Here is a 55,960-nt window from a genome sequence, read left to right on the forward strand (position 1 = left end):
TCGGGCCAATACCGCGGGGTGCATCGACGGTCATCCCAAACTGGTGACGTTCTATCAACCCGATCTTGAACATGCGATGCGCAACCAGGTCTCCCGACTGAAGACAGTGACCAGCCTGGGCGGATTCGAGCTTGAGAATCTGGTCGAGGAGTCGGAAGGTGTCGTTGCCTCCGTACGGGATCAGGATGGCCACGTGCATTCCGTTCGCGCCCGATACCTGATAGGTGCCGATGGAGCAAGTTCCAGGGTCAGGGCCTTGATTGGCCAGGAATTCGAAGGACAAACCTATGCAGAGGATTGGCTGATTGTCGATACCAGGAACCGGCATCAATCAGCGATCGATCACGTTGAATTTATCTGTGATCCACGGCGCCCGACACCGCACATGCCCGCTCCCGGCGGAAGGGAACGTTGGGAGTTCATGCTGCACCCCGGCGAATCCCGGGAAGAGCTGGAAAGCCCGGAAAGCATCGCCCGGCTGATCGCGCCATGGATCAATCCGCAGGAGCTGGAAATCGAGCGCAAGGCGGTGTATCGATTCCACGCGCGCTGCTGCAACCGATTCAGCAAGGGGCGAGTCTTCCTTGCAGGGGACGCGGCCCACATCACCCCGCCCTTTGTCGGGCAAGGTCTCGTCGCAGGACTTCGAGATGGCGCCAACCTTGCCTGGAAACTGGCTTGGGTCCTTCACGGGCAAGCCGCGCCTTCAATACTCGATACCTATGACGTGGAGCGCCGGCCCCATGCCCAGGCGATGATCAATCTGGCGAAACTCATGGGCCGCCTGGTGATGCCGAGAAACAAGGTCGCCGCTTTCTTCATCCACGGCATGATGCGCACGCTGGCGTTGACGCCCGCGTCCAGAAAATACTTCGAACAGTTGGACATCAAGCCGAAGAATATCTTCAAAAACGGTCTGTTCATGCAGCATCGTCGTAGCGACAAACTGGTTCGCGGCAGTCTGTTTCCCCAGGCCTGGGTGCGCAACACACAACAGCGGATCCAGCTGAGCGACGATACGCTTGGACACAACCTGACCCTGGTCGGGTTCGGCGTTGACCCGTTATCACTGCTGAGCACTGCTCAAGTCTTTTCATGGATCAAGATGGGCGGTCACTTCTTGCAGATCGGCCCCTGTGGTCAGCGCTCCGACAGCGGTTGCGACTTCATCGAAGACCTGAACCATGAGATCCTGCCGCTGGCTGCCAAAGGCACGCTCGTTGCGATTCGCCCCGACCGTATCATCATGCACCACGCTCCCGGCACAGAGGCAGACAGTCTGGTTCGAGAGTGCCAGATCCTGATGGCCAGCGTCGATTCCACTGCCGATAGCGTTTCCATTACCATCAACGAGCCCCCTCGATTAAGAGCGTGAAGATGCCGTCCCCCACTTTTCCTTCAGAAGAAACTGCGCAAGAACCTCTCACTCGAGGTCACAAGAAGCGTGAACGCACCCGTCGCGGCCTGGTGGACGCGGCATTGCGTCTTGTCGCACGTAAGGAGGTGGGGGAGATTGCACTGCTCGAGGTCGCCGCGGAGGCTGCGGTATCCAACGGCACCATCTACAACTATTTTCGAACGCGCGACGAAGTGCTCGAGGCCGTTGGCATCGCCATGGCGTCCGAGTTCTCCGATGCCATTTCCGCCTTGAGCTCGGACGTGCATTGCGGCGCACAGCGGCTTTCGATCGGCGTGCGCATGTTCGTCCGTCGGGCTGCCTACGACCATCAATGGGCTAACGCGCTTCTGCGCATCATCCATTCCGATCAGGCCATGCGTTCGCGTTTGGCTGATCATGTGCTGGGTGACCTGCGTGAAGGTCTGCGCGCGGGCACTTTCGCTTATGAGGACGAAGGGGTCGCCCTGGACATGGTCGTATCGTGCACAACCGGAGCCATGCGCTCGGTTGTCGAGGGGCGTGCGGCGGCAGAGCACGATCTGCTGGTCGCCGAGATGATTCTCAAGGCTCTGGGCGTAACACCGGCCAGAGCCAAGAAAATCGCCGGTAAGCCGCTACCTTAGCCCCTGATATCATTCTCGATTCGCCAGGCCTTCTGCTGAACATTCATGTTCATTTTTGTTGGTGAATAGAACTCCAAATCTTTTCGTGGACCTTGAAAAAACATTCGATGAATCCGTTTTTATGCGGCATAGAACGGTTTTCCTGGATGGTTTCATTCTTGATTCAAAAAACTTTGTTGACTGCAGCTGAACACGCGTGTTCAATTGACTCATAAGGTAATTTTGGAGAGAGAACGTGGAATCCCTGAATCCGACACAGCGCCGCATTCATCAAGCCGCTTTCCGCCTGTTCGCTGAAAGAGGTACCTCCCAGGTGAACATCCTTGACCTCGCACAAGAGGCAGGAGTAGCGCGCGGAACGATCTACAGCAACATCGACAGCATGGAAAACCTGTTCGAGGCAGTTGCCAGCCATCTCGCCAGGGAGATGCATGAGCGCGTCAACAAGAGCTTCGACGCTCTCACCGATCCGGCTCAGCGTCTTGCCAATGGCATTCGACTCTTCATTCGTCGCGCTCATGAGGACTCCCATTGGGGGGCGTTCATCCATAAGTTCGCCATGAGCAATGCTTCGTTGCGTGAAATGTTCAGCAGCCAGGCGACTACCGATCTTCTAAGTGGACTTGCCAGTGGGCGGTACACGTTTGCGCAGGAGCAATTGCTCTCAGTTTTGACGCTGATATCGAGCAGTGTGCTGGGCTCGATTTTCCTGGTGCTGGAAGGGCATAGAACGTGGCGCGAATCGGGCTCTGACACGGCCGAGCTGGTGCTGCGGGCATTGGGTGTGGCACCAGAGGAGGCTCGTGCGCTGGCGACTACAGAGCTGCCAACACTTCCTTCTCTCGACTAGTTCGTAAGCCGATTCAACTAAACGCCTCTGGATTTTCAGGGGCGCGGGGACGGCTTTACCCTAAAAAACCGGAAAACAAGAACAATGAACAACAAAAACCAATTGCATCGGTTGGCAACGCAACAACCCGCCCGGCATCCGCAGCCGACGGTGAAGGCCCAGGGGCTGACTCACCTGATCTTTCAGCGGCCGGACTTGAACGAGGCGGCGCGGTTTTTGACCGATTTCGGCCTGACAGTCAGTCAGCAGGACGCCGATACGCTTTATCTGCGCGCCACCGACCCCACTGCGTACTGCTACCGAGTCCATCGTGCAGAACAGGCACGTTTTGTCGGGTTCGCACTGGCCGTCGAGTCGCTTAAGGATCTGCAAAAACTGACGCGCATCCCAGGCGCCTCACCGGTAGAAAAATCGGAACATCCTGGTGGCGGGTATTACGTCAGGCTGACCGATCCTTCCGGTTTCATCGTGGAAGCTGTTTGCGAGCAGATTCCAGGTAAAACGCTGGTGCACAGAGCGCCTCTTCCCTGGAATCTGGCGCACGAGCAACCGCGAATCAACGCCACGCAGCGTCCGCCGATCGCTCCCCCTGAAGTACTCAGACTCGGTCACATCGTCATCGAAGTGGCGGACTACCAGGCGACCTGTGCCTGGTACACCAAGCATTTCGGGTTCATTCCCAGCGATGTGCAGGTGCTCCCCGATGGCACACCTATCGTCACTTTCATGCGCCTTGACCTCGGTGAAGTTCCCGCGGCTCACCATACGCTCGCGATAGCGCAAGGGTTCATGGCCACCTATAGCCATAGCGCCTATGAGGTTGTCGATGCCGATGCGGTGGGAATGGGGCAGCGCGTCCTGCGCGAGCGCGGTTGGGAGCACTCATGGGGCATTGGCCGGCACATTCTGGGCAGTCAGATCTTCGATTACTGGCAAGACCCTTGGGGCGATAAGCACGAGCATTACTGCGACGGGGATGTGTTCACGGCCGCACAGCCTACGGGTATTCATCCCGTAAGCCCCGAGGCAATGGCGCAGTGGGGGCAGCGCATGCCCAAGAGCTTTACAAAACCCAGGATGAGTTTGAGCAAGCTGCGTGCGCTGATCCGGAACCTGCGACGCAGCCCCGACCTGACCCTTCGCAAGCTGGTAACACTCATGCGGATGTTCGGGTAGGGCTGCCAGCCTTTCCACAGAACAACACCACAGATCTCGCGCCGCCGCGGGCGGGACAAACGCTGCTCCAGGAGTACCTTCAATGTCTGCTGTACACGTAGTCCGCTTTGAATTTCAGAACGGTATCCACTGGGGCGTGCTACGCCAGGGCCGTATCACGGTTGTCCCCGGTGTTTTTGAAACCACCGGTGACTTCATTCGCCAGAACAGCCTCGACGACCTCGCTCAAATAAAAGGTACGGAGTTTGCGGAGGGCGAAGTGAAACTGCTGTCGCCGATCACCCGTAACCAGCAGTTCGTCTGCCAGGGCGCCAATTACCGTCAGCACATGATCGAGTCGGGCATGGACCCGGATGCGAAGAAATTCAACATGATCTTCACCAAGGCGACCAGTTGCCTGGTGGCGGCGGACAGCGACCTGATCAAGCCGCGCACCGTGCGCTTCCTTGATTACGAGATCGAACTGGGGCTGGTGATGAAACGCGCAATCACCGGCGCGGTGGCTGTTACCGACGCCAATCTGCATGAGTTCATCGCAGGCGTCGTCATCGTCAATGACTACTCGGCTCGTGACATTCAGATCCCTCAGATGCAGTTCTACAAGGGCAAGAGCTTCCGCACATTTGGCCCGGTCGGCCCGTACCTCTGCCTTCTGGATGCCAAGAGCATGCCTTACCTCAAGGCATTGCAGTTGCGCCTGACGGTCAACGACCAGGTGCGCCAGAACGACAGCACGGCCAACCTGGTTTACGGCCCCGCCGAAACCCTTACCGAACTCTCTGCCGTGCAAGACCTCGCCGTTGGAGACCTGATCGCCACCGGTACACCCGCCGGCTGTGCGCTGACCGTTCCTTCGCCGGCCAAACAGCGCATTGCGGCCCTGATGCCAGAAGCTACCAAGTGGAAGCTGTTCCTTAAGGCGCAGGAAAGCCGGACGCAGTATCTCAAGCCGGGTGATGTGGTCGAGGCGCGCATTCGCAGCGCTGATGGTGTGATCGACCTCGGCGTGCAACGTAACCGTGTCGTGGAGGAAGCCTGATGACGGTGCAGACCCTGAGTGACATCGAAAGTCTCGAACGAGTCCCCTTGTCGGAGCGTGGCCTGGCATCCAGCACTTATGAAGCGCTGCGGCAGGCCGCCAAGTGCACCCCCCGGGCGCCGGCGCTGAGCTTCTTCGCCAATGCCGCCGATTTCAAGCGCACCTGCGAGTGGAACTACTCCCAGCTCTTCGCGGATATCACCCGCGCGGCGAATGCCTTCCATGACCTGGGCATCAAACCGGGCGAGGTGCTTGCCTTCATCCTGCCCAACCTGCCGGAAACCCATTTCACCATATGGGGCGGGGAGGCGGCTGGCATCGTCATGGCGATCAATCCTCTGCTCGAAGCCAAGCAGATGGCTGGCTTGCTGAATGCCGCGAAGGCCTCCGTGGTGGTAACGCTCGCACCGACCCCGGGTAGCGATCTGTGGCCCAAACTGGCTTCGCAGCTGGATCAGTTACCTGCGCTCAGGTCTGTCGTTTGGGTCAGCATGGAGCCCTATGTCGCCGAACCGGTGTGCGGGATCCTGCAAGCCATGGCACTGAAGGAGCGAGACTTACACAACGGTATCGCGATCCACGATTGGCTATCGCTGATGAATACTCAGCCGCACACACACCTGATCAGCGGTCGACAAATCCGCCAGGATGAGTGCTCTTCCTACATCTGTACGGGCGGCACCACCGGGCTCCCCAAGATCGCCGCGCGAACCCATGGCTCGGAAGTATTCAATGCATGGGCCATGGCCGCTCACATGCAGCCACGCACGAGTGGCCAGGTTATCTTTTGTGGCCTGCCGCTGTTTCATGTCAATGGACAAATGGTGACTGGCCTGATGCCTTGGACCCAAGGCGACCATGTGATTCTCGGGACGCCTCAAGGGTATCGTGGCGAGGGGGTGATCCCGCGATTCTGGGAGATGGTCGAGCACTTCGGTATCAACTTCTTTTCCGGCGTGCCAACGGTCTATGCCGCACTTCTGCAAAATGAATGGCAGGGGCGCGACCTGTCCAGTCTTCGCTACGCAATGTGTGGCGCGGCGCCCATGCCGGCTGAGCTTCTGCGAGAGTTCGAGCGCCGGACCGGGTTAAAGATCCTTGAAGGTTACGGTCTTACCGAGGGCGCCTGCGTTTCCTCAATCAATCCGCCCCATGGCGAGCGCCGCATCGGCTCCATCGGGATACGGATCGCCTACCAGAATATGCGCTCGGTCGTGCTCAATGACGCGGGTGAATACCTGCGCGATGCCAACGTGGATGAAATCGGGCTCATCACGATCAGTGGTCCGAACCTCTTCGATGGCTATCTGGAGGAGCGTCATAACCAGGGTCTCTGGGTCGATATCGACGGTCAGCGCTGGCTGAATACGGGTGATCTGGGTCGCCAGGATGCGCAGGGTTACTTCTGGCTGACCGGGCGCAAGAAGGAGTTGATCATTCGCGGCGGCCACAACATCGATCCCAAGCAAATCGAAGAGGTTCTGCAGGCGCATCCCGCCGTCGCCCTGGCCGCGGCAATCGGCAGCCCCGACGTCTACTCGGGGGAGGTGCCGGTGGCCTACGTTCAGTTGCGCCCCGGGCAAGTTTGCAAGGCCGAAGAGCTGGAGGCGTTCGCCCATCTCCACATCAGTGAGCGGGCGGCCGTTCCCAAGCGCATCGAAATCCTCGAAGCATTGCCACTGACGGCCGTGGGCAAGATATTCAAACCCGCTTTGCAGCAGCGGGAGATTGCCAGAGTCGTCCAGCAGGAAGCGGGGCGCCTGGGGCTTTCGGATATTGCTGTCGAGGTCGTGCAGGACACTCGTCGTGGGCCTGTCGCCTGCATCCGGGCCGGAGCCGACCAGGAAATCCTGGCGCCGCTCTTGGGACACTACAGCTTCCAGATCGAGTGGCTTACTTGAGTCTCTGATTCGCATCTGTCAGTCCAGCAGCCATGCCCTGGCGCTGTTCCGCCAGGGTTTTTTACACAACTTCGATCAACTCCAACCGGTGCTGAAAAGTTCACAGGAAGGCGAAGCCTTGCCTGCGTGCAATCAACAAAAACAATAAACAGAGGTGGAAAATGAAACTGAATAGCCGTGTGATCCCGTGTCTTTCTGTTCAGCGAAAGTGTGCTGTCTGGATTAAGTTCGCCAGTGCCATGGCACTGCTCAGCGCCTCGACCATTGTCGGCGCCAATGGCATTGGTCTCAACGAACAAAGTGCAAGCAGTGCGGGAACTGCTTATGCGGGACGGTCGTCATCCGCGCTGGACGCCAGCACCATTTACGGAAACCCCGCAGGCCTGACCAAGTTGCGGCGTAGTGAGATTTCCGGCGGGGCCGCAATTGTCTCGGTAAGCGATGACATCAGTGATGCGCAGAGCAGTGCCACGGGAACGAACAAGGGGGATTCGGTCCCTTTGGGGGTTGTACCCTTCGCCTATCTGTCGACACCGCTTGATGATCGTTTTTCGATGGGGCTGGGCCTGTATGCGCCGAGTGGTCTGATCAATGACTACGAGAGCACTTTTCAGGGGCGTTACCATGGTTCCTATAGCACCACCAAAGAGATAACCCTGCAGCCCACACTGGCCTATCGGATCAATGATTATGTGTCCATTGGTGGCGGACCGACCCTGAACCATTTCGATGCAAAGCTTCAGAACTACATGGCAACCGGCGCTCTGAACAACGGCCAGGACACTCTGGTCACCATCAAGGGCGATGACACGGCCGTTGGCTACAACGTCGGCCTCCTGGTTGACTTTAGTGAGGCCACCCGTTGGGGGGTGACTTATCACTCGAAGGTGAGCTATCACCTCAAAGGGCATACCGAGGTTTCCGGCTCCCCGAGCGTTATCCCGCTGGATGGAAACTATGACACCCGGATAGATCTGACGATGCCCGAAAAAGTGGACACGTCCATCACCCATCATTTCAATAGTCGCTGGACCGGATACCTGGGGACCACCTGGACACGCTGGAGCCGGATCCAGAAGGTCGAGGCAATCAACAGCGGTGTTTCCGCCATGGGCCAGGCTGCCGGCCTGGGGAATGTGGCCGAACAAATGAACTGGCACGACACATGGTCCACCGCGGTTGGCGCCTCCTATCAATTGAACCCGCAATGGCTGATACGCGCAGGCTATGCCTATGACCCGGCGCCTGTTGGAAATGCCGATCGCAGCGTGCGCGTTCCGGTCGGCAATCGCCAGGCGGTGACTCTGGGCGGCGCTTATTTGCCGAACCCCGATCTGACGATCGACTTTGCCTATGGTTATCTCTGGGATTCAAAAGCTTCCGTAAAACACTCGAACGATTCCGGTCTTCAACCGGAATACAGTGCCCATTACGAAAACAGTGCGAATGGAATTTCAGTGCAGGCGACCTATCGGTATTAATTGCCGCTCCTATCAGTTTTTGCACTCCGCCATCACCACATGACAGGTCGTCGGCGTGCCACCGGATTGGCCGGCATAGCGTACGCAATTATCCATGGACTTTTGGCGAGCCATGTCCAGGGTGGAGCCCCAGGCCAGGCCGCCCTCGCCAGCAGTGGGTAGCGCTTTTGCATAGCAACTTGAGCCTGCGCTTGAGTCTGCACTTGAGGCCGAGTAGCGGGCCGTGGAAGTTTTGCCCGCACAGCCCGCGGTCAGGGCCAGGTTGATGACGAGCAGGGAAGGGAGGATCCATGACGAACATTGGCGTGCTGTTTTGCCGATCATCCCGGTTCCCCTGTATCAAGAGGCTGGAGGCGTGTTTGTGGTCGTGTTCTATTCAGATTAGACGGTGTTGCGCCTGCCTTGGTTAAAACGGCTCGTTAAATAAACGAGCCGTTGTTGTGAGGGTGTTCAGCGGGGCAAGTGCATGGATGTCAGATCACCTCAAAGGTGATCCGCATCAATCACAGCCTTGGCGAACGCCTGCGGATCTTCCTGCGGCAGGTTGTGGCCGATGCCGCCGCTGATCAGCCGGAACTCGTATTTGCCGGTGAAGCGCTTGGCGTAATCCTCGGGGGCGGGGTGCGGCGCGCCGTTGGCATCGCCTTCAAGGGTGATGGTCGGCACGCTGATGGAAGGCGCCGTGGCCAGTTTCTGCTCCAGCGCTTCGTATCGGCTCTCGCCCTGGACCAGGCCCAGGCGCCAGCGGTAGTTGAACACGGTGATGTCGACATGGTCGGGGTTTTCCAGCGCCTTGGCGCTGCGGTCGAAAGTGGCGTCGTCGAACGCCCATTTCGGCGAAGCCAGTTGCCATATCAACTTGGCGAAGTCGTGGGTGTTTTTCTCGTACCCGGCGCGACCGCGATCGGTGGCGAAGTAAAACTGATACCACCACTGCAATTCAGCCTTGGGTGGCAGCGGGTTCTTGCCGGCCGCCTGATTGCCGATCAGATACCCGCTGACCGAGACCAGCGCCTTGACCCGTTCTGGCCACAGCGCCGAGACGATGTCGGCCGAGCGTGCGCCCCAATCGTAACCACCGAGCACGGCTTGTTTGATCTTCAGCGCATCCATGAAGTCGATGACGTCACTGGCCAGCGCAGCCGGTTGGCCATTACGAACGGTTTTATCGGACAGAAAATGCGTATCGCCATAGCCACGCGCATACGGCATCAGCACTCGATAGCCCTTTGCGGAAAGCAAAGGGGCGACCTCGTCATAGCTGTGAATGTCGTACGGCCAGCCGTGCAGAAGAATCACCACCGGCCCGTCCGCCGGGCCTGTTTCGGCGTATGCCACGTTGAGCAGGCCGGCGTTGACATGCTTGAGCGGGCCGAATGGGGAGGGTGTTGCATGAGTGGCACCAGCATTGACCGAGGTTGGCTGCGCCGCGGCGGTCGTTTGTGCGTGGGCCGCACCGAGAACGCCGAACAGGGTAAACGCGAGGATCGACGAGCCGACCAGGCGGTGGCGGGTTTTTCCGGTTTTGTTCTGCAGTGCCATCTTCATGTGATGTCTCCGTTGCAAGCCGTTGGCCAGGGGTTCTGACTGAGCCCCTCGAAACCTTGTTTGCATTTGAACGCGGCGACGTATCTGGTCTGTGTCGAATCGCAGGCCAAGTGAAAAGCCATGTATCGAGAGGCTAATCAGACACACTGTGATACATAGGGAGAGATCTCGGTATCAAGTCGCATATCTGAAAAAGGTGGGGCCATTGAAATTAAAGTTCAGCCATGTGGATGTTCTCGTCAAAGACCTTGAGGAAGCGTGCAGGTATTACGCCCGTGTCTTCAGTGCCAAAATTTCAAAGACACTTGATTGGCAGCGCGACGGTTTGCATGTGCGCTATGCGATCGTCATGTTCGGCACGGAGCGCCTTATGCTGGTGCAACCGTTTACCGGAAATCTCAAGGCTCTGATGGACGCCAACGGCGAAGGCACCATCTACCGGCACTGCTATTCCACACCGGACATCGAGGCAGCCTACGACGAATTGATCGACGCAGGCGTCCAGCCGGAAGATGAGAACGGCAAACCGCTGTCTCGCGATAACCTCCAGTCGCCAAGTGGGACACGCATACTCTGGTTACCGAAACGCTTCGGGCATTTTTCTATTGAGTTGCTTGAAGAGAAAGAGCTGGAGGCATTTATCAAGGAGGCATTTGCTGAGGAGGATTTATCCCTGGTAGCGATACATCCCTACGTCCCTTCAGTCAATCTGCTCGAACCGCCGCCGCTTCAGGAACAACCCCACCCCGAGCGCCACGGCAAAGATCGACAGCAACCCCAGATCAAACCCCAATAAACGGATCTGGCTTGCAGCAACGCAGCCGACCGCACCAGCCGCCACCAGCACCACCCCTAGCCACTTGCGCAGCAGATACGGTTTGAGAAACCGATCGAGCAGAAAGAACAGCACCAGGGCAATGAGCAGTTGGGTAATTTCGGATGTGTGTGTCTCCAGTCAGGTCTTGATGATCAGTGTAGAGAGGGTGCGTTGCGGGCCGATACCGTCGTTGACCTGCGCCTCGATGCTGACCAGTACGTCGCCAGCAGGGTCGGTGGGCAGGATTTCATTGGCATACATGCGTACACCGGTCGCTACAGGAATACCTCGATAGCTGCTTGCTCCGCTATTGCAGCGGAACATACACGTCAGTCTGCCATTGATCCTGCGGCGTCTCGGGATAGACGCTCAGGTAATTGAAGAACAGCGGGTGGTCACGGAGTTCCTCGCCACTGGCAGGAAGCCAATCGCGGTAAATCGGATAGATCGTTTCGCCGATGTGATCCGGTGACCCCACGTGTCGCACCACGACGCAGCGACCACCAGGAATGACGATCTCGCGCACACCGAACTCATTCGGCGCCACAGCCTCGTGAATCTCGCCGCAGATGGCGAAGCGGAATGCTTGTGCAGGTGTCGTGTCGGGGTTGCCATAGGGAATGCCAAAGGTGCGACTCGATGCCACCGGCGACTGTCCGCTCTGCATGCGCCACTCGATGAACTTGCGCACGCTCTCATTGACGAGCCCGGGTGGTCCGCAGTGCTCAAGCGCTGCGACCCGGACTTCAGGGAACTCCACGATTCGTACTTGCATGATGATAGTCCTGGAAAAATGAGGGATTGCGAATACCGCATTCCAGACCTGCCAGTTCGGTTCCTTCCTGAACGCACTCGGCGTCATACCGAACGCCCGCCTGAACGCCCTGCAAAATGCCTCGGGGCTTTCAAAGCCGGCACCGAGTGCGGCGTCCAGTACCGAGTGATCAGCGAGGGCGGCCAGGCGATGTGCCGCGCGTCGTAGCCGCATCAGTTGCACATAACGTGAGACCGGCACACCTGCGAACGCGCTGAATTGTCGATGGAAGTGAAACACCGAAAAGTTCGCCACATGACTCAACGTCTTCACCGACAGGTCACCTTCAAGATTGGCATCGATGTAGGCGAGTACGGCGTTGAAGCGTTTTGTGTAGGCGAAGTTGCTCGGCATGTCAGACACTGGGAAAAGGCTCCTGGAGGTACGGTCGGCAATAGAATCGACTATAGCGGTGTAAACGTGCCTAGCCGCGTTTGCTCAAGGTACGTTTTGGGTTGGCCAATGTGATCTCTTCCACCATGAGACACCGTATATCCAGTCCGATCACTTCTGATCGACTGTTGCTGTCGTTGTGAGGGCAGCAATTCCCCCCCCCCCCAGGCAATCATCGAGAAGAGACCCGACAGGGATGCGCTAAAGTTATGCGGGTCATCGATCAATTGTGATCCGCTGTTCGCGCTGCTTCCGTCTCTGGAGGGCCCAATGCCGCCCATCATCACATGCCTGGTGGCGCTGTCTGTTCTTGGCCTGACTCTTGTAGTACAAGCCCAGACTAACGCCTGCCCACCTGGCGAGAAACAAGTGTGCCTGAACGGCTGCATCTGCCTGCCAGATCTGGGGCAGATGCCTGATGGCGTCTACCAGGTCGCGGCACCTGCCCTGGCGCTGTGGCTGACCCAAGCCCGCGCTGAAGCAGCCAGCGCCGAGATCCAACCCATTCCACCGCACATCCGGGAGCAACTGCTGCGCTGGTACGACCCCAGCGTCCTCGATGCCGCGCACTACAAAGTGAGCGATAACGGCCAATTCAGCGCCGCCACTACCATGCTGCAAAACCCCGATGTCGGTGCCGTGACGCTGATCGACATCATCCTCTTCCGGGATGCTCAAACCGCAGAACAGGACATCGCGCTCTGGGCTCACGAACTGAAGCACGTGCAGCAGTTTCGGGAATGGGGGGTAGAAGGATTTGCCCAGCGCTATACACAAGATTTCAATGCTGTGGAGGCGCCGGCTTATGCCATACAGGCTGAAGTTCGACGGTCGGTGCGGGGAGGGACTCAATGAAGGGTAGCGAAGCCGCCTGACATTACAGGCACAAAGCGGTCATTATTGGCTGAAAGCAGCCTGTCAGTTAGGGAAGAGTTGAATGGTGTTCAGGGTGATGGTGGTCGGTGGCTACGGAAACTTCGGTAGCATCGTTTGCAGGCATTTGGCGGTGATGCCAGATGTGGAACTGGTGATTTCGGGTCGCGATCCACACAAGTTGCAGAGCAAAGTCGATGAGTTGAAAAGCCAATCGGGCACTGTCGCCGAAAGTTGGTACGGCAATGCCATGGGCACTGAGTTCAAATCCGTTTTGCGCTCGATGGACATCCAGTTGGTCATCCATACTGGCGGCCCGTTTCAGGGGCAATCCTATGCGGTCGCCGAGAGTTGCATCGAGGCTGGCGTGAACTACTGCGACCTGTCTGACTGTCGAACTTTCGTCAACGGCATTGGCGTACTCGATGCCCAGGCGAAACAGGCCGCAGTGGCGATCCTCAGTGGCTGCAGTTCGGTACCGACGCTTGCGTCAGCCATCATCGATCAGCAGCGCTATCGCTTCAGTCGTATCGATTCGATCGAGCATGGCATTTCCTCTTCGGCGAAGATGCCGGGATTGTCGACCGTCGAAGGCGTACTCGCCTACGCAGGTAAACCGATCAGGCAACTCAAGAATGGCAAGGTGCATGAAGTGTCGGGTTGGCAGGATCTGACGCTGCGCAAGATGCCGCATCTGGGCACTCGCGTGCTGGCCAATGTCGATGTGCCGGACATGGATATTTTCGCCAGCCGCTATGGCGCGCTAACCCTGAGCTTCAAGGCCGGCGCGGGCTTGAAGCTGGGTGGTGTCGCCAACTATCTGCTGGCTCAGGCGTTGAAGATCGGGCTGGTTCGCGACCACGCCCTTTGGGCCGCCAGACTGCATCGGCTGGGGACCCGGTTCGAACGCTTCGGCGATGGCAAAAGCGCGATGTACATCGACGTTCAGGGCAGGGGAGTTGATGGGGAACCGCTGGCTATGACCGTGCAACTGACGGCCATGAATGACAAGGGACCGCAAATTCCAAGCTGCGCATCCGTAGCCTTGGCCGCAAAAATGGCCCAGGGCTATGTGCCGCAACCCGGTGCCAGGGCTTGCGTGGGTGAAATTACCGTCGATGAATACATGGCAGCGATCAACGACCCTGACAATTTGAGCCTGTCTGTGCAGTTCTCTGAGGAGCCGCGCTGACATGCTCTATCTGTGCCTGAAGTACCTCCACATCATTGCCGCGATTTTCCTGTTCGGATTCGGCATGGGCTCCTACCTCTACCTGATCGCTGCCAGCCGCACGGCCAACCCTCAAGTGATCGCGCATGTGGCCCGAATGGTCGTGCGCTTCGACACCTGGATTACCACGCCGGCAGGCTTTGTTCAGATCATCACGGGCTACCTGCTGATGAGGCTCTCCGGACTACCCATGACCACGGAGTGGGTACTGACTTCGTTGATTATCTTCTTCTGCGTGGGTTCGCTTTGGCTGCCGGTGCTGGTGTTGCAGAAGCGGCTGTACCTGATGGCGTCGTGCGCAGTTGAGGCTGGCAGCGGACTCGATGATGAATACCGATCCGTGTACAAAAAATGGTGGTGGATGGGGGTGGTCGGTTTTGTCGGGATGTTTGTGATTGTGCTGATGATGGTGACGAAGATGACGCCGGTGCAACTGGTTGGGCTATTGGGGTAACAGGATCGGTTGGCTCAAGACTTTGGTGTTCAAGGCCTCTGCCAAACGTGAACGCGAGGCGGTCCAGTTAATGCGGGTGAGGGCGTTCATAGGGGCGCTTTCAAAAAGCGCTGTTCATGATCAGGATCCGGCAGCAGGCACGTGTCGTATTTCCCGAAGAGCCGATAACGATTAAGCGCAATGCGGTCGTATGCCCAATCTCGAAGCATGCGAGGGAAGATGCGCAACAAGTTCACTGGGCGCCAGAGTGCGGGCAACTGGGCGATGACTTCGAAAAATGCATCCGAACGCTCCCAGTAGTGTCGGTCGCGGATCACCGCCATGGTGTCGAATTGATCCACGGGCAAACCTGCCCACGCGAGCAGAGCCTGCCCCTCGGGTGACTGAACCGCCGCCAACCGCACGCGCCGCTGGCGGTCATGGCGAATCAAAAACCTCGCCCAGCCATTGCACAGCTTGCAGACACCGTCGAACAAGACCACCGTTTCTCCTGGTTTGAGCAGCGGCGCGGGTGAGGGGCGGACTTGCGAGGTGGGCATAAGCGTGGGTCCAAGGGAATCTGATTATCCGGATCATAACCGCGTGCCAGCGTTAAAGTCTGCATTTGGCCGAAGGGGGGGCTGCTCCTTGCCGGCAGCCGCAATAGCCAATGCGTTATCATTGATCCTTTGAAATCAGCCAAGGAGGCATCCATGAGTGTGCGTGGTAAAGACCGGCAGATCGACAATATTGAATTTAATGTCGACGACATTGCTCGCAGCAAAGCTTTCTACGGCAGTGCGTTCGGCTGGACATTCGTCGACTACGGCCCAACCTATACGGAATTCAGTGATGGCCGCCTTACCGGTGGCTTCACTACGGGAGAGCCGGTTCGACCCGGTGGCCCTTTGATCATTTTGTACTCGGATGATCTCGATGAGGCGCAGCAACGGCTCAAAGCCTTGGGCGCTGTTATCACCCGCGAAATATTCTCGTTCCCTGGTGGAAGCAGATTCCACTTCATTGATCCGGATGGCTATGAACTGGCCGTTTGGACAGCTCAGCAGTAGGTCTCAGGTCGGCCCAAAGCGGTCCATTACCAGGGTTTGCTTTGGGCCGATACTCAAGCGGTAGGTGCGGGTCGAGCCATGACCCTGGTCACATAAATTTGAAATGCACAGCGTTGCTCGCCAGAATCGCGGGCCGATCCGGTCAAAGGTGCCGGACGTTCGTGGTGAAAAGGGGCAGCAGTTGAACCAACAGACATTGTCCATGCGCCTGGAACGCGTGACGGCACATGTGCCAGCAGGTGCGCGCCTGGCCGATATCGGCTCGGATCACGGCTACCTGCCTGTGGCATTGATGCGTCGTGGCGCCATCGTGGCGGCGGTGGCCGGCGAGGTGGCATTGACGCCGTTTCGTTCGGCCGAACGCACCGTGCGCGAGAACGACCTGGACCAGTGGATCACCGTGCGCCTGGCCGATGGCCTGACGGCAATCGAGCCGGGAGACGGGATCACGGTGATCAGCATCTGCGGCATGGGCGGCGAGACGATCCGCGACATTCTCGACAGCGGCAAGGCACGTCTGAGCGGGCAGGAGCGCCTGATCCTTCAACCCAACGGCGGCGAGCAGCCACTGCGCCAATGGCTGATGGAAAATGGTTACTGCATCCTCTGCGAGGAAGTGCTACGGGAAAACCGCTTCGACTACGAAATCATCGTCGCCGAGCGCACCGGGCCGGTGATGTACACCGCCGAGGAGCTGTATTTCGGTCCGCTGCAGATGCAGGCACGCAGCCCGGCATTCCTGATCAAGTGGCAGCGCCTGTTGCGCGAGAAGCAGCGGACCCTGAGCAACTTCGCCAAGGCGCGGCAGGCCGTGCCCGAGGAGAAGGTGCAGGACGTCGCCCGGCAGGCCCGGTGGATCACCGACCTGCTGGCTTGAGCCCTTGACTAAGTAATTGCAGGGGCAAATTTCAACCTGACGGTTGCTGCTCTTATAGGGCTTGCGGTTAGCGGCAGCACAGGCAACCGCTGATCAGCGGTTGGTCGGGGTCGTTTTCGAGAAATGTAACCATGACTTCCATGCCCGTTCGGGGGGGCGTCATTTCACAACTCCAATTGGAAGTCCCCCTCAGCCAACAACAACTCTTGTCGTCAAATCTACCTTCGCGGTCCCAGGGGAACTTGACCTTGACCCTTCCGAGGCGCCTATCACCCTGGATCTCCTCGTCTTCCAGAGCGATGACCACAGCGGTGTGGTTGCTTGTTGCCTGAGGTTTCTTGTGAGCCAAAGGCGGGCGATAGGACACGTCCCACGGGAGAACGATAAAGCGGTTGCGGTAACCCTGATGAAAGTCATCCTCGTTGTCAGTGTTGCTTCTGGCGACGTTCTCGCTCAATACCTGTGGTTGCTTGCCTTCGTGGATGACCTGAGTCAGTAACCATAGGTCGTTCCATTCCTGGCGCGGGTGGCCAGAGATCTCCAGAACATGGCCACTGACTAACCGGGTCTGGTCACCTTGCCCTTCAGCTTGACGATAAGCCGCGTGGCGGCGCTCCATAGCACGCAGACTTATCTGCTTGCCGTGCTCATGGCTTGTGAAAGGCTTCAGCTTGATATCGTTTTCCATGCCTGGCTGTTGCTCGTTTCTCCCCAGGCGTAGGTTGAAGCGCTTGATCAGTGGCTCGTTGGCCACTCTATCGCTCTCTTGTCCATAAGCAGTGGGTTGCCCAATCCTGGGAAAAGCTGCCTGATCATCGCCAAAGACCAGCACGTGGCCTTGAGCGCTGTGTTGGAAGTGGAAGTGGATACCTTCTTCTTCGCACAAGCGCTGAATAAAGTGCAAATCCGTTTCATCGTACTGGGTACAGTAGTCACGCTCGGGGTAGGTCGACCCCAGATGAAGCCGATAAGCGTCACCCACAATCCCGTGTTCTTCCAGTATCAAGGCGACGATTTTCGGCACCGAGAACTGTTGATAGATCCTCTGGTTGATGCGGTGGCGCAAGTAGGACAGGTGCGGTACGAGGGCCAGATTGTAGCGCGTCAAACGCTGAGCATTACCGCTTTGGGCGATGTGATAGATCCGTCCATGGATGCCGCTGCCTTTCGTGTCGAAGGTCAGAAAAGCCTCTACGTCGAAGAGGCTTTCGAGATCCAGGTCAGACCGCTCGCTAACAAGCTCCACGTTGAAGAGATAAGGCCTGCTGATCGCCTCATCTCCGGTAAATGCGAGTACTTGAAAATCGTGCGCAAAACCGTCGATGTCAAACTGAAAGGCGTCTGATTGGCTGGGCTGAACATCCACTGTTCTCTTCTTGCATAAGGAGTTGAATCGGCGCTGTCGCAGATGTCAATGTCAGGAAGCCGGGTAAGTCCAGCTCAGGGCAAGAGCCTATAACAGGCACTAACCCACTAATTTGGCGCCCCCGTATATCAGCGTTTGCGTCTTACTGTCCGGACATAAATAGCCTCAGCCTGCTGCTCACAGCATGTCCGCGTATAAAACAAAGACATGCATAGAGCAACAGGTGACAAATCAAGTCAGATCACACACCACTCTTCACTTTGGTCCAAATCCGTGTGCGGATTCGCTCCAGCTTCAATGGCAATGGCTCAAGTGGGATAAGTGTGGCAATAGTCTTTTTGTCTGGATAAATCCAGGGGTTGTCTCGCAACTTCTGCTCGACAAACTCAGCGGCATCTTTATTAGCGTTAGGGTAGAGAGTGTGGTTTGAGGTCTTGGCAATAACTTCTGGTCGCAACATATAATTAATAAACGCCATACCTTCCTTTGGGTGGGGCGCGTCTTTTAGAAGAACCAGATTTTCCGACCAGACCAGCGCTCCTTCGCGAGGAAGGCTGTAGGTAATCTTGCGTCCAGTGTTGGTCTTCTCGTTTATGGCCTGCGCGGCAAGGGCACCATTAGCCCATCCCACGACTGCACAAATATTGCCGTCAGCCAGGTCAGCGTCAATTCGGGATGAGTCGAAATAGAGGACGTAGGGACGGATTTTTAACAGTAGGGCTTGAGCTTTCTGGTAATCATCCGGGTTCCTGCTGTTGCTGGGGAGCCCAAGGTAATGCAAAGCAATCGAAATGATCTCACTTGGAGAGTCAAGCATTGCCACACCACACGACTGGAGCTTGCTGATATTTTCTTCTTTGAAGATCAAATCCCAGCTATTCACCGGAGCATTATCACCCAATGCCGCTTTGACTTTGTCAACGTCATAGCCAATGCCGGTAGTGCCCCATAGATAGGGCACGGCGTAGCGATTACCAGGATCATTGACCGCGACCTGGGACAAAATATCAGGATCGATATGGGACAAATTACTCAGTTGATTACGATCCAGCGGCTGAAGTACTCCCGCCTGGATCAGGCTTGGCAACACATTGGAGGTGGCCACAACCACGTCATACCCCGTGCGCCCAGCCATTACCTTGCTCTGCATGATTTCGGCGCTGTCGAAAGCATCCATATGCACTCTGGTGCCGGTTGCCTGCTCAAACTCCTTTGGGGTCTCCGGTGCGAGAAGCCCGAACCAGTTGTACAGATGCACCCCAGGCTCTACAGCTCCCACTGATGTGCTCATCCCAGCACAGAGAAGCGAGGCCGAAAAAATGGTTCGCAAACGTGATTTTCTCATGCAACATCCTTGTCAAGACGATGTGCCCTCATGGCCATCGTAAGTCCTGGTAGCGAATATACCGGGCGTTACCAAATAGTAAATACCTACGAATACTTACCTCTGACCTACGAATCCCTAACCCAAAAGGGGTAGAAAATGCCGTTCGACCTTCATAGCCTGGCTTGGCACCGATCGATTGGGAAACTGATCATGCAGTTGAACCGTCCAGAATTCTGGAGTTCGCTTGTTCGTATATTAAACGAATACGTGCAAATCGATAATTGGGTTGTATTGATCTTTAGCAATCAACAAGTGCAAGTTGTTAGTCTTCCTGAGGTCGCAGATGTCGAAGAGGTGGACGCGTTCACTCATCGCTATGTGAAGGGGCTTTACCTGCTGGATCCATTTTATATAGCTAATCGAGAAAACCCCCAGAGCGGTTTCTTTCATTTGCTGGATATTGCGCCGGAATACTTTCTTGAAACTGAGTATTATCATCAATATTTTGCGCAATATATCTCTGTGGATGAAGCCCAGTACAATGTTCAGCTCGATGCCGATAGAACGTTATGCATTTCCATTGGTAGCAAAGTCCGTTTTGATCAAGAGCAAATAACAATGCTTGATATTATCAAGCCGTGGGTGACTGCATTAATGCATCAGCGCATGTGTTTTGAAAATGATGTAGAGAAAAATCTCGCTGAGCCACCTCTATGGCCAGAAACGATTACCCAGCTTGGCACGCAAATAACAGCGCGCGAAAGCGATGTGCTCAGATTGTTGCTCAGTGGCTTCTCTAATAAAGAGATAGCCGGAAAACTTTCCCTCTCGGTGGAAACGATAAAGGTTCATCGTCGCAATATTTATGCCAAATTAAATATCAAGTCACAATCCGAGCTGTTTGCTCGATTCTTTATGCCCAAACAAGATGTTTTCTCTACAAGTTGAAGTCGGTGTTTTAGTCTGGATATTACCGTTAAATGGGCTCACGGCTTCAGGCGCGAACCTGGCCTGACCTCTAATTCTGGCTCGGGATGAGGGCATCACGCTAATTCGCGCGGGTAATCGGAGTCACGTTCCTGCAAGCATCAAATCCAGATTCTGCACTGCTGCTCCAGCTGCTCCCTTCCCAAGATTGTCAAACACCGCAGCCAACAAAACCTGCCCCGTCTCATCATTCTCAAACACTGACAGTCGCACATCATCAGTCCCGTTAAGTGCCTGAGGATCAAGGGACGTCAGCCCTTTAGCCTCCAGCATCGACATCACCTGTACATGGCTCGCATCGGCGTAGTGCCGCATCAGACACGCATGCAACTGCACCGCACTCACACCTGGCGCCAACAACCGGGTTTGCAAGGGGATGGTCAGTACGATCCCCTGCCGAAAAGCGCCATAGGCCGGCACAAACATCGGCCGCTCCGTCAGACCGCTTTGTTGTTGAATCTCCGGAATATGTTTGTGTGCCAGCCCCAGCCCATAGACCTGAAACGCCGACGCCTGTGCTGCGCCTTCTCCCTCATGCTCTTCCACCCCGACACGTCCTTTCCCGGAATAACCCGACACGGCATGAATGTTCATCGGGAAATCCTTGGGCAGTAATCCGGCCTCCAGTAAAGGGCGCAGCAATCCTATCGCCCCCGTTGGATAGCAACCGGGATTGCTGACCCGTCGTGCGGCGGCGATGCGTTGGCTCTGCTGCGGATTCATCTCCGCGAAACCATAGGTCCAATCTGGATGGGTACGGTGCGCCGAACTGGCATCGATCACCCGCACGGCGGGGTTTTCGATGGTTGCTACAGCGTCGCGCGCGGCTTGGTCGGGCAAGCAGAGAATCGCGATGTCGCAGTTATTGATGGCTTCGGCGCGACGTTGCGGATCCTTGCGATATTCGGGGCTGAGTGTGATAAGCCGCAGATCGCTCCGATCGCGTAGGCGTTGATGGATTTGCAACCCGGTGGTGCCTTGGTCGCCATCGATGAATACAAGGGGACTTGCCATGGAATGCTCTCGGACGTTGGAAATCAGGAGTTCCAATCTTCAGTGAGGCGCTAAGATAGGAAAAGTTGAATTTATAAACGATGAAATTCAGTTTTTCTGAACGAGGAGTCACTCATGCGCGAAATCAGCCTGGACCGTCTGCGCACGTTGGTGGCGATTGCCGACCTGGGTTCGTTTGCCGAGGCGGCCCGTGCGCTGCACCTTGCGCCACCCACGGTCAGTTTGCATATCGCCGACCTGGAGGCGCGTGTGGGCGGCAAGCTGTTGTCGCGCACGCGTGGGCGCGTTCAGCCTTCGGCGATTGGGAACACACTGGTGGAGCGTGCGCGGCGCCTGTTGGCGGATGCGGAGCAGGCGCTTGAGGACGTGGAACGTCAGGTACAGGGATTGGCCGGGCGTGTGCGGCTAGGCGCCTCCACAGGGGCCATCGCACAGTTGATGCCGCACGCTTTGGAGACGTTGAGCCAGCGCCATCCCGCTATCGATGTGCAGGTCGCGGTGCTCACGTCGCAGGAAACTTTGAAGAAGCTTGCCGAGGGCGCTTTGGAGATCGGTTTGGTCGCGCTGCCGCAGTCCCCGGTGAAGGGCTTGCGGATCGAGCCATGGCGACGGGACCCGGTCATGGCCTTCCTGCCGGCTCGCTGGGAATCCCCGGAGGTTGTGACCCCCGACTGGCTGTCCACTCAGCCATTGATTCTGAATGACAACACCACACGTCTTTCGCGTTTGACTGCGGAGTGGTTCGCCAGTGGTGGGCCGCAGCCTGCGCCGCGTATTCAACTGAACTACAACGATGCGATCAAAAGCCTGGTGGCGGCTGGCTATGGTGCGACGTTGTTGCCGCATGAAGCCTCCACGCCATTGCCCGATACCAGGATCGTCATGCGGCCATTAAAGCCTTTATTGTGGCGGCAACTGGGTATTGCCCACCGTAGTCGAGACATCGAACGGCCTACGCAACATGTGCTGGATGTGTTGTGGGAATTGAGTGCGGGGTAGGGGATTTTGTCAGGCGAATCAATCGTGGGATTGCTAAACCAACTGGCGGACTCCCAAAGATAAAATCAAACCGCCGCACAGTCGGTCGATAGCTTTTTTCCTCCCTTGATACGCGGACGCAATCTTGGGTTGCGAAAGAGTGATTGCGACCATTCCATACCAGGTCATTGAAACCACCACTACAACTGCCAGCATCGACAAAAACGTGCCTGGTGAAACGTGGGCGGGGGCTGCTGCTGAAAAAACAGCGGCATAGAAGGCCATGGACTTGGGGTTGCCGATGTTGGTAACCACCCCCTGAATGAAGGACTGCCGGCAACTACCGGCGACGGCATCATTTAGCGGGCCAAGCGCATTCTTCCCCGCGTTGATCAGCAGTCGGAATCCGAACCACATCAGGTAGGCGGCGCCCAGAACTTTTACAACAAGCGCAGCCCAAGGGAGCGCAGCAAATACAACCCCGAGACCTGCAATTGCACAGGTGGACCAGAACAGATTGACCAGTACGATGCCCGCTACCAAGGCCAGAGCTTCTGACCGTGTAGCAGCCACCGCTTTATGGACCACTGCAACGAAATTTGGCCCTGGGATAACGACACCGGCCAGGTAGACCAAAAAGACTGTCAAAACGGCGGAACCATCGATCATGTGCTTCCTCGCGAGTCCTGTGGACGGTGTTCGTCACGCAAATAAGATGTTCCAGGAGCAAGGTCGCTCGTGACCTCAACGTCCATCGAGACAAGAGTTTTACACAGGGCTCTCGAGATTAGGGGCTTTTTACACATTCTGGACTCAAAGCAACCCTTCGCAATCAACAGGGCACTTACTCTGGAGTGCCAATGGCAGCCAGCTTGTTCTAGATCGATGATGACTCAGACATCTCCACCAGCAGTTGTCCAAATGCATTGGCCGCGGGGGTCTTTCCCGTGACGCTCCATATCAGTCTGAAATCAGCATCCAGCAGCGGTGGCAGGCCATATTGGCCGTCAATGACCACCATGCCAGGCTCTAGATCGCCCAGCGGTAGGGCGGTGACGGCAAGCCCCGCCAATACCGCCGCTCGCAGTCCTTGTTGACTTGGAGAGGTAAAGGCGACCCGCCAATCCACGGTGGAGCTCTCCAACGCATCTACGGCCACCTGGCGGTGCAAGCAGGGCGCCGGGGCAAACGCCAGTGGCAAAGGGGCATCGCCAGTAAAATCGAAACTCTGCGCCGCGGCCCAGACGAACCGGGTTTCGCGCAGTACGGTACCGCCGGCCTGGCTGCCCGGCAATGCCATGACCACGGCCAGATCGAGCCCGTCGGCATCAACCAGCGCGCGCAGATCGAGGTAGGTGCCGACGGTTACATCCAGGCGTACGGCGGGAAATTGTCTGGCGAACCGAGACAGTAACGGCGGCAGGCCCTCGCCGATAAAGTTTTCTGGCACACCGAAGCGCACGGCCCCGGATACCGACGACGCTTCGAAACGTCGGGAGAGGGCATCTTGTGCTTTGAGGATTTGTTCGGCATGGCGCAGAAAATCTTCACCATCTTCCGTCAGCGTCAAACGTCGGGTGGTGCGTACCAATAGCGTGGTTCCGGCCTGTTCTTCCAAACGCCGGATCTGATGACTGATCGCTGACTGGCTCAAGTGCAGCCGCTCTGCGGCACGAGTGAAACTACCGGTGTCCTTGATCGCGACAAAAGCACGCAACAGAGCTGGGTCGAAGTCCATTTAGTCAACTCATGACGAATATTAATAAAACTTACGAAATTAAATCATTTCTGTCATTTTTTAATTACTTCCAGAATGCGGCCGCTCACTTGGACTTGTGCCCGGTGACGCTGGCGAGGCTATCGCGTCTCTACCCCTGACTGCGTGCAGAGCGGTCTTGCCAGTGCCCATCAACTTGATCTGGAAGATCACGATGCAGTTCTCTCCGTCGCAGAAGGATATTTTCACCATCGCCGCCGTGTGTTTGGCGTCGCTGATGTTCGGCCTGGAAATCTCGAGCGTGCCGGCAATCCTGCCCACTCTTGAATCGGTTCTGCACAGCGATTTTAAAGATATGCAGTGGATCATGAATGCCTACACCATCGCCTGCACCACGGTGCTGATGGCCACCGGCACACTGGCGGATCGGTATGGACGCAAGCGAGTGTTTGTCATCAGCCTGGTGCTTTTCGGCATGACCTCACTGGGCTGTGGATGGGCGCAAAGCGCCAATGTGTTGGTTGCAAACCGATTCCTGCAAGGTATGTCCGGTGGTGCCATGCTGATCTGTCAGGTGGCCGTGCTGTCTCACCGATTTCAGACGGGAGCTGCGCGCGGGAAAGCGTTCAGTGCCTGGGGAATCGTGTTCGGTATCGGTTTGGGGTTTGGCCCGATAATCGGCGCCGTTATCGTGGCGTTGTCGAGTTGGGAATGGGTGTTTCTGGTGCATGCGCCCATTGCCGTGCTCGCGCTGGTGCTGGTGATCGCCGGTGTCGATGAGTCACGTGATCCGCAGCGTCGCAGGCTGGATGTGTTGGGCATTATTTCGTTGTCGCTGGCAGTGTTAGGCCTTTCCTGGTTCATCACTCAGGGCGCGGGGGAGGGTTTTTCCAGTGGTTCGGCCATCACCAGCCTGGTTGTGGCAATGCTCAGCTTCATCGTCTTTGTCGTTGCGCAGCGACGCTATGTCGATCCCATGTTCGACTTCTCGGTATTGCGCATCCGTCGCTTCTCGGGTGCCTTGCTAGGGTCGGCAGGTATGAACTTCAGCTTCTGGCCGTTCATGATTTACCTGCCGCTGTACTTTCAAAATAGCCTGGGCTACGCCAGTGTCGGCACCGGTCTGGCACTGCTGGCCTATACGCTGCCGACGCTGGTTGTTCCCCCGTTAGGTGAACGGCTGGCGCTGCGCTATCGACCTGACGTGGTGATTCCCGCAGGTTTGTTCACCATAGGTTTGGGGTTCCTGCTGATGAAATGGGGCAGTAGTGTCGCGCACGCCAGCTGGCTGACGATGCTTCCAGGCTGCCTGATCGCCGGAGTCGGACTGGGGCTGACCAATACGCCTGTGACCAATACCACCACCGGATCGGTGCCCAGTGAACGTGCCGGCATGGCATCGGGCATCGATATCAGCGCTCGCATGATCAGCCTTGCAATTAATATCGCGCTGATGGGATTCATCTTGGTGGAAGGTATCCTGTCTTCCCTGCGCAACCAGTTGTCTGGCTCGCCCGATGATGGGCAACTGAGATGGCTGGCGGAGAATATTTCGGCCGGCAACTCTGCCGTGTTGGTGCCGACTGGCCAAGGGATCACGATTCCGGTCGATGTCGCCAACGCAGCTTTGGCGCATGGGTTTGGCTGGGTGATGCTGTATGGCGGTATTGCTGCATGGGTGCTGGTGGTGGCAAGTTACCTGGTCTTTCGTTCGAGCAAAGCCGTTCATTCTCAGCGCTGACTGTCATTCGAAGGACTGCTTCTGGCCGTATCTATCTGATGCAAAAGCCAGTTGTCCCTGACCACGCAGCCGAGCCGATGGGCTCGGCTATCGGTCCAGCAGAGGTGCCAACAGTGCACACATACCGCGCCAGTGCGAACCCTCCCAGTAAATCCGTTGGCAGGCGTCGCAGCGCAGGAAGTGCGAATAGAGGACGCCAACGCGTGGCGGCACCTGCGGCCGGGCCAGTTCCGGGCTGATCTCGTGCAGCGGCAGGTTGCAATGAAGGCACAGGCTGAAGGGGCGCGCGCTACGCGCCAGGTCGAGGCGCTCGTACAATTCGCGCAGCTGCAGCGACGGTTTCAGGGCGTGCACGTAACAGCCGTGGCTGATGATCCGCCGCTTGAGCAGTTCGCGGTCGCGGGTTAGCACGATGCGTCCTTGCTGCGCGGCGATTTCGGCGATCTCGGCATCGTCGAAGCCATTGTCGTAGAGGGTGTCGAAGCCGCTCATGCGCAGCAGGCTGGCCAGCCCGCCAAGGTGCGCATCAGCCACGAAGCGCAGCACCCGTAAAGGTTGCGTACGAACCTTGAGCAACGGGCTGATGTCCAGCGCTTCGAACTTGGGATACACCGCCAACCGGTCACCGTCGAAGATCACCCGCTCAAAGCCCACCGACTCGCCATTGAGCAGCACCATCTCGACCTCGGTGTGCGGTATCCCGAGCGCCTCGATCATGTGCTTGACCGTCGCCCCTCGCGCGCACTCGCAAGTGAAGGACTGCCGCCGCCGTTCGGCCGGCAGGAAATCGTTGAGCTCCTCGTAGAAGCGGAAAGTTGCACGGGTCATGCTGAACAGTATGGCAGGGCTGCAGGAAGAATGAGTTCAGCTGCTCAGTAGAGGGCAGGAGGGATGGACTATCCGGTTGAGCCAGCGCCTTCGAGCAACTCTGCGGTCGCTCGAAGGCGCTCCGGTTACTTCAGGTTGCCGCTGAGGAATTGCTGCAGGCGCTCGCTTTTGGGGTTGCCCAATACGTCCTCGGGCGCACCTTGCTCTTCGACCCGCCCCTGGTGCAGGAACAGCACCTGGTTCGACACTTTGCGCGCAAAGCTCATTTCGTGGGTCACCATGATCATGGTGCGGCCTTCTTCGGCCAGCCCCTGGATCACCTTGAGCACTTCGCCCACCAATTCCGGGTCCAGGGCCGACGTCGGCTCGTCGAACAGCATGATCTCCGGTTCCATGCTCAGGGCACGGGCAATGGCGACCCGTTGCTGCTGACCACCCGAGAGAAACGCCGGGTATTGATCAGCAACCCGTGCCGGCAAACCGACCTTGTCCAGGTAGCGCCGGGCGCGATCCTCTGCGTCCTTCTTGCTGACACCCAGCACCCGGCGTGGAGCCATGGTGATGTTTTCCAGCACGGTCATGTGGCTCCACAGGTTGAAATGCTGGAACACCATCGCCAGGCGAGTGCGGATGCGTTGCAGCTCATTGGCGTCGGCCACGCGCATGCCGTGGCGGTCATGGACCATTCGAATTGGCTGGTTGTCCAGGCTCATGGCGCCGTCGTTGGGCGTTTCCAGGAAGTTGATGCAACGTAGAAAGGTGCTCTTGCCCGAACCACTGGCGCCGATCAGGCTGATCACATCGCCGGTCTTGGCATTCAGCGAAACGCCCTTGAGGACTTCATGGTTGCCGTAACTTTTGTGCAGGTTTTCAACGGTCAATTTGTACATGAACAAGCATCCTGAATTAGTGAGCCGGGCCGAGGAAAGACAACCAACGGCGTTCAGCCAGGCGGAACAGGCCGACCAGGGAGAATGTGACTGCCAGGTAGATCAACGCGGCGAGGCCGAACGACTGGAAGGTCAGGAAGGTCGCCGAGTTGGCGTCCCGCGCGACTTTCAGAATGTCCGGGATGGTCGCGGTGAAGGCCACGGTGGTCGAGTGCAGCATCAGAATCACTTCGTTGCTGTAGTAAGGCAGCGAGCGACGCAGGGCGGACGGCATGATCACGTAGGCATAGAGCTTCCAGCCGGTCAGCCCGTAGGCTTTGGCCGCTTCGACTTCACCGTGGTTCATGCTGCGAATCGCCCCGGCGAAGATCTCCGTGGTGTAGGCGCAGGTGTTCAGGGCGAAGGCGAGGATGGTGCAGTTCATCGCATCGCGAAAGAACGCATCCAGTACTGGCTGAGCACGCACCGCGGCCAGGCTGTAAATGCCGGTGTAGCAAATCAGCAGCTGGATATACAGCGGCGTACCGCGAAACAGGTAGGTGTAGAACTGCACCGGCCAGCGCACCCAGACATTGCTCGAGACCCGGGCAATCGACAACGGGATCGACATCACGAAGCCGAAGAGGATCGAGGCACTGAGCAGCCAGAGGGTCATGGCCAGCCCGGTGATGTGATTGCCGTCCTGGAACAGGAAAGGTTTCCAGTATTCCTGCAGTAGCTCGATCATCGCACGGCCTCCCGGGTGCCTGCGGCGTAGAAGATTTCCATCCGGCGCAAGACGTAGTTCGAAACGGTGGTGATCACCAGATAGATCAAGGCGGCCAGAATCAGGAAGAAGAACAGCTGATAGGTGCTCTTGCCCGCGTCCTGGGCCACCTTGACCAGATCGGCCAAGCCAATGATCGACACCAGCGCGGTGGCCTTGAGGATCACCATCCAGTTATTACCGATGCCCGGCAGGGCAAAACGCATCATTTGCGGGAACACCACCAGGCGAAAGCGCTGGGCGCGGGTCAGGCCGTAGGCGGTAGCCGCTTCCATCTGACCTCGCGGTACGGCGAGGATGGCGCCACGGAAGGTTTCGGTGAAATAAGCCCCGTAGATGAAGCCCAGGGTAATGACCCCGGCGCTGAACGGGTTGATCTCGATGTATTCCCATTCCATGAAGTCGGTGAACGAGGACAGCCAGGTTTGCAGGCTGTAGAAGATCAACAGCATCAGCACCAGGTCCGGCACCCCGCGAATCAGCGTGGTGTAGGCCTGCGCAGGGACGCGCAGCAGTGCCGATTTCGAAAGCTTGGCGCTGGCGCCGATCAGGCCCAGGCCAACGCTCACCAGCAAGCACAGAAAGGATAATTTGACCGTCATCCAGGAGCCTTGCAGCAATAGCGGGCCGAAACCCTGAAGGCTAAAGTTTGACAGCCCAAGAATCTGCAATAAGTTTTCTAGCATTGAGCAGCCCTACCTCAATCAAAAAAGTGCCCATCCGGAAATGGGCGCAGGGTCATTATTTGTCGCTGTAGAGATTCAGATCGCCAAAGTGCTTCTGCTGGACAGCCGCATAGGTGCCATTGTCGTGCAGTGCCTTGATACCTTTGTTCAGCAAGGCCTGAAGCTCGACGTTGCCTTTGGTGAGACCCACGGCGGTCTTGGCTGGAAGGAGGGGATTTTCGACCGGCTCGCTGACTTGGAAGTCGGCGCCTGGTGGCGACTTCAGGAAGCCCAGTTCGGCTTGCAGCATGTCCTGGATCGAGGCATCGAGGCGTCCGGAGATCAAGTCAGCGTACACCTGGTCCTGGTTGGCGTAGGCCTGGGTCTCTACCCCGGCCTTGTCCAGCACGGCCTTGGCGTAGGCTTCCTGGATGGAGCCTTGCTCGTAGCCGATTTTCTTGCCCTTGAGGGAGGCCGGATCGGTGCCGATGGCCGCGCCTTTCTTGAATACCAGCGCGGTCGGGCCAGAGAACAGCTCGTTCGAGAAATCGATGACTTTCTCACGCGCCGGCGTGACGGTCATGGAAGAGATCACGCCATCGAACTTGTTGGCCTTGAGGCCGGGAATCATGCCGTCGAAGTCGCTTTCAACCCACTTGCACTTGACCTTCAGCTCCGCGCAGATCGCGTTGCCCAGGTCGATGTCGAAGCCCACCAGGCCGCCGTCGGCGGCCTTGGATTCGAACGGCGCATAAGAGGGGTCGACGCCAAATCGCAACTCCTTGTACTCCTTGGCCAGCGCAGAACCGGCAGCCACACACAAAGCCAATGCAGAAAGAGTGAGAAATGCTTTTTTCATTATTTTATTCCCAGGGACCATCGAAAGCGCTTGTGCCGCAAGAGCGCGTGTACTGCGCTGCGAAATGTCTTATGCACACGCAAGTACTTGTACAGACAAGCATATGCAATCACCCGGCCAATTCGCCGATTGGGCGTTTGAGAAAACGCGTACAGCGCTCTGGGATGGGCTTGGCAGGCAGGTGAACGCTGGGGGGGAGGCAACCTGCGGGGCTGTTACCTAAGCAGGTTTTTACACCCGGCTGGGGTATGCGGTAACAAAGTGTGGGTTAAGGGTGCCGACTTTCCTGGCTCAAGCCTTGACCCAACGCTGACGGCTCCAGCTACTCAATGTATCGACGGCCAAGACCAATAACAGCATCGCCAGAATAACCGTGCTGGCTTGAGCTTCCTGGAACAGGCTGAGGCTGACATAGAGCATTTGCCCCAAACCACCGGCGCCGACGAAGCCGAGCACACTGGCCATGCGGATGTTGTTTTCCCAGCGGTACAGGATGTAAGCCAGTAGCTGTGGCAACAGGTTGGGCAGGGTGCCGTAACAGAACGCCCATACGGCATTGCCGCCCTGCAGACGGATCGCGTCGGCCGGTTCTGGCGGGGTGTTTTCCAGTGCTTCGGCGAACAACCGGCCGAGCACGCCGGTGGTGTGCAGGGCCAAGGCCAGGGTGCCGGCGTTGGGGCCGAGCCCGGCGGCCAGGACCATCAGCGCGGCCCATACCAGTTCCGGCACCGCGCGCAAGGCGTTGAGCACCAGGCGTGACGCGCTCTGCAAAGGCCAGCCGTAGCGCCCGGCTGCGGGCAATGCCAGTAACAGGCCGAACACCGCCGCGAGCAGGGTGCCAAGGGCCGACATGGCCAGGGTTTCCAGGGCGCCGTGGCCGATGGCTTGTAGATGGCTCGAGCTCAGGTCCGGGCTGAGAAAACGTTGGGCATAAGCGCCCATCTGCTTCAGGTTGCCGGTGCCGCCGAGCTCGCCGAGGTCGATGCCCAGGTAGTTGAACGAGGCGATGACCGCTGCGCCGATGCACAGGAGCAGTGCCAGGTTGAACAGGCGATTCATGTCAGCCTCCAGCGCAGCAGGCGGCTGAGTTGATCGGCGAGCAGCACCAGGACGAGGAACGTTAATAACAGACTGGCCACTTCACCGCCGGCGAACATGCGCAACGACAAATCCATTTGCTGGCCCAGGCCGCCGGCACCGACGAAGCCCATCACCACCGAGGCGCGGATGGCGCATTCCCAGCGGTACACCGTGTACGACAGCAGTTCCGCAGCGACATTGGGCAGGATTCCGTAGCAAAAGGCTGCGAGCCGACCACTGCCGGACTGTAGTAGCGCGTGTACCGGGCGCTGGTCGACCGACTCGAAAATTTCCGCGTAGACCTTGCCCAACATGCCGCTGTAAGTGATGGCAATGGCCAGTACCCCGGCCGTCGGGCCGAGGCCGACGGCGCGCACGAACAGCAGGGCCCAGACAATTTCCGGCACGCTGCGCAGGAAGATCAGTAAACCGCGTATGGGCCAACGCAGCAGTTGGCCCCAATAGCTCGGGTGGCCAGCGCGGGAGGCAGCAGACAGCGACAGAGCACGACTGGCGAGCAGGCCGGCGGGAACGGCCAACAGCAACGCCAGGGCCATGCCGGCCGTGGCGATGGCCAGGGTCTGCAGGGTGGCTTGCAACAACAGCTGGATGAACTCGTCGCCATGGGCCGGTGGCCAGAAGGCGGATACAAACCGGCCCATCTCGTTCTGACTGTCACTCGCCACCAGCACACGGAGGTCCAACTCGCTGAAGCGGATGCCGGGCCACAGCAAGGCAAGGGCCAGCAGGGTGAGCAGCAGACGGGGCAGGGCGGCCGGATCGCGGGTGTCAGACGTCAGCATCGGGGGATCTGCACACTCAAGGGAGCCGGAGGAATCGGCGAGGATTGCAACTGCTCATTGGCGTAGAGCTTGTCGAGCAGCTCGCGGTCGACGGCGCTGGCCGCAAGGTCGAACAGGATCTGTCCATCACGCAAGCCGATGATGCGCGAAAAGTGCGCCAGGGCGAGGTCCACCGCGTGCAGGCTGGCGACCAGGGTGACGTTCTGCTCCCGGGCATGGCGGCACAGCACCGAAAGCGTGTGCTGGGCCAACACCGGGTCCATCGCCGATACCGGCTCATCGGCCAGCAACACCTCGGGCGCTTGATATAACACGCGGGCAATGCCTACGCGCTGTAGCTGTCCACCGGACAGTTGCTGGCAATGCGCGAACAACTTGTCACTCAGGTCCAGCCTGGCCAATGCCGCGCGTGCGCCCGGAACATCCAGCGGATGCAGCAGGTTCAGCAGGCTCTTGCCCAGACCCCACTGACCCAGCTTGCCGGCCAGAACCGCGGTGACCACGCGTTGGCGCGGGGGCAGGGGAGGCGCCTGATGGATAAGGCCGATGCGCGCGCGCAGCCGCTGACGCTGACGGGCAGAAAGCTGCCAGACGCGCTCGCCGAGCACCTGCAGCTCGCCGTTGCCCGGCCGCAGGGCGGTGGCCAGCAGGTTGAGCAGACTCGACTTACCCGCGCCGGACGGGCCGATAATCGCGACCTGTTCGCGTGCACCGATGTGCAGATCCACGCCACGCAGCGCCTGGACACCGTTGGCGTGGGTAAGGCTGACCTGGGTCAGATGCAACGTCATTTGAGCAGTTCGGCGGCGCGTGCGGCTTCCTCGATGCCCTTGTAGTTCTCAGGCTTGGTTTCGATAAAGCGGCTGGCGGCCTGCAGGTCCAGAATCTCCTTGTCTTTCGGGTTCGCCGGATCGAGCGCCAGGAACGCAGCCTTTATCTTGGCTGCCAGCGCCGGATCGAGGGTTCCGCGCACCGTCCAGTTGTAGTCGAAGTACGCTGGGGTGGTCGAAAACACTTTGACTTTGGTGGTATCGACCTTGCCGGCAGCGACCAGTTTTTCCCACACGCTGGCGTTGAGCACCCCGGCGTCGACCTTGCCAGCCTGGACCCAGGCAACGGTGGCGTCATGGGCACCGGAGTAGCCCACGCGGCTAAAGTACGTTTCCGGCTTGATGCCTTCCTTGAGCATGAAGTAGCGCGGCATGAGACTGCCGGAAGTCGAGGACACCGAGCCGAAGGCAAAGGTCTTGCCCTTGAGATCGGCGAGGGACTTGACGGCTGGGTCGGCGGTGATGAATTTGCTGGTGAATTGGGCGTCCTGTTCACGCTGCACCAACGGAATGGCATTGCCGGTTTTCAGGCGTGCCTGCACGAACGTGAAGCCGCCCAGCCAGGCCAGGTCGATGCGATCGGTAGCCAGCGCCTCGACCACCGCCGGATAGTCGCTGACAGGCACGAACTCAACCTTCATGCCCAATTGTTGTTCCAGATAGGCGCCAAGCGGCTTGAACTTGCGCAGCAGTTCGGTCGGCGCTTCATCGGGAATCGCGCTGACTTTCAGGGTCTCGGCGGCTTGCGCCAGCAGGGTGCAAAAAGACAAGGACAAGCCGACGGCCAGTGCCAGGGTACGCTTGAGCATGGAACATCTCCGGTGCATTTACGAAAGAATATCGAGGCGCCTGGCACAAGGTGATTGCTGCGTGGCGCTTTGTGAGGGTAGCCGAAATGGAGCGAAATTGACTGCTTTTGGGCTATTGCTGTTTATTGAGAAAGGCGGCATACGGCCCGAAGCTGCCCGTTGAATCAGACTGCAATCGGCCGCAGTCACCGGCAAGCAGCAGTTCGTAACTGTTATCCGATGCAAAGTTTGGCCATTGAATTTATAAAGGCGGCAAAGCACCGTATCAGGACGCCGTAAAGGTATTTTCCATCGGCCAGCGCATTTCCAGATGTTCAGTCAAATAATGCATAAAAGCTTTGACCTTGGGTGTGATGGCGGCTCGTTCCTGGACACATACATAAATATCGAGCGGTTCAGCGTAGGCATAAGTTGAAGCGTGGCGATGTTCAAACAGAGGAACGAGTTGGCCACTTTCGATAAAGGGCGCCGCCACGAACTCCGCCAAACGGGTTATTCCCGCGCCACGGACGGCCATTTGGGCTAGAGCGTCAACATCGTCGCTGATTGCGGTCGCATTGAGAGTAGCGTCGTAACGTTGCCCATCCCGGATAAAACCCCAACGTAGAAAGCGTCCGTCTAGCGGGTAGCGAAACGGTAGACAGGCATGGTGCTGGAGGTCTTCAGGATCGCGTGGCCAGCCGGCTCGTTCCAAATAGATGGGTGACGCGCAGATGATAAAAGGGACTGAAACGATCTTGCGAGCGACGATCCCCTCTTCCAGTTGTGGTTTTATCCGCAGGCTCAGATCAATGCCTTCTTGAATATGATTAATTTTGCGATCTGTGGTTGAGAGTTCAAGTGTCAGGCGTGGGTAACGTGCAGCGAAGCCGGCGATTAGTGGCGCCAACACATGCCGCCCGAAAGCGGAGGTAGAAGCGATGCACAGTCGCCCTTGGAGTTGAGTCTGCGCGCTGGTGATCGCGCTTTGCGCCGATTCGAGATCACGCGCTATACGTTTCACTTTTTCGTAGTACACCATGCCGCTTTCGGTTAACGCCATGCTACGCGTGGTGCGCTGGAGAAGACGCGTACCCAGGTGGGTTTCCAAGCGATTTAGGGTCTGGCTAATGGCTGCCGCACTGACGCCCAGGGTTTTGGCCGCGCCCACGATGGAGCCCGCTTCAACCACCTTGATAAAGCTAGCAATCGCCCCTAACAGGTTCATCTTTGTTCCAGCGAGAAGAGTCATTCATAAGATTTTGTTTATAAAGCAACCACTGCTAGCCGTCTAGTTGCTAATTTTTGATCTTGCTATGGTGTTCATCACCTACCAATCGAAGATCAAAAAGGTCTGATATGAATCCAAAAACATCCTCTAAAGCTCTATTTTTCAACCAACGTAAGCTCTCGGTTCGCGCTACGCCTTATGTTTTCGCACTGTATATGGCCACCATCATGGCGCTCTTGATGTCATTCGTGATCACTGCGGCAAATTCCGGTATTGAGAATGATTACCTAAGTAATGCGCTGCACGCCTATAAATTGGCCATGCCAGTGGCATTCCTGTGCATACTCGTCGTTCGCCCCATTGTGCTCAAACTGGTGTCTTTGACTGTACACCCACATCGTTAAGGGCGACCGCTTGCGGCCCAATTGATGGGGCGTTGTGGACAACCCTATTGGGTCGACTGTTGCCGGCCGTCACAGGTCGGAGTCGACCTAAAGCTGACACTGTCCGCAGTCAGCTCCAAGCCTTCTCTCGATCCAGCAGGTTGTGGGCTATTCAGCGGCGCCACGATCCCTCGGGCAATTCGACCTGCCGATGCGCCGCAGCCAAGGCAACCTTCAGCCCCTCTTTATCCAGCGGTATGCAGTAGGCGGGTTTAGCCCGTTCGAATCGCCAGCTTTCATCAAGACTGCCCGCATCTACCGCGTCGAATCCAATCTCGTCCAGTAACTTGATCACCAGCGCTTTCACCGCCGGATCATCCGCCGCGATCGGCAGTGCGCGTCGGTCGGGCGCTGCTTTCGGGCGCGTGTCCTGCACCAGGTCCTGGGCGAGGATTGCATTGAACACCTTGACCAGGCTGGAGTGGGGCAGATGCTCGGCGAGCAAGCGGCTGGTGGTGGTTTCGAATCGGTCGAGAGCGGCAATGTAGAGGAGGGTTATGAAGTGACTTTCAGAATTGGCCCGCTGACCGCGTCCAGTTTGACCGCCAGGCCGTTGGCACCTTATCGGTTGGTAGCCTGTGCTGCACCGAGCTACCTGACCGACCGCGGAGTGCCACAAATACCGGATGATCTGAAGAACCATGAGTGTCTGGGGTATGCCTATTGGTCCCGGCCGGCCGACCGCGAATGGGTATTCTGCAAAGGCCCCGCAGTTGAACGGGTACAAGTCGTCAGTCGATTGCAGGTCAACGAGAGCAAAGCACTGCTGTCGGCAGCGCTGGACGGGTTCGGGATTGTCCTTGGTCCCGAAGACTTTCTTGAGCCCGCGTTGCGCAGCGGNGAGTTGGTTCGACTGTTAGCTGATTACGAAGCACCGAGCCGACAAATGCATTTGCTCTACACGGCCAATCGTCAGAGAACAGCCAAACTCCGACGATTTATCGAGGCTGCGCTCGTCCGCTTTGGTGCTCCTTGAGCAAGCTTTTGAGTTGTCTCAGCCGCATTGAATTGTGATTGATCGCGGTCGCAGGCCACTGCTTCATTGACTGGCTGTTGTTGGGCCGATTGTTGCCTGTCGCCAAGGGCAGTAAACGACCCATTGCAAGCGATCGCAGCCAATGCAGTTACGGTCAGTTTGCCCGCGCCGAGAGTCGCGTCGTGCAAGATCTACCCGGTTGCGCCGCACTAGAGCATCACGCTGCGTCAATGCCTGTTGCAACCGCCGAGCCACTGCTACACCAGGACAATACGTTTGAGCTTGGCGTTCAGTGCGGCGAACGCCGCTTCGGTACTGGCCTTGTGGTTGGTGATAAGCACGTCGATGCGTTCTGACGGGCAGAAAGCGACGCGGCTCTCCACGCCGATCTTGCTGTAGTCGGCGAGGATGACCACGCCTTCGGCATTGTCGGCCATGGCGCGCGCCACTTCGGCTTCGCGGTGGTCGTAGTTGCTGGCACCGCGCTGGGCGTCGATGCCGACGGGCGATAACAGCGCGAGGTCGGCCCGATAGCGGCCAATTTCCGCCACCGTGGTGCCGCCAACCGTAGCGGGAGCACGGTCGCCGAGCGAACCGCCCAGTACGATCACCTCGTTGTACTGGCCGCCTGGCACAGCGGGATTACGCAATTGCAACGCCACGTTGAACGAGTTGGTGATCACGGTCAGCCCTCCCAGCTTGGCCAGCTCTTCGGCGAGGATGACGGTGGTGGTGCCCGCGTCGATAAACACAGTCTGTCCGTGCGACAGCAGACTGACCGCTGCGCGCGCGAGGTCACGCTTGAATTTGACGTTGATGTTCGCCCGCTCGGCGATGGGCGCTTCGTCTTCAACGCGGATGGCGCCGCCGTGTATCCGCTTCAACTCCCCCTGTTCCTCCAGAGCGACCAGGTCGCGTCGCACCGTCTCGCGTGAAACGTTCAGCTCCGTGACGATGCGGTCGGTGGTGACGCGCTGCAAAGTCGATAGTAGTGCGCGGATCCGCTGGTAACGCTCTTCTTGCCACATACCGGGTGTCCCTGCTGTTCGAGTCGCTGTCCGAGCACGCATTGTGGAGAGGCGTCAGTCGCTGTCAAGTTTGGCGCGGCCTTGTGATCATTGGGTTGGCGCAGCCTGCGCGTCATGTTTGTGTGATATTGAGGCATTATTGTTTTTTTGTGTATTTGGAGCTAGCCTCGTGGCCGGACGGTTTCTTCCCCTCGTCCGCATTTCGAAACACGCTTTCGCCATCGCCTCGGTTGTAACCTCTCATTTAGAAGTAGGAGCTATGCCATGCAGCGTCGCCAGTTTCTGAACACCCTCGCCACCGTTTCCGTTGTCAGTCCGCTGTTGTTGTCATCCCGCATAACGCAAGCCGCCACGCCCCCGGCCACACCAAGTGCGCTGGACCCGGCGCGCTGGTCGCCGCTCAACCAAAAGCGTCTGCAGGCGGTGATCGATGAGCACGGCGTCAAGAGCGCGTCCTACCGCCCTGACCAGTGCCCGTACGCGGTGTTTGACTGGGACAACACCTGCATCATGAACGACTGCGAAGAAGCGCTGCTGGTCTACCAGATCAATCATCTGCAGTACAAGCTGACGCCCGATGAGTTCGCTGAGGTGGTGCGTCAGGACGTGCCGAACGGCGCGTTCATGAAGGACTACACCACGGTGGACGGCAAGCCGGTCAAGATGGAAGACATCGCCAGCGACGTAGAAGCGGATTACCGCTGGTTGCACGCCAACTACAAGGGGCTCGCCGGCGACAAGAGCCTGGAAGAGATTCAGGCCAGCGAGCAGTACAAGGATTTTCTCGCCAAGCTCTACTTTATGTACGACGCGATCTGCGACAGTTACCCGGTGGAGATCGGCTATAAGTGGATTCTGTATTTCTACAAGAACATGACCATGGCTGAGTTGCAGGCGATGGCCGAGGCTTCCAACAACTACGCCATCGGCGACGCACTGCGCAAGGTCAAGTACGAGAGCTCACGCACGTTGCCGGGCAAGGCCGGGGTGGTGGCGGATACGCACTTTCATGGCATCCGCATCCATGAGGAAATCCGCGGCCTGATGCACACGCTGCGCGCCAACGGCATCGACGTCTATGTCAGCACCGCCTCGATCGACGATGTGGTACGCGTGTTCGCGGGCAATCCTCATTACGGATACGACGTTCCGCCTGAGAACGTGATCGGCCTGCGCATGGCGATGGAAGGCGGCAAATACACCACTCGCTATCAGCCGGACTGGCACTTCAACTACGGGCCGGGCAAGACCGTCGGCATCAAGAACGTGCTGGTTAAACAGAAGGGCTATGGCCCGGTGTTGGTGGCTGGCGACAGCGATGGCGATGCCTGGATGCTGCGCGACTTCAACGATACGGCGGTGGGGGTGATCGTCAACCGCATGAAGAAGGGCGAGATCGGCGCCGACAGCCAGCAGGCCGCTACCCAGTTGGGCACCCCGAACGCCCGCTTTATCCTGCAGGGGCGCAACGAGCACACTGGCCTGATGATTCCAGACGAGAAATCGCTCAAGTACGGTAAAGACGAGCTTAAGCTGCTGGCTTGATGGCACTGGCTCGCGGGTGGCCGGCGGCCATCCGCGACCCGCAATGCAACTCGCCTTGTACCTGCGGGAATGATGATTCTGCGTCGGAAAGTCGTTACCGCTACCGGCCCGAGTGAGTCAGTCGTATCGAGTCAAAATTGTGAGTGGCCCTGGAATTACGAGGCGCGCCCCACAGACCGCTTTTGGCCGATTGCTGCCTCTGAGCAGGATAGATTTTCAGACCACTCCTATTAGGCACGCGAAGAGGCTCCTCCCAGGTTTGAAAGCCGCTGTGCGTAGGCACACCAGCGTCTGTATTAGCCGGCTCTAACCCGTTTAGGCAAGGGAGATCCTAAGTCTCTGGAAATGGAGGCTAAGTCATGAACGCATCTACCACTTTGGCGTGAACCTTAGAATATAGGCAAACTATTCGGTCAAATATCTTCCCTTCGCCTGCGTGATATCTGGGGCATCAGGATCAGGCTTGTCAGCCTTATGAGATTTTCGGATTGCGCACAAGTCCCAGCGATGCTCGGTGGCAGCGGCGACGGAGCATGGCTTTGCTGCGCAGAAATGAGGGAAGGGCTGCTTCTGGTTTGGAGCTAATTGTCGGCGTTTTCCGGACAGCAATGCCGGTGGAGCAGACCTTTCAAGGCCTAAGACGATTAGGAATAGCTGCTCTTGATAGGGTCGTATGCCGCCGGAGTTTTTGACCCGCAGGCTGCTAGCAGGCGCTGACTAACCCCTAGCGTGTTCCGTTGATAACGCAGCAGTTTCAAGTCGAGCTATTCAGTACTAGCGTTTTGACATACGATCCTGACAAATGGGATGTCGAGCTAAGGAATAATTATGGCAAGGAAGACGCTAGTGTTTGGCAACGGTCTTGGAATGGCCTTGGACCAACAGCACTTCTCTTTAGAGCGTGCGCTGGAAGACGTATGGAATCATCCGCGCCACCTACCTGACCATCAAAAAACGTTGGTCGGTCGCTGTGTCGATAACGACGGCGAGGCGCCGCAAGGCGAGGACCAGCTCGACACGCTCCACGTCGTCGTCGCGGCGTGCAACATGCTCAACAAAATCGGAGATGAAGACGTTCATTGGTTGTCTACCGAAGGTCAGCAGTTTCCGACTGCCGTCGCGAAGTACATACACCGGGTCGCCTCCAATCTGCACTTGTACGACGGATCACTACCCGATACTTTTCTTGATCCACTTTTCGATTTCATCCGCGAAACTAAATCGAATATCGCAACTTTGAATTACGACCGGCTGCTCTATGGAGCCCTTATCGACGCCGGTTTCATGAACGGCGGCTACCGGGGCTACCTGGTCGATGGCATGATCGACGGGGGGTTCGGGGCGGAGACGCTCGAGCGTCGATACGGAAACGATTTCGGCTATTACCTGCACCTGCATGGGTCTCCTCTCTTCTATGACGACAGGCGCGGCGCTGCCCGGAAAATGACGCGGGACATGTTAACCATGAATTCTGCGGAGATCTCAAACCATATCGTTTTAACGCACGTCATCCATAAACGTTCCGTTATTGGCGCGTCCGAAGTCCTTTCAACTTATTGGGACTACCTGAACGATTGCTGCCATGAGGCAGAAGAAATAATTGTGTTCGGGTATTCGGGTGGCGATGTTCATCTTAACAATGTGCTCGCAGCTTATGCTCGAACGGCAGCAATCCGGGTTGTCGAATGGCGCGGAGCTGGTACTCGATTGCAGCGTGAGGAGTATTGGGAGCAAATCCTGCGGACTGAACATTTCGATTTGGTGCGGAAGGCGAACGTCCTCGACTTCAATGATTGGTGACAGCCCGCGCCAAGCTCATCCGCTACCAACAACGTTGCAATGACCGCTTCTGGCCGATTTCTGCCTGTCATGACTGGCAGAAATCGCCCCCAAAGGGTCCAATACCGTGTCGACCGGCGACAAGGCCAAAAACGGCTAAGTCTGCTAGCGTTGAGTGCTTTGGGAGCTATAGAAGGCACCGATAATGCAGATGTTTAAAATCGAGGCGAACGGATTGAGTCAGCTCCGTGAGGCTCTGAGTCAAGCCGCATTGCCCTTTGATGATTTAAGCGAACCGGGTAGGCAGTTTTTCCGTTTTGAGATGGACGGAAAATGGATCGCGTACGGCGGGCTGGAGGGTTCTGGTCAAGACATGCTGCTTCGCTCACTAGTCGTTAGTGATTCGCATAATGGGAAAGGTCTTGGCAAAGCTGTGCTGTCAGAGCTGGAACAATATGCTGCCTTCCAGGGGGGGCTTTGGTTGCACTTGTTAACTCAAAGCGCGACTGGATTTTTTACAGCCAACGGGTATGAAATTTTCGATAGGGGTGAAGCGCCGGTCGCTATCAGTCAAACCGTCCAGTTCAAGCATTTATGTCCAGCATCGGCAATCTATCTACGAAAGTCGTTAGGTGCAGCGGTTGTTACGGAGCAGTTCGTCGGTTCGCGCTAATGGACGGAATCCGTCAGTCCGCACTTGGCCGTTTTCTGCCTGTAACCGTCCGGCCAAGTCATCTACCCAGCCCCGCAAAGCCAAGACATGGTGTGCACTTAAATTTAAGTGGGCACCAGTTCTAGCCTTTTAAGCGGGTATTTCATGCAGCCAACACGCCGTTCCTATTCCAAATCCTTCAAGGCCCAGGTCATTCAAGAGTGTGCCCAGCCCGGCGCTTCGATTGCCAGCGTCGCACTCAGCCATAGCCTCAACGCAAACCTCGTCCACAAATGGATTCGGCTGCAAACGCAGAAAAGCACGGCGCCGCAACCTGCGTTTATTCCGTTACCTGCCTATCGTGACCGCCTGACGCCGACGTTGCCCGCTTGGTGCTACGGTGATGGCTTTCTAGCAACCAATTCGAGATATCTATATGAAACCCAATCCGACAATCGATAACGTATTACGCGTCGCGTTGGTTACAGGATCCACTTCCGGTATTGGCGCAGCCATTGCACGTGTACTAAGCCGGGCAGGCTATGCGGTGGTGCTCCATTCGCGAAATTCTGCGGATACGGGACGCGCTATGGTTGCCGAAATGAAGCAGGCTATTTACGTGCAAGCTGATCTTGCTTTCGAAGCTGACAGGGTCAGGCTTATTAACGAGGCGATCGCCGCGTGGGGGCAGCTCGACGTATTGGTCAATAACGCCGGTATTAGCAGAGTCATTCCGCACGGCGACCTTGCCTCGGCCAACTCGACGGTGTGGCACGAACTTAACGAGGTTAATGTCGTGGCGCCGTTCCACCTAGTCGCATTGGCCGAGTCGGCATTGCGCGATGCCGCCCGTTACCGTCGAGCAGGTTGCGTCGTAAACATCAGTTCGCATGCCGGTATCCGTCCTAAGGGCGCATCGATTCCCTATGCGGTAAGCAAAGCTGCGCTTAATCACATGACCCGCTTGCTCGCGGTATCGCTGGGGCCAGAAATTCGCGTAAACGCTGTGGCGCCTGGCTTGGTCGACACGCCTCTGACCGCAGAGTGGACAGGTGCCCAAGAGTTGTGGCGAACTCGCGCACCTATGCGCAGGGCCGCTAGCCCAGACGACATCGCAAAAGCTGTTGTAATGCTGGTTGAGTCGGACTACTTAACCGGCGAGATACTCCTCTCAGACGGCGGGTTGAATCTGAGCTAGGTTTAGCGTGCTCCGGTGTAGCGGGTGAGAAGACGAGTCACTCTGTTTCGCCGGCTCGCCCAAAGGACGGATACCATAGCTTTTCAAGGCGGGCTAGAGGACACCGCCGGACGGATACCCGGAACCTAGCAATAGGTGATCTGAGAACACTTACACTGGAAGTGACGACACCGATGCCTGACTGCAAAGGCATCGGTGTCTCTTGCCTGCTCTGGCAGTCCGTCGGGGTCAACTCATCTCTGGAACGAGGTGGCTCATGAACGTCAGGTTTTCAATAGCGTACATATACTCAGAGAATCTCGGATCTCCATCGTTGAACGCCTTTGCCACTTTTTGTGCGTTCTCAAGACTGTCCCACATTGCTAAGTCCGCGAAGACTCGATCGTCGCTCATAGGGCAGTAGGCACGATACTCGATCAAACCAGAAAAGGTCTTTAACGTTTCACGAAGCCCTGCGCGGAGCACAGGCACTTGCGCAACGCATTCCGGTTTGACCTTGAAAATGGCTAATTCGAGTACATGAGATGAGTGCTGCATAGGGATGGCCTTCTGTGTGTTAAGGAGTCCCAATTATCACTGGCTCATACTGACAGCGTAGTGTCAGTAGTGGTGATCGCTTTCCACTGGCTTGCTTGGTGCTTCATATACGCTTGGAGATCAAGGGCAGGATTGTCGGGTGATGGTTGTTGGGCAATAGCGATGGAGGCTATGCGATCGACCCGAAAATCGCGGTAAGCCGCCTTGGCACTACACCAGCTTCCAACCGTCCACTTTCCTCCCCAGTAGAAAAGGCCAAGGGGAGAAATGAGACGTTGCGAAACCACACCATCCAAACTGGTATAAATTATCTTCAGCGCCTGAGTGTTTTCGATGGCATTTCGAAGGGTTGCCAGATGGCCACGCGTCAAGGAAGGTGTTGTTCCAAGTGCCCTGATTTTTGCCGAGCTGGGGTCAACCTTGTGATGGACTATGGACGCTGAGATTTTGCTCAACAACATCCTTGCAGCAGCACCTAGATCGTTATCGGCGGAAGCTGAAAGCATTTCCATCCCAAGCATCAATGCATCCAGTTCGAGCCTGTTCAACGTTAAAGGCGGCATCTCAAAATCGGCATCCAAGGCATACCCCACGCCAGCGGTACCATAGATTGGGATTCCACTGAAGGAAAGGTCGTCGATGTATCGATAGATTGAGCGAACGGAAACGCCAATTCGGCTAGCCAGTCGTTCAGCAGAGATTGGCTGATGGACACGAATCAGATTTACCAATTGAAATAAGCGATCAGCTTTACGCACCAGGTGTGCTCAACTGAGAGTCCTTTGCAAGCTCAATGGCCGCGTTAATGGCGGCCCGAGCTTGGGGGCTATTCTTCCAGCAAGTCGATCCCACTGCTGCCGATGCCTGAGCCAGGATGTCACAAGCATTCGCTTTGCTGAGCACAGCTAGCGAGTCAATGCCCATCTGCTCAAGGCGAGCGATAACGGCCGGCCCTACGCCCTTTAGGGCCAACAAGGCATTATGTTCCGTCAGTGGAAATGGCATCCGTAAACTCCTGTTATCGGCCAATGAAGCAACCAGAGTTTGCCCGACGGGAGAGGGCATCTCAATAGATGACTCCATCGCCCTAAGCGCAGGCATCAGGAGAGGCTTACGATGCAGCTGCCAACCCAGCGCGCGAGTGAGATCGAGCAGCTGCTGCCGCATCGGTGGATACCGGCCTGACTAACGTAGAGCGATTCGGTCGCACGCTTGTCGGAAGCAAACTATCGCCTGCTCAATCTGGCAATGCCTTAGCAATTGCCGCTTCAAGCATAGGTTTGGCTGCGTCATGCAAGAGCTGGCCGTGAGCGCCTACGACATGTTCGAAATCAAGCCTCAGAAGCCTCTCGAAGTCGGCGACAAGACTGCCCCCCTCCGGCGTGACGCGTTTCAGCCAAGGGCCGCCAATAAGTAGCGTCAGCTTAAAACCCATCATTCGCAGTACGCATCTGCTAAGGAAAGTTGTGTAACTCCAGTCGGCCCAATATTGAATGCTATCCGTGGCGATGAGCAGTTTTAGATTCTTCAGCAAAAGGCACGCCTCAGGGTATTTGGCCGCTTCATACACGAAAAACTGTGCATCAGGCATCGGCGGAGACGCTGCGGCGTTGATCACATGGTTTGCCATAGGCACCTTGTAAGTCTCCGGTTGAGATTGACACCAGAACTCCGCCTGATATCGGTCAACGTAAAACCGATCGTCTAGACCATGGAAATCTCCTAGACGCAGGACATGGCGAACATTACCTAGCGCATCCAGCTGACAAAGTGCGGCATCGCTCAGGCGCACCGGGTTGATGAGGGTCAATTCATCGCCACTTTTGACTATGACCATGTTTCGGTTCATACGCATTCCAGGGCCGATCCTGATGCTGCCATGAACTAGATAAACGTTGTGGAAAATAGGAGTGATAGGGTCATGGGGGAACGCGGGTGGGTACACTGACAATTCCTTGTGAAGTTATCCTTACTCACTGCTTGGCGAATCCTTATCAACCCAAGCATGACGACCGTACCTTACCTTGGGACGTCCTACGCATCCATAGCTGACCCTGCCAGCAATGTTCAGGATCCTATCTAGACCGTTGCGCGGTGAGGTTCGGGGCGACTGCACCTCATTGCAGATCCTGCTCAGTACAGGTAGGCGCCTTCACCGGGCGGTTACTTCTGCCTATCGCGAATGACCGGTTTGGGTCGGTTGCTGTCGGTGGGCAAGGAACGCTTTCAATCCAATTCCGTATGGGGAACCGAGCAACACTTAACTCGTTGTCCCGTTCGTTCCTGTAACATGCCAGCCCCCACCACCACGAGCTTTGAAAATGGATTCTCACTCGATTCTGACGTTTACATTGGTCGCCGCGATTGCCATTGCCAGCCCAGGGCCTGCGACCTTGATGGCGATCAACAATAGCCTGGCCCATGGGCAGCGCAGCGCCATATGGTCATCGCTCGGCAACGCCAGTGGCCTGTTCTGCCTGTCGTCCGCTGCCATGCTGGGGCTGGGGGCGCTGCTTGCCAGTTCCGAATGGCTGTTCAACGCAGTGAAGTTCATCGGTGCCGGTTATTTGTTCTACCTGGGCATCAGACAATTGTTCAAAAAGGGCCCAATGCTCCCGGACGGGATTCAGGACGACTTGAAGGAAAGCCGGCCGACTCGTTCCAAACTCTACAAAGCAGCCTTCCTGACGGCGGTGACCAACCCCAAGGCGACGATGTTCTTCACCGCGTTGTTCCCGCAGTTCATTGATCAGAGTGCGGCGTTGCTGCCGCAATTTCTGATCCTCACCTCGATCTTCATGGCATTGTCGGTGTCGTCCCTGAGCCTCTATGCCGCGCTCGCCTCGCGGGCCAAGGGTGTGCTAATCCGACCTGCACTATCTCGTTGGGTCAGCCGGGTGGTGGGGTCGACATTCATCGGTTTCGGTGCTGCTATCCTGACCATGCAGCGGCAGGCGGCGTAGGGGCGTCGGGCTTGTAACTCCGGTAACAGGGAAGGGTGACAGGCGAGAATGGTACGTCTTGAGCCGAGTCGAAGATGGCACACTTCAAGCCGTGGCCACGTCACCAAACGCCCCGAATGAAAAGAGCCCGCACCACTGAGGCCCAACTTCCCCGCATGGCGTTGTTGGATCGTCAATACAACATGTGCTCACTTAACCCCGAATGCTGGAATGCGCCGGTTAAAAAGTGATCCGACTCGATCGGGTCTTTTCGCCGAAAGCCCTACTGCTTGAGGGGTGTTATCAACGACAAGGCAGTCCGTTTATGAAGATGAACACGTTAGTTCCAGAGATGATTGTCTCTGACTTAAAACGAAGCCTAGATTTTTACTGCCTGATTCTGGGCTTCTAAATTGAATACGAAAGGCCTGAAGACAAATTCACTTTTCTGTCCTTTCAAGGGAGTCAATTGATGCTGGAGCAGGATGACTTGGAAGAGTCTCCATGGCGTGTTGGCCCTCTATTATCACCCTATGGACGAGGGATGAATCTTTCGATTCAGTGCTCTGATACCAAAGCTTTGGCTAGGGCCATCGAGGACGCTGGTATTGAATTGCGCAGACCCATTAAAGAGTGCTGGTACCGAGATAAAGAGCGCCTGCACGGAGAGCTTAATTTTTTGGTACTTGATCCAGATGGCTATCTGTTGCGGTTCACTCGGAGCTTAGGTTTCAGAGCAGTCGAGCATCAAGCGATAGCCTGAACAAGTGATGTTGCATAGCGTGATTCTGAGCATTTCAACGACCGCTGTTGGCCGTTTGCTGCCCGTCGCACACCCTTACCGCACTGATGTCTGATAATCACCCGGAAGTACCGCGGCTTATCAAGCAGTTTCGCAAGAGCGAGCTCACGGCAAATCACTGGACGAAGTTTCCGAGGGCAAAGTTGTAGCGAACTGAGTCGTTTCAGCTAGCCAACCCTCAGCGCACCTACCTGTTAGTCTTGCGCAGCAGTTCGTGGGCCATCTCGATGGCCTGCTCGCGTGAGGCGGCGAACAGCAGCGGGTAGCCCCAGACCTTGGCGAACAGGCCGGCGAATGCCTTGAATCCCAGGCGCTTTGCCGCGCTGGGTTCGACCATGATCAGGGCCAGAACCAGGCTGCGCAGTTGCGCCTTGTGCTTCTTCATCCACAGCGTGGTGCGTTTCTTTTCTTCTGGTGAGTGCTCATGGTCATCGCCGGGTGGCGTTTCGCTGAGCAGCACGAAGGGTTCGCCGCGCTGCAGGTTGGCTGCGAACTCGTCGAAGTCCTTCTGGGTATCGTGCCCGGGCTCGTGGGCGAAACTCATCCACACCAGCGGGAATTCAGCGCTATTCATCGGCATGGCGGGTTCCTTTGCGGTTGAGGTGACGCCAGCTGGCGGCGATGGCGAACACGCCGGGCAGGGTGATGAAGAATACCGCCGAGAAGGCGACGTACCAGCCGTCGCGCAGCCCGTCGGTGACTCCGCCCAGGGTATTGAGCACGACAAGCAGGCTGCCGAGGATCAGGACAGCCCACTGGGCCTTGCGGGTTTTGATCAGGGCGAGGAGCACCGTGACGATCCAGGAGCCATAGAAGGTAGGAAACACCCAAAGCATGCCGGGCTCGAAGGTAATCGCCGGGGCGGTGCCCTGTGCCCTCACAAAGTCGTTTACGTAGAAGAACAACTGGAAGGTCACGAAGAGCACTGCGCCAACAGTAGTCGTCAACCAGAACAAGGTGACCTTGTTCGCATTGTGTATCGCCAATACGTGAACCGGGTTTTGGGTAGGCATGAGCACGTTCTCGATGTTCAAGGCGGTAGGGGCGCGAGTCGCCGGCAGCGATCCGCGTACTGCGGGCAATCAGTAGCGGTAGTCCAGTGTGGCCATCAGGTTGCGCGGGGCACCATAGGTCACGGTGTCGAAGTCACCCTTCTGCAAGGCGTACTTCTTGTCGAATAGGTTGTTGACGTTGAGGCCCAGGTCGATGTTCTCGCTCAGGGCGTAACGCCCCATCACCGAGGTCAGGGCATAGGCGCTCTGTTCGCCGCCCAGCGTGCTGGTGCCAACGCCCGGCGCCTGGTAAAAGCGGCTCTGCCACTTCACGCCTGTGCCCAGGGTCAGCTTGTTCCACGCGCCGGGCAGCCGGTAGGTGGTGAAGAACTGGGCCGTGGTGCGCGGTAGCTGGGAGTTCAGGCGCTCGCCGTCACCATCCTCGGCGGTGAAGTGGGCGATACCGGCGTAGATGTTCCAGCCATTGGCCAGCTCGCCCTGCAGGTCGAACTCGATGCCGCGAGACTTGGTGCCGTCGGCGCCGGTATAGGCGTTGGCTCCGCCTGGGGTGAACGCGCCGGGGACCAGCTGCGCGGCGTCGTCCATCTCAGTTTCGAACACCGCCACGGCGGCATTCAGGCGCCCGTCCAGGTAGGCGGCCTTGAGGCCGACTTCCTTGGTCTTGCCCTTGGACGGCGTGAGCACGTTGCCGGTCGTGTCGCGGAAGTCGGTTTGCGGGTTGAAGATTCCCGTGTAGCTGACGTAAGCCGAGTAGGTACTGTCGATGTCGTAGACCAGTCCGGCGTACGGGGTGAATTCGTTGTTCTTCTTGTAGTGCAGCGTGCTGCCGTTGGCGTCGTCGTCGACCTCGTAATAGTTCAGGCGCCCGCCGATGATGAGCTTCAGCGGATCGGCCAGGGAGAAGCGGGCCGCGCTATAGATGCCGCTCTGCTTGACCTCGGTGCGGGTCGGGATATGCGGTATGGCATCAAAGTTGGGCCGTGGCGTGCCTGGGCTCAGGGTATGGATGTTGATCGGCGTAAAGCCTGCGAAGAACGGCGCTACATCGTCCTGACTGGCCTTGCGGCGTGAACTTGTCGCGCCGACCACCAGGTCGTGCTGGCGGCCGAGCATTTCGAAGGGGCCCCTGGCCATCACGTCAAAGGTGTTCTGGCGGCTACGCCCCTCGGACGCCAGTGCAAACGGGAAGGCGCCCAGCCCCGTGGCGGGGTCAGGCCGGCCACCCAGGGAGACCAGTTCGGCTTCGGTTTCGGTGCGGTACTGGTTGAACACGCCCTTGAGCGTCCAGCCATTGTCGAAGCGGTGCTCGACTTCGGCAAAGGCCGTCTTCAGGGTGTTGTCGAAATGGCTCCAGTCCTGCCCATAGCTCTTGGAGCGGGAATAATCGATCTGCGAACCGTCGCTGTACCACAGCGGCAAGCCGCCCCAGGTGGCGCCCTTCGGCGTAATGTCCTGGTAGTCATAGCCCAGGCTCACCGTGGTATCGGCGGTCAGGTCGGCCTCGACGATGCCGTAGAACGCCTTGCGTTCGGGCTTGTAGCCGTCCAGGTAGGAGTTGCCGTCCTGATAGGTGCCTACCAGGCGCGCGCGGATGCGGCCGTCCTCGGTCAGCGGTGTGGATACGTCGCCCATGCCGCGGTGGGTATCCCAGCTCCCGGCGCCGAGGGAGGCGGATGCGGCGAATTCAGGTGTTGGCCGTTTGCGCACCAGGTTGATGGCGGCCGAAGGGTTTCCGGTGCCGGTCAGCAGGGCCGAGCCGCCACGCACCACCTCGACACGGTCATAGAACGCGGTGTCCAGGGCGCTGATGCCGCTGCCGTTGACGGTGTTGCCGATCACGGTGGGGATGCCGTCGTACTGCACGTTGTTAATCAGGAACCCCCGCGAATAGAAGCTGGTGCGCTCGCTGTCGGCCTGGCGCGCGGTGACACCGTTGGTGTTCTCCAACACGCTCTGCACCGTGTTGAGTTGCTGGTCGTCCATGCGCTGGCGCGTGATCACGGTCACCGCCTGGGGCGTTTCCTTCAGCGTCATCGGCAGGCGCGTCGCCGCTGTCGTCTCGCCGGTGGTGTAGGAGCCGGTTCCCTCGGTGGTCGCGTTGTTCATTTGGCCTGTCACGCTGATTGCCGGCAGGGCCACTTCCTTCTGGGAGGAGTCTGCTGCCTTGTTCTGCGGCTGCGCCGTCTCGGCGGCAAATGCGCCCGGCGCACTGAGCATAAGCGCTGCCGCAATCGCCGAGCCCAGCGCGCTGCAGGGCGCGTTTTTGAGGTGCCCGGCGAGCGGCGGACAGGCGACTGAATCGGCGCACAGAGCAAGAGACGAGCGAGACTTCCCTGTAATGGATGAAGCGTTCATTTAAGCAATACTCATTTGCATTTAGATGGCGCATTTAACAACAAAGGCAATGCGCCATGATGGTGAAATCAGGCCAGATTGTTATTCGATTCGGCCAATAATGATCGCGCCCTCCCGTTGGCCGTTTTGAGTAATAGTTATGGTTAATTACGTAATATGGTCGGCTTGCCAGGCGGACTGACGAGGGGGAAACGGCCGGCGTGACATGCGGCGATGTCGCCGTTGTGCGCGGTCGTCTTCATGGGCGAGCGGCGTTGCCGGGTGCGTGGGGGCTTCGCTGAAGTCCGCGGCTTTTTGATAAAGCAGCGCAGGCTTGCGTCAGGACAGGCGGATTGGATCAGAGGGCGATCGGATCGGGGAGCATGATTCCGGGCGCAGCTGCCGTCACCGCGCTGCCGGTGCGATCCGAAAGGTAGCGAGCCGGCGGCTTGCCCACCGCCTTGCGAAACATCGTGACGAAGCCGCTGGCGTTTTCGTAGCCCAGTTCCAGCGCCACCGTTTGCACGCTGTCACCCTTGGTCAGCCGTTGCAGCGCCAGGATCACGTGCAGCTGCCGACGCCAGCGCCCGAAGCTCATGCCAATTTCCTGCAGCAGCAGGCGGCTCATGCTGCGCTCGCTCATACCTATGCGCGTCGCCCAGGCGGTCTTCGACGTCTTGTCAGCCGGCGTCGCTAGGATCATTTCCGCGAGGCGACGCAAGCGTGGGTCGCGCGGCATGGGCAGGTGCAGGTCCTCCACCGGCGCCGCCACCAGCTCGTCAAGCAACACCGCCAGCAGCCGTTCCTCCCGTCCGCCTGGGGCGTACAGCTCGGGAACGGCGGTCGCCTTGAGCAGCAACTCGCGCAGCAGCGGCGATACCGAAATTGTGCAGCAGGTGGTCGGCAGATCCGGCGCGGCATCCTGCTCGACGAACAGGCAGTAGCACTCCACTTCACCGGAACCCCAGGCCGAGTGGGGCAGGTCGCCGGGGATCCACAAGGCGCACTGCGGCGGCACGATCCAGACGCCTTCTTCGATTTCGCAGTTGAGGATGCCGCGAACCGAGTAGATCAGCTGCGCCTTGCGGTGCTGATGCGTGGCATTTTCCCAGTCCTTGGCGACCAATGTGGCACTCAGAGCCACAACCGGCCGCGAGACGCTGTCGACGTCCATGGTGGAGGTCAGATCGGTAACGGCAATGCTCGACATGAGGTGTAGAGACTCGGATAGAAAAGGAGGCCTTGGCCTAGCTGGAAAGTATCACGAGCCACTAGTGTAATGACATCCGGCCATCCCTCCACATAGGAGCATGGATCCTCCTGGCAGGGGATAGGTCGATTCTCTCCACGACCTGCATCTGTTTCCAAGATCCTTGTGTCTAGACCTCCGCCAAGGTTTGGGGCAAATACGTGCTGCAGCGGCAGTTCACACTGAGCAATATCAAGTGGGTTCGTGACGCCTGGATTATGCCAGCACCAGGCACCGTTCAAACGAGTTATGGCTTTTGGACGAAAGCAGTCTCCTGCTAATGGCTGCTTTTGGCCGAATGCTGCCTGTTGCGTCGATCGGTTGAATCCACAACCCAAAGCTGACACTGTCCGCAGTCAGCTCCAAGCCTTCTCTCGATCCAGCAGGTTGTGGGCTATTCAGCGGCGCCACGACCCCTCGGGCAATTCGACCTGCCGATGCGCCGCAGCCAAGGCAACCTTCAGCCCCTCTTTATCCAGCGGTATGCAGTAGGCGGGTTTAGCCCGTTCGAATCGCCAGCTTTCATCAAGACTGCCCGCATCTACCGCGTCGAATCCAATCTCGTCCAACAACTTGATCACCAGCGCTTTCGCCGCCGGATCATCCGCCGCGATCGGCAGTGCGCGTCGGTCGGGCGCTGCTTTCGGGCGCGCGTCCTGCACCAGGTCCTGGGCGAGGATTGCATTGAACACCTTGACCACGCTGGAGTGGGGCAGATGCTCGGCGAGCAAGCGGCTGGTGGTGGTTTCGAATCGGTCGAGAGCGGCAATGTGACCGTCACGTTCCGGGTAGTAGTTATTGGCATCCAGCACGGTTTTACCCTCTAGCCACCTGGCTGGCACGCTTCGGTAATGCTCAAGAGGAATTGCCACGAGTACAACTTCGCCAAATTGTGCTGCGTCCTCGATAGTGCCGACCTGACTGCCAGGAATGCCACTGCGCACGCTGCTCATGGTCTGTGGCCCACGTGAATTGCTGAGCATCGCCTCGTGTCCCGCGGCGATGACCAATTGCGCCACTGCACGTCCGATGAAGCCTGCCCCAATAATGCCGATACGCATGTCCTTGCTCCGCTGCTAAAAAGAAGAAACCATGATGATTGCCAACCAATGGCAGATAAATAATCATCGGCTACTTAGTCTCGTTACCAGGAGTGTTGAATGATGGATCGTCTGACGAGCATGGGAGCGTTTGTGATGGCGGCGGAATCCGGCTCCTATGCCAGTGCTGCCGAGCGATTGGGCCTGTCGGCGCAGATGGTGGCCAAGCATGTTGCCGCGCTTGAGCAGCGGCTAGGTGCGCGGCTACTGAACCGTACCACCCGACGCCAGAGCCTGACTGAGTTGGGCAGTGCTTACTACGAACGCTGTAAGCACATTTTGAGCGAAGCTCAGGCTGCCGACTCCCTGGCGCAGATCATGAACGACACCCCGCGCGGCAAACTGAAAATCAGCGCTCCCGTAACGTTCGGCTCCTATAGCCTCATGCCCTTTGTGACGGAGTTTTTGCGTCAACACCCGGAAGTCGAAATCGATTTGCATTTGACCGATCGCTTCGTCGATCTGGTGGAGGAGGGTTATGAAGTGACTTTCAGAATTGGCCCGTTGACCGCGTCCAGTTTGACCGCCAGGCCGTTGGCACCTTATCGGTTGGTAGCCTGTGCGGCACCGAGCTACCTGACCGACCGCGGAGTGCCGCAAATACCGGATGATCTGAAGAACCATGAGTGTCTGGGGTATGCCTATTGGTCCCGGCCGGCCGACCGCGAATGGGTATTCTGCAAAGGCTCCGCAGTTGAACGGGTACAAGTCGCCAGTCGATTGCAGGTCAACGAGAGCAAAGCGCTGCTGTCGGCAGCGCTGGACGGGTTCGGGATTGTCCTTGGTCCCGAAGACTTTCTTGAGCCCGCGTTGCGCAGCGGCGAGTTGGTTCGACTGTTAGCTGATTACGAAGCACCGAGCCGACAAATGCATTTGCTCTACACGGCCAATCGTCAGAGAACAGCCAAACTCCGACGATTTATCGAGGCTGCGCTCGCCCGCTTTGGTGCTCCTTGAGCAGGCTTTTGAGTTGTCTCAGCCGCATTGAATTGTGATTGATCTCGGCCTTGTGTATTCCGCGGTAGCGAGGGTTCATAGGCTTGACCTGAAGCTAGCCGGCAAAAGAAGCTGCGCCTTAACTGACAGGCATTTACCAAAGCGCCAGGGTGTAGCTGAGGATCAAGCGGTTCTCATCCAGATCATTACCGAAGTTCGAACGCACCGACGCGTTGCGCCATTTGAGGCCCAGCCCTTTCAGCGTACCGTCCTGCACCACGTAAGCGATATCGGTGTTGCGCTCCCATTCCTTGCCTTCACCTGGCGCTGCGCGTTGCACATTGTCGCCAGAGATGTAGCGGGTCATAAAACTCAGCCCCGGCACACCGAGTGCGGCAAAGTTGTAGTCGTAGCGTGCTTGCCAGGAATGCTCGTCGATGTTGGCGAAGTCGCCGATCTGCACGAAGTTGACCAGGAATGGATCGCTGCGCCCAATATACGGAAACGGATCGTCGCCGCTCATGCGTTGGTAGCCGAAGCCCAGGGCATGGCCACCAAGGCTGTAGGTAAACAGTGCACCAAAGGCCTTGTTGTCGAGCTTACGGAAGCTGCCGTCTTCGGTACTGCGCGCATAGCGCACGTCGCTCTTGAGCGACTGGCCCTTGCCCAGGTCCAGCAAGTGCACCAGCCCGAGGTAGTTCTGCTGGTAGATATTCTCCAACGTGCCATAGCGGTACTGCGCAGTCAGGTTTGGCATGAACTGATAGTCAGCCCCGGCAAACTGGAACTTGTCGCTTTGCCCGCCGATGCGGTTGGCGGTCATGTTCTGATAATTAGTGGAGTCAACGACATTGATCTGTGTGAGTTGACCGGCTGTGAGCTTCAAACGGTCGATTTCCTGCACATTGACCATGCCGCCCTTGAAGGTTGACGGCAACAAACGAGTGTCATTGGAGTTCACTACCGGGTCCTTGATTTGCAAAGTCCCAAGCTTCAGGGTGCTGTTGGACAAGCGCACTTTGGCGGTCATGCCCAATTTGCTGTAGCTATTCTGGGAGCCACCGGACAAATCCGCCGGCAACAGATTGGTGCCCGCCGTCCCCCCACCGGAGTCCAGTTTGAAACCGGCCATGCCCAAGGCATCCAGGCCAAAGCCCAGAGTGCCGGCGGTGTAACCGGACTCCATCCGCAACAGGAAACCCTGCGCCCATTCCTCTGCCTTGTCCCGCGAACCTGCCTGGCGGAAATCGCGATTGAAATAGAAGTTGCGCGCTTCGAGACTGCCTTTACTGTCGGCAATGAAATCCGCCTGGGCAGCCGGTGCACAGAACAGGCTCAAGCCGAGCAATGTGCCAACCGGGACGTACACGCGCTGGGTGGAAATGAAATCGTTCATGCCATGCTCCTTTTGCAGGCGCGAGCGAACCCTCTCGGGGGCGTTGCCGCTCGCGACCGATGTTGTCGATAAGAAATGGATCAGCGACGTCTGAGCAGTCTTGCTCAGACGTGTCGAGGCTCAGGACTCGAGTTGTCGACCGCGGGTTTCCGGCAGACTCAGCGCCGCCAGAATCACCACGCCATAAGCACCTGCTGCGAAGATTCCGATACCCGTACCAATTGGCAGCTTGTCGCTCAGCGCACCGATGAACAACGGGAACAGCGCGGCGATGGAGCGTCCGGCGTTGTAGCAGAAGCCCTGGCCCGAACCACGCATGCGAGTCGGAAACAACTCAGTGAGAAAAGCCCCCATGCCGGCGAAGATGCCCGAGGCGAAAAAGCCCAGCGGGAACCCGAGCCAGAGCATCAAGCTGTTATCGATGGGCAACTGGGTGTAGGCCAGGACTATCGCCATGGAGCCGACAGCGAACAGGATGAAGTTCTTCTTGCGACCGATGGCATCGGTCAGCAGTGCACTGGTCACATAACCAATGTACGAACCGACGATAACCATCGCCAGATATCCCCCGGTGCCGAGCACGCTCAGGCCCCGTTCGGTTTTCAGGTAGGTCGGCAACCAGGTGGTAATCGCGTAGTAGCCGCCCAGTGCGCCGGTGGTCAGCAACGACGCACGCAAGGTGGTGCTGAGCATCCGTGGTGCGAAGATTTCGAAGAACGCCCACGGCGAATCCTGCTCGGGTTTGGCCTTGCGCTCGCGCCGGGTGTGCTCAAAGGTGTCCGATTCCTTGACCAGCCGGCGAATCACCAGCACAAACAACGCCGGCACCAACCCGATCATGAACAGCGCCCGCCAGGCTTCTTCCGGCGGTAGAAAGCTGAACAACCCGGCATAGAGCAACGCCGTCAGCCCCCAACCCAGAGCCCACCCGGCCTGCACCATGCCTACCGCTTTGCCCCGATCCTGTGAGCGAATCACTTCGCCGATCAGCACCGCGCCCGCCGTCCATTCACCACCGAAGCCAAAGCCCATCAACGTCCGGGCCACCAGCAATTGCTCGTAGTTCTGCGCCAGCCCACACAAAAAGGTGAAGAACGCGAACCACAGGACCGTCAGTTGCAGGGTTCGTACCCGGCCGATGCGGTCGGACAAAATCCCGGCAACCCACCCGCCTGCCGCCGAGGCCAGCAGCGTACAGGTGCCGATCATTCCGGCATCCCCCTTGGAGATGCCCCAGGTGGCGATCAGCGTAGGAATAACGAAACTCAGCATCTGAGTGTCCATGCCGTCCAGGGCATAGCCGATTTTGCAGCTCCAGAATGTGCGTTTTTCATTTTTTGACAGAGGGCCGTACCAACTGAACGGGCCGGCGCGGCCCGTGCCTGAAGGCACGCTGTCAATTATGGTCTTTTCCATAGGGGTTCCTGCGGCAGCAAGCGAAGATGACGGACACGCCTCATTATTTTTTTGTGAAGGCGGTGTCGTGGGGGGGGCAGACGCAGTGGCTGCGTCATGGCGTGGATTCTTCGCGCCGAGGCAGAATGGCGTCAAACGGGAAAAAAGCGAGGTTGCACATAAGAAAATTTGATACCTGCGCGACGGCTTCTGGAGTAACAATTGCCGGGTGCCGAACAT

General features: G+C 57.7%; 56 protein-coding genes and 4 pseudogenes (1 of these 60 running past the window's edge). 26 read left to right on the forward strand and 34 right to left on the reverse strand.

The genetic code is table 11. The features are described 5' to 3' along the window. From AF70_RS03100 to AF70_RS03130, 7 genes are all read left to right on the forward strand, one after another. On the forward strand, positions 1-1,375 hold the 3' portion of the coding sequence (locus tag AF70_RS03100; protein ID WP_028941330.1) for a bifunctional 3-(3-hydroxy-phenyl)propionate/3-hydroxycinnamic acid hydroxylase. It extends 284 nt beyond the left edge of the window; only the last 1,375 of its 1,659 coding nucleotides appear in the window; its start codon lies off the left edge, out of view; it ends in the stop codon at positions 1,373-1,375. A 2-nt stretch (positions 1,376-1,377) separates the two neighbouring features. Beyond that, positions 1,378-2,022, forward strand: coding sequence for a TetR/AcrR family transcriptional regulator (locus AF70_RS03105; protein ID WP_019580163.1), 645 nt, complete (start codon positions 1,378-1,380; stop codon positions 2,020-2,022). A 235-nt stretch (positions 2,023-2,257) separates the two neighbouring features. Beyond that, complete coding sequence (locus tag AF70_RS03110; RefSeq protein WP_019580165.1) at positions 2,258-2,872, forward strand: TetR/AcrR family transcriptional regulator; 615 nt, start codon at positions 2,258-2,260, stop codon at positions 2,870-2,872. An 84-nt stretch (positions 2,873-2,956) separates the two neighbouring features. Then, a complete protein-coding gene (locus AF70_RS03115) occupies positions 2,957-4,048 on the forward strand; it encodes a VOC family protein (RefSeq protein WP_028941331.1) in 1,092 nt (363 codons plus the stop codon). An 82-nt stretch (positions 4,049-4,130) separates the two neighbouring features. Continuing rightward, the gene (locus AF70_RS03120) at positions 4,131-5,087 is read left to right on the forward strand and encodes a fumarylacetoacetate hydrolase family protein (RefSeq protein WP_028941332.1); all 957 of its coding nucleotides are present in this window, start codon (positions 4,131-4,133) and stop codon (positions 5,085-5,087) included. Further along, positions 5,087-6,988: an acyl-CoA synthetase gene (locus AF70_RS03125; protein WP_028941333.1), complete on the forward strand. Its 1,902-nt coding sequence runs from the start codon at positions 5,087-5,089 to the stop codon at positions 6,986-6,988. Before AF70_RS03120 ends, AF70_RS03125 begins: the two co-directional genes overlap by 1 nt. A 161-nt stretch (positions 6,989-7,149) precedes the next feature. Continuing rightward, positions 7,150-8,469, forward strand: a complete 1,320-nt coding sequence (locus AF70_RS03130; RefSeq protein ID WP_028941334.1) for an outer membrane protein transport protein — start codon at positions 7,150-7,152, stop codon at positions 8,467-8,469. Between the two features lie 12 nt (positions 8,470-8,481). On the opposite strand, the gene AF70_RS03135 is transcribed toward AF70_RS03130, so the two are convergent. Next, a complete protein-coding gene (locus AF70_RS03135; RefSeq protein ID WP_081791092.1) occupies positions 8,482-8,793 on the reverse strand; it encodes a hypothetical protein in 312 nt (103 codons plus the stop codon). 159 nt (positions 8,794-8,952) lie between these two features. Continuing rightward, the gene (locus AF70_RS03140) at positions 8,953-10,017 is read right to left on the reverse strand and encodes an alpha/beta fold hydrolase (RefSeq protein ID WP_028941335.1); all 1,065 of its coding nucleotides are present in this window, start codon (positions 10,015-10,017) and stop codon (positions 8,953-8,955) included. A gap of 205 nt (positions 10,018-10,222) precedes the next feature. Between AF70_RS03140 and AF70_RS03145 the strand changes: the two are divergent. Further along, positions 10,223-10,681, forward strand: a pseudogene (locus AF70_RS03145) (VOC family protein); the annotation flags it as partial. 36 nt (positions 10,682-10,717) lie between these two features. On the opposite strand, the gene AF70_RS29745 reads toward AF70_RS03145, so the two are convergent. The 3 genes from AF70_RS29745 to AF70_RS03150 are packed head-to-tail and all read right to left on the reverse strand — an operon-like array spanning position 10,718 to position 12,011. Continuing rightward, positions 10,718-10,972 (reverse strand): hypothetical protein, encoded by a 255-nt coding sequence (locus AF70_RS29745; RefSeq protein WP_081625740.1) that lies wholly within the window; start codon positions 10,970-10,972, stop codon positions 10,718-10,720. Beyond that, positions 10,973-11,095, reverse strand: coding sequence for a hypothetical protein (locus AF70_RS29750; RefSeq protein ID WP_019580173.1), 123 nt, complete (start codon positions 11,093-11,095; stop codon positions 10,973-10,975). 46 nt (positions 11,096-11,141) lie between these two features. Then, positions 11,142-12,011, reverse strand: coding sequence for a GyrI-like domain-containing protein (locus AF70_RS03150; RefSeq protein WP_028941337.1), 870 nt, complete (start codon positions 12,009-12,011; stop codon positions 11,142-11,144). Between the two features lie 300 nt (positions 12,012-12,311). Here AF70_RS03150 and AF70_RS03155 point away from each other — a divergent pair, with 300 nt between their 5' ends. From AF70_RS03155 to AF70_RS03165, 3 genes are all read left to right on the forward strand, one after another. After that, entirely contained in the window at positions 12,312-12,896 is a 585-nt protein-coding gene (locus AF70_RS03155) for a DUF4157 domain-containing protein (RefSeq protein WP_028941338.1), read from the forward strand. Positions 12,897-12,978: 82 nt separating this feature from the next. After that, the gene (locus tag AF70_RS03160) at positions 12,979-14,106 is read left to right on the forward strand and encodes a saccharopine dehydrogenase family protein (RefSeq protein WP_028941339.1); all 1,128 of its coding nucleotides are present in this window, start codon (positions 12,979-12,981) and stop codon (positions 14,104-14,106) included. A gap of 1 nt (position 14,107) precedes the next feature. Then, positions 14,108-14,599, forward strand: a complete 492-nt coding sequence (locus AF70_RS03165; RefSeq protein WP_018925626.1) for a DUF2269 domain-containing protein — start codon at positions 14,108-14,110, stop codon at positions 14,597-14,599. A gap of 86 nt (positions 14,600-14,685) precedes the next feature. On the opposite strand, the gene AF70_RS03170 is transcribed toward AF70_RS03165, so the two are convergent. Next, positions 14,686-15,138 (reverse strand): thiol-disulfide oxidoreductase DCC family protein, encoded by a 453-nt coding sequence (locus AF70_RS03170; RefSeq protein ID WP_026331787.1) that lies wholly within the window; start codon positions 15,136-15,138, stop codon positions 14,686-14,688. Positions 15,139-15,291: 153 nt separating this feature from the next. Between AF70_RS03170 and AF70_RS03175 the strand changes: the two genes are divergently transcribed. Beyond that, entirely contained in the window at positions 15,292-15,648 is a 357-nt protein-coding gene (locus AF70_RS03175; protein WP_018925628.1) for a VOC family protein, read from the forward strand. A 181-nt stretch (positions 15,649-15,829) separates the two neighbouring features. Further along, positions 15,830-16,525 (forward strand): tRNA (adenine(22)-N(1))-methyltransferase TrmK, encoded by a 696-nt coding sequence (locus AF70_RS03180; protein WP_028941340.1) that lies wholly within the window; start codon positions 15,830-15,832, stop codon positions 16,523-16,525. Positions 16,526-16,592: 67 nt separating this feature from the next. Here AF70_RS03180 and tssI read toward each other — a convergent pair. Both tssI and AF70_RS03190 read right to left on the reverse strand, forming a co-directional pair. Then, positions 16,593-17,887: pseudogene (gene tssI / locus AF70_RS03185) on the reverse strand (type VI secretion system tip protein TssI/VgrG). Positions 17,888-18,132: 245 nt separating this feature from the next. After that, positions 18,133-19,236, reverse strand: a complete 1,104-nt coding sequence (locus AF70_RS03190; RefSeq protein ID WP_018925631.1) for a polyamine ABC transporter substrate-binding protein — start codon at positions 19,234-19,236, stop codon at positions 18,133-18,135. Between the two features lie 138 nt (positions 19,237-19,374). Between AF70_RS03190 and AF70_RS03195 the strand changes: the two genes are divergently transcribed. Further along, positions 19,375-20,166, forward strand: a complete 792-nt coding sequence (locus AF70_RS03195; RefSeq protein WP_028941341.1) for a response regulator transcription factor — start codon at positions 19,375-19,377, stop codon at positions 20,164-20,166. 123 nt (positions 20,167-20,289) lie between these two features. Here AF70_RS03195 and argC read toward each other — a convergent pair whose 3' ends face one another. Then, positions 20,290-21,219 (reverse strand): N-acetyl-gamma-glutamyl-phosphate reductase, encoded by a 930-nt coding sequence (gene argC, locus AF70_RS03200; RefSeq protein ID WP_028941342.1) that lies wholly within the window; start codon positions 21,217-21,219, stop codon positions 20,290-20,292. Between the two features lie 114 nt (positions 21,220-21,333). On the opposite strand from argC, the gene AF70_RS03205 reads away from it, so the two are divergent. Continuing rightward, a complete protein-coding gene (locus AF70_RS03205) occupies positions 21,334-22,218 on the forward strand; it encodes a LysR family transcriptional regulator (RefSeq protein ID WP_028941343.1) in 885 nt (294 codons plus the stop codon). 33 nt (positions 22,219-22,251) lie between these two features. Here the strand turns inward: AF70_RS03205 and AF70_RS03210 are convergent, their stop codons facing one another. After that, a complete protein-coding gene (locus tag AF70_RS03210; protein ID WP_019580184.1) occupies positions 22,252-22,866 on the reverse strand; it encodes a LysE family translocator in 615 nt (204 codons plus the stop codon). Between the two features lie 208 nt (positions 22,867-23,074). Then, positions 23,075-23,935 (reverse strand): LysR family transcriptional regulator, encoded by an 861-nt coding sequence (locus tag AF70_RS03215; RefSeq protein ID WP_019580185.1) that lies wholly within the window; start codon positions 23,933-23,935, stop codon positions 23,075-23,077. Between the two features lie 193 nt (positions 23,936-24,128). Between AF70_RS03215 and AF70_RS03220 the strand changes: the two genes are divergently transcribed. After that, the gene (locus AF70_RS03220) at positions 24,129-25,655 is read left to right on the forward strand and encodes an MFS transporter (protein ID WP_028941344.1); all 1,527 of its coding nucleotides are present in this window, start codon (positions 24,129-24,131) and stop codon (positions 25,653-25,655) included. Positions 25,656-25,742: 87 nt separating this feature from the next. Here AF70_RS03220 and AF70_RS03225 read toward each other — a convergent pair whose 3' ends face one another. The 10 genes from AF70_RS03225 to AF70_RS03270 all read right to left on the reverse strand — a co-directional run bounded on the left by AF70_RS03225 (position 25,743) and on the right by AF70_RS03270 (position 34,392). Beyond that, the gene (locus AF70_RS03225; RefSeq protein WP_018925635.1) at positions 25,743-26,483 is read right to left on the reverse strand and encodes a Mut7-C RNAse domain-containing protein; all 741 of its coding nucleotides are present in this window, start codon (positions 26,481-26,483) and stop codon (positions 25,743-25,745) included. Positions 26,484-26,608: 125 nt separating this feature from the next. Then, positions 26,609-27,373: an ABC transporter ATP-binding protein gene (locus AF70_RS03230; RefSeq protein WP_019580188.1), complete on the reverse strand. Its 765-nt coding sequence runs from the start codon at positions 27,371-27,373 to the stop codon at positions 26,609-26,611. Positions 27,374-27,389: 16 nt separating this feature from the next. Continuing rightward, positions 27,390-28,100, reverse strand: coding sequence for an ABC transporter permease (locus AF70_RS03235; protein ID WP_019580189.1), 711 nt, complete (start codon positions 28,098-28,100; stop codon positions 27,390-27,392). Continuing rightward, the gene (locus AF70_RS03240; RefSeq protein WP_019580190.1) at positions 28,097-28,825 is read right to left on the reverse strand and encodes an ABC transporter permease; all 729 of its coding nucleotides are present in this window, start codon (positions 28,823-28,825) and stop codon (positions 28,097-28,099) included. The genes AF70_RS03235 and AF70_RS03240 overlap by 4 nt, the downstream gene beginning before the upstream one ends. A gap of 55 nt (positions 28,826-28,880) precedes the next feature. Next, positions 28,881-29,663 carry a transporter substrate-binding domain-containing protein gene (locus AF70_RS03245; protein WP_028941345.1) on the reverse strand — a complete coding sequence of 261 codons (783 nt, stop codon included), beginning with the start codon at positions 29,661-29,663 and terminating at the stop codon, positions 28,881-28,883. Positions 29,664-29,954: 291 nt separating this feature from the next. Further along, positions 29,955-30,722, reverse strand: coding sequence for a phosphonate ABC transporter, permease protein PhnE (phnE, locus tag AF70_RS03250; RefSeq protein WP_028941346.1), 768 nt, complete (start codon positions 30,720-30,722; stop codon positions 29,955-29,957). After that, positions 30,719-31,546, reverse strand: coding sequence for a phosphonate ABC transporter, permease protein PhnE (gene phnE, locus AF70_RS03255; protein WP_028941347.1), 828 nt, complete (start codon positions 31,544-31,546; stop codon positions 30,719-30,721). Before phnE (AF70_RS03255) ends, phnE (AF70_RS03250) begins: the two co-directional genes overlap by 4 nt. Further along, positions 31,540-32,337 (reverse strand): phosphonate ABC transporter ATP-binding protein, encoded by a 798-nt coding sequence (locus AF70_RS03260; protein WP_028941348.1) that lies wholly within the window; start codon positions 32,335-32,337, stop codon positions 31,540-31,542. The genes phnE (AF70_RS03255) and AF70_RS03260 overlap by 7 nt, the downstream gene beginning before the upstream one ends. Next, complete coding sequence (locus AF70_RS03265) at positions 32,334-33,185, reverse strand: putative selenate ABC transporter substrate-binding protein (RefSeq protein ID WP_019580195.1); 852 nt, start codon at positions 33,183-33,185, stop codon at positions 32,334-32,336. The genes AF70_RS03260 and AF70_RS03265 overlap by 4 nt, the downstream gene beginning before the upstream one ends. Positions 33,186-33,450: 265 nt before the next feature. Next, positions 33,451-34,392, reverse strand: a complete 942-nt coding sequence (locus tag AF70_RS03270) for a LysR family transcriptional regulator (RefSeq protein ID WP_028941349.1) — start codon at positions 34,390-34,392, stop codon at positions 33,451-33,453. Positions 34,393-34,523: 131 nt separating this feature from the next. Here AF70_RS03270 and AF70_RS03275 point away from each other — a divergent pair, with 131 nt between their 5' ends. Continuing rightward, a complete protein-coding gene (locus AF70_RS03275) occupies positions 34,524-34,799 on the forward strand; it encodes a DUF2798 domain-containing protein (RefSeq protein ID WP_018925645.1) in 276 nt (91 codons plus the stop codon). A gap of 151 nt (positions 34,800-34,950) precedes the next feature. On the opposite strand, the pseudogene AF70_RS03280 reads toward AF70_RS03275, so the two are convergent. After that, positions 34,951-35,325, reverse strand: a pseudogene (locus AF70_RS03280) (NADPH-dependent F420 reductase); the annotation flags it as partial. On the opposite strand from AF70_RS03280, the pseudogene AF70_RS03285 reads away from it, so the two are divergent. Continuing rightward, positions 35,323-35,814, forward strand: a pseudogene (locus tag AF70_RS03285) (LysR substrate-binding domain-containing protein); the annotation flags it as partial. The pseudogenes AF70_RS03280 and AF70_RS03285 overlap by 3 nt on opposite strands. A gap of 257 nt (positions 35,815-36,071) precedes the next feature. On the opposite strand, the gene AF70_RS03290 reads toward AF70_RS03285, so the two are convergent. Further along, entirely contained in the window at positions 36,072-36,884 is an 813-nt protein-coding gene (locus AF70_RS03290; protein ID WP_231508988.1) for a DeoR/GlpR family DNA-binding transcription regulator, read from the reverse strand. A 222-nt stretch (positions 36,885-37,106) separates the two neighbouring features. On the opposite strand from AF70_RS03290, the gene AF70_RS03295 reads away from it, so the two are divergent. The 5 genes from AF70_RS03295 (at position 37,107) to AF70_RS03315 (ending at position 42,016) form a co-directional block, all read left to right on the forward strand. Next, positions 37,107-38,387 carry an HAD family hydrolase gene (locus AF70_RS03295; RefSeq protein ID WP_028941350.1) on the forward strand — a complete coding sequence of 427 codons (1,281 nt, stop codon included), beginning with the start codon at positions 37,107-37,109 and terminating at the stop codon, positions 38,385-38,387. Positions 38,388-39,215: 828 nt separating this feature from the next. Then, positions 39,216-40,187 (forward strand): hypothetical protein, encoded by a 972-nt coding sequence (locus AF70_RS03300; protein WP_028941351.1) that lies wholly within the window; start codon positions 39,216-39,218, stop codon positions 40,185-40,187. Between the two features lie 184 nt (positions 40,188-40,371). Next, complete coding sequence (gene arsN2, locus AF70_RS03305) at positions 40,372-40,839, forward strand: arsenic resistance N-acetyltransferase ArsN2 (protein WP_050438338.1); 468 nt, start codon at positions 40,372-40,374, stop codon at positions 40,837-40,839. A 144-nt stretch (positions 40,840-40,983) separates the two neighbouring features. Further along, positions 40,984-41,280 (forward strand): transposase, encoded by a 297-nt coding sequence (locus AF70_RS03310; RefSeq protein WP_218584765.1) that lies wholly within the window; start codon positions 40,984-40,986, stop codon positions 41,278-41,280. Beyond that, the gene (locus tag AF70_RS03315; RefSeq protein ID WP_081791094.1) at positions 41,255-42,016 is read left to right on the forward strand and encodes an SDR family NAD(P)-dependent oxidoreductase; all 762 of its coding nucleotides are present in this window, start codon (positions 41,255-41,257) and stop codon (positions 42,014-42,016) included. Before AF70_RS03310 ends, AF70_RS03315 begins: the two co-directional genes overlap by 26 nt. A gap of 228 nt (positions 42,017-42,244) precedes the next feature. Here AF70_RS03315 and AF70_RS03320 read toward each other — a convergent pair whose 3' ends face one another. From AF70_RS03320 to AF70_RS03335, 4 genes are all read right to left on the reverse strand, one after another. Next, positions 42,245-42,553 (reverse strand): hypothetical protein, encoded by a 309-nt coding sequence (locus AF70_RS03320; RefSeq protein WP_028941353.1) that lies wholly within the window; start codon positions 42,551-42,553, stop codon positions 42,245-42,247. A gap of 44 nt (positions 42,554-42,597) precedes the next feature. Further along, the gene (locus AF70_RS03325) at positions 42,598-43,311 is read right to left on the reverse strand and encodes a YafY family protein (protein WP_028941354.1); all 714 of its coding nucleotides are present in this window, start codon (positions 43,309-43,311) and stop codon (positions 42,598-42,600) included. After that, positions 43,304-43,558 carry a hypothetical protein gene (locus AF70_RS29755; protein ID WP_026331705.1) on the reverse strand — a complete coding sequence of 85 codons (255 nt, stop codon included), beginning with the start codon at positions 43,556-43,558 and terminating at the stop codon, positions 43,304-43,306. Before AF70_RS29755 ends, AF70_RS03325 begins: the two co-directional genes overlap by 8 nt. A 232-nt stretch (positions 43,559-43,790) precedes the next feature. Further along, on the reverse strand, positions 43,791-44,402 hold the full coding sequence (locus AF70_RS03335) for a hypothetical protein (protein WP_231380586.1): 612 nt from the start codon (positions 44,400-44,402) through the stop codon (positions 43,791-43,793). Positions 44,403-44,874: 472 nt separating this feature from the next. Between AF70_RS03335 and AF70_RS03340 the strand changes: the two genes are divergently transcribed. Together AF70_RS03340 and AF70_RS03345 are read left to right on the forward strand one after the other, a co-directional pair. After that, the gene (locus AF70_RS03340; protein WP_028941355.1) at positions 44,875-45,516 is read left to right on the forward strand and encodes a LysE family translocator; all 642 of its coding nucleotides are present in this window, start codon (positions 44,875-44,877) and stop codon (positions 45,514-45,516) included. Positions 45,517-45,907: 391 nt separating this feature from the next. Beyond that, a complete protein-coding gene (locus tag AF70_RS03345; protein WP_231508992.1) occupies positions 45,908-46,258 on the forward strand; it encodes a VOC family protein in 351 nt (116 codons plus the stop codon). Between the two features lie 226 nt (positions 46,259-46,484). Here the strand turns inward: AF70_RS03345 and AF70_RS03350 are convergent, their stop codons facing one another. The 5 genes from AF70_RS03350 to AF70_RS03370 all read right to left on the reverse strand — a co-directional run bounded on the left by AF70_RS03350 (position 46,485) and on the right by AF70_RS03370 (position 51,954). Then, entirely contained in the window at positions 46,485-46,877 is a 393-nt protein-coding gene (locus AF70_RS03350; protein WP_028941356.1) for a hypothetical protein, read from the reverse strand. Then, positions 46,864-47,310, reverse strand: coding sequence for a hypothetical protein (locus AF70_RS03355; RefSeq protein WP_032831198.1), 447 nt, complete (start codon positions 47,308-47,310; stop codon positions 46,864-46,866). Before AF70_RS03355 ends, AF70_RS03350 begins: the two co-directional genes overlap by 14 nt. Before the next feature lie 69 nt (positions 47,311-47,379). Then, positions 47,380-49,527, reverse strand: a complete 2,148-nt coding sequence (locus AF70_RS03360) for a TonB-dependent siderophore receptor (protein WP_231508989.1) — start codon at positions 49,525-49,527, stop codon at positions 47,380-47,382. 475 nt (positions 49,528-50,002) lie between these two features. Beyond that, positions 50,003-50,854, reverse strand: coding sequence for a helix-turn-helix domain-containing protein (locus AF70_RS03365; RefSeq protein ID WP_028941359.1), 852 nt, complete (start codon positions 50,852-50,854; stop codon positions 50,003-50,005). A 437-nt stretch (positions 50,855-51,291) separates the two neighbouring features. Then, on the reverse strand, positions 51,292-51,954 hold the full coding sequence (locus tag AF70_RS03370) for an NADPH-dependent F420 reductase (protein WP_019580204.1): 663 nt from the start codon (positions 51,952-51,954) through the stop codon (positions 51,292-51,294). A gap of 99 nt (positions 51,955-52,053) precedes the next feature. Between AF70_RS03370 and AF70_RS03375 the strand changes: the two genes are divergently transcribed. Continuing rightward, positions 52,054-52,950 (forward strand): LysR family transcriptional regulator, encoded by an 897-nt coding sequence (locus AF70_RS03375; RefSeq protein WP_178119827.1) that lies wholly within the window; start codon positions 52,054-52,056, stop codon positions 52,948-52,950. Positions 52,951-53,083: 133 nt separating this feature from the next. Here the strand turns inward: AF70_RS03375 and AF70_RS03380 are convergent, their stop codons facing one another. Together AF70_RS03380 and AF70_RS03385 are read right to left on the reverse strand one after the other, a co-directional pair. Beyond that, complete coding sequence (locus AF70_RS03380; RefSeq protein ID WP_019580206.1) at positions 53,084-54,325, reverse strand: OprD family porin; 1,242 nt, start codon at positions 54,323-54,325, stop codon at positions 53,084-53,086. A gap of 120 nt (positions 54,326-54,445) precedes the next feature. Further along, positions 54,446-55,741, reverse strand: a complete 1,296-nt coding sequence (locus AF70_RS03385) for an MFS transporter (RefSeq protein ID WP_019580207.1) — start codon at positions 55,739-55,741, stop codon at positions 54,446-54,448. Positions 55,742-55,960 lie beyond the last annotated feature (219 nt).

It is taken from the genome of Pseudomonas sp. KD5 (genome assembly GCF_012932895.1).
Taxonomy (GTDB): Bacteria; Pseudomonadota; Gammaproteobacteria; order Pseudomonadales; family Pseudomonadaceae; genus Aquipseudomonas.

Bases quoted from the DNA above. Each gene is read 5' to 3' on its own strand.
- AF70_RS03105 (WP_019580163.1), top strand. From the start codon at position 1,378: ATGCCGTCCCCCACTTTTCCTTCAGAAGAAACTGCGCAAGAACCTCTC.
- AF70_RS03115 (WP_028941331.1), top strand. From the start codon at position 2,957: ATGAACAACAAAAACCAATTGCATCGGTTGGCAACGCAACAACCCGCC.
- AF70_RS03120 (WP_028941332.1), top strand. From the start codon at position 4,131: ATGTCTGCTGTACACGTAGTCCGCTTTGAATTTCAGAACGGTATCCAC.
- AF70_RS03125 (WP_028941333.1), top strand. From the start codon at position 5,087: ATGACGGTGCAGACCCTGAGTGACATCGAAAGTCTCGAACGAGTCCCC.
- AF70_RS03130 (WP_028941334.1), top strand. From the start codon at position 7,150: ATGAAACTGAATAGCCGTGTGATCCCGTGTCTTTCTGTTCAGCGAAAG.
- AF70_RS03135 (WP_081791092.1), bottom strand. From the start codon at position 8,793: ATGATCGGCAAAACAGCACGCCAATGTTCGTCATGGATCCTCCCTTCC.
- AF70_RS03140 (WP_028941335.1), bottom strand. From the start codon at position 10,017: ATGAAGATGGCACTGCAGAACAAAACCGGAAAAACCCGCCACCGCCTG.
- AF70_RS29750 (WP_019580173.1), bottom strand. From the start codon at position 11,095: ATGTATGCCAATGAAATCCTGCCCACCGACCCTGCTGGCGACGTACTG.
- AF70_RS03155 (WP_028941338.1), top strand. From the start codon at position 12,312: ATGCCGCCCATCATCACATGCCTGGTGGCGCTGTCTGTTCTTGGCCTG.
- AF70_RS03160 (WP_028941339.1), top strand. From the start codon at position 12,979: ATGGTGTTCAGGGTGATGGTGGTCGGTGGCTACGGAAACTTCGGTAGC.
- AF70_RS03165 (WP_018925626.1), top strand. From the start codon at position 14,108: ATGCTCTATCTGTGCCTGAAGTACCTCCACATCATTGCCGCGATTTTC.
- AF70_RS03170 (WP_026331787.1), bottom strand. From the start codon at position 15,138: ATGCCCACCTCGCAAGTCCGCCCCTCACCCGCGCCGCTGCTCAAACCA.
- AF70_RS03175 (WP_018925628.1), top strand. From the start codon at position 15,292: ATGAGTGTGCGTGGTAAAGACCGGCAGATCGACAATATTGAATTTAAT.
- AF70_RS03190 (WP_018925631.1), bottom strand. From the start codon at position 19,236: ATGAGAAAATCACGTTTGCGAACCATTTTTTCGGCCTCGCTTCTCTGT.
- AF70_RS03195 (WP_028941341.1), top strand. From the start codon at position 19,375: ATGCCGTTCGACCTTCATAGCCTGGCTTGGCACCGATCGATTGGGAAA.
- argC (WP_028941342.1), bottom strand. From the start codon at position 21,219: ATGGCAAGTCCCCTTGTATTCATCGATGGCGACCAAGGCACCACCGGG.
- AF70_RS03205 (WP_028941343.1), top strand. From the start codon at position 21,334: ATGCGCGAAATCAGCCTGGACCGTCTGCGCACGTTGGTGGCGATTGCC.
- AF70_RS03210 (WP_019580184.1), bottom strand. From the start codon at position 22,866: ATGATCGATGGTTCCGCCGTTTTGACAGTCTTTTTGGTCTACCTGGCC.
- AF70_RS03215 (WP_019580185.1), bottom strand. From the start codon at position 23,935: ATGGACTTCGACCCAGCTCTGTTGCGTGCTTTTGTCGCGATCAAGGAC.
- AF70_RS03220 (WP_028941344.1), top strand. From the start codon at position 24,129: ATGCAGTTCTCTCCGTCGCAGAAGGATATTTTCACCATCGCCGCCGTG.
- AF70_RS03225 (WP_018925635.1), bottom strand. From the start codon at position 26,483: ATGACCCGTGCAACTTTCCGCTTCTACGAGGAGCTCAACGATTTCCTG.
- AF70_RS03230 (WP_019580188.1), bottom strand. From the start codon at position 27,373: ATGTACAAATTGACCGTTGAAAACCTGCACAAAAGTTACGGCAACCAT.
- AF70_RS03235 (WP_019580189.1), bottom strand. From the start codon at position 28,100: ATGATCGAGCTACTGCAGGAATACTGGAAACCTTTCCTGTTCCAGGAC.
- AF70_RS03240 (WP_019580190.1), bottom strand. From the start codon at position 28,825: ATGCTAGAAAACTTATTGCAGATTCTTGGGCTGTCAAACTTTAGCCTT.
- AF70_RS03245 (WP_028941345.1), bottom strand. From the start codon at position 29,663: ATGAAAAAAGCATTTCTCACTCTTTCTGCATTGGCTTTGTGTGTGGCT.
- phnE (WP_028941346.1), bottom strand. From the start codon at position 30,722: ATGAATCGCCTGTTCAACCTGGCACTGCTCCTGTGCATCGGCGCAGCG.
- phnE (WP_028941347.1), bottom strand. From the start codon at position 31,546: ATGCTGACGTCTGACACCCGCGATCCGGCCGCCCTGCCCCGTCTGCTG.
- AF70_RS03260 (WP_028941348.1), bottom strand. From the start codon at position 32,337: ATGACGTTGCATCTGACCCAGGTCAGCCTTACCCACGCCAACGGTGTC.
- AF70_RS03265 (WP_019580195.1), bottom strand. From the start codon at position 33,185: ATGCTCAAGCGTACCCTGGCACTGGCCGTCGGCTTGTCCTTGTCTTTT.
- AF70_RS03270 (WP_028941349.1), bottom strand. From the start codon at position 34,392: ATGAACCTGTTAGGGGCGATTGCTAGCTTTATCAAGGTGGTTGAAGCG.
- AF70_RS03275 (WP_018925645.1), top strand. From the start codon at position 34,524: ATGAATCCAAAAACATCCTCTAAAGCTCTATTTTTCAACCAACGTAAG.
- AF70_RS03290 (WP_231508988.1), bottom strand. From the start codon at position 36,884: ATGCGTGCTCGGACAGCGACTCGAACAGCAGGGACACCCGGTATGTGG.
- AF70_RS03295 (WP_028941350.1), top strand. From the start codon at position 37,107: ATGCAGCGTCGCCAGTTTCTGAACACCCTCGCCACCGTTTCCGTTGTC.
- AF70_RS03300 (WP_028941351.1), top strand. From the start codon at position 39,216: ATGGCAAGGAAGACGCTAGTGTTTGGCAACGGTCTTGGAATGGCCTTG.
- arsN2 (WP_050438338.1), top strand. From the start codon at position 40,372: ATGCAGATGTTTAAAATCGAGGCGAACGGATTGAGTCAGCTCCGTGAG.
- AF70_RS03310 (WP_218584765.1), top strand. From the start codon at position 40,984: ATGCAGCCAACACGCCGTTCCTATTCCAAATCCTTCAAGGCCCAGGTC.
- AF70_RS03315 (WP_081791094.1), top strand. From the start codon at position 41,255: ATGAAACCCAATCCGACAATCGATAACGTATTACGCGTCGCGTTGGTT.
- AF70_RS03320 (WP_028941353.1), bottom strand. From the start codon at position 42,553: ATGCAGCACTCATCTCATGTACTCGAATTAGCCATTTTCAAGGTCAAA.
- AF70_RS29755 (WP_026331705.1), bottom strand. From the start codon at position 43,558: ATGCCATTTCCACTGACGGAACATAATGCCTTGTTGGCCCTAAAGGGC.
- AF70_RS03335 (WP_231380586.1), bottom strand. From the start codon at position 44,402: ATGAACCGAAACATGGTCATAGTCAAAAGTGGCGATGAATTGACCCTC.
- AF70_RS03340 (WP_028941355.1), top strand. From the start codon at position 44,875: ATGGATTCTCACTCGATTCTGACGTTTACATTGGTCGCCGCGATTGCC.
- AF70_RS03350 (WP_028941356.1), bottom strand. From the start codon at position 46,877: ATGCCGATGAATAGCGCTGAATTCCCGCTGGTGTGGATGAGTTTCGCC.
- AF70_RS03355 (WP_032831198.1), bottom strand. From the start codon at position 47,310: ATGCCTACCCAAAACCCGGTTCACGTATTGGCGATACACAATGCGAAC.
- AF70_RS03360 (WP_231508989.1), bottom strand. From the start codon at position 49,527: ATGCTCAGTGCGCCGGGCGCATTTGCCGCCGAGACGGCGCAGCCGCAG.
- AF70_RS03365 (WP_028941359.1), bottom strand. From the start codon at position 50,854: ATGTCGAGCATTGCCGTTACCGATCTGACCTCCACCATGGACGTCGAC.
- AF70_RS03370 (WP_019580204.1), bottom strand. From the start codon at position 51,954: ATGCGTATCGGCATTATTGGGGCAGGCTTCATCGGACGTGCAGTGGCG.
- AF70_RS03375 (WP_178119827.1), top strand. From the start codon at position 52,054: ATGATGGATCGTCTGACGAGCATGGGAGCGTTTGTGATGGCGGCGGAA.
- AF70_RS03380 (WP_019580206.1), bottom strand. From the start codon at position 54,325: ATGAACGATTTCATTTCCACCCAGCGCGTGTACGTCCCGGTTGGCACA.
- AF70_RS03385 (WP_019580207.1), bottom strand. From the start codon at position 55,741: ATGGAAAAGACCATAATTGACAGCGTGCCTTCAGGCACGGGCCGCGCC.